This window comes from Nocardioides stalactiti, assembly GCF_014180715.1.
GTDB classification, from domain to species: Bacteria; Actinomycetota; Actinomycetes; order Propionibacteriales; family Nocardioidaceae; genus Nocardioides; species Nocardioides stalactiti.
Genome location: NZ_JACEFC010000018.1, coordinates 1 through 51,553, shown reverse-complemented (window position 1 = coordinate 51,553; position 51,553 = coordinate 1). Strand labels below are relative to the sequence as shown.

Genomic DNA, 51,553 nt, shown 5'->3' with positions numbered 1-51,553 from the left:
CGACGTACCTCCGGTGCTGCCGAAGGGCCTGAGCCCGGAGACCGCCGACCTGGTGCTGGCCGCCGCCCGGACGGCGGGTGAGATCTCCGCCTCCGAGGCGGCCGACGCGGTCGGCCTGTCGCGGGTCACCGCGCGCCGCTACCTCGAGCACTTCGTCGACACGGGAGCCGCGGAGGTGCGGCTGCGCTACGGCGGCACCGGGCGCCCCGAGCGTCGCTACCGTGTGGGCGTGAGGACCTCATGACCGACGCCACCGGTTCGACGGACCCGGCAGACGACCCGCGCAGCATGATGCAGCGGATGCTCGCCGGCGACCTCTACCTGGCCGACGACCCCGAGATCGCCGCGGTCAACCGGCGCGCGCTGGACCTCGCGGCGTCGTACAACGCGACCGACGCGGGCGACGACGTGCTGCGCGGCCAGATCCTCGACCAGCTGCTCGGCCAGGTCGGCGAAGGGGTCGAGATCCGGCCTCCGTTCCGCGTCGACTACGGCTTCCAGATCACGATCGGCGACCGGTTCTTCGCCAACTTCGGACTGGTCGCCCTCGACGTCGCTGCGATCACGATCGGCGACGACGTCCAGATCGGGCCGAACGTCCAGCTGCTCACGCCGACCCATCCGCTGGAGCCCGGTGCCCGCAAGGAGAAGTGGGAGTCGGCGGCCCCGATCACGATCGGCGACAACGTCTGGCTGGGCGGCGGTGTGATCGTGCTCCCCGGGGTCACCATCGGCTCCGGGACCGTGGTCGGTGCCGGGTCGGTGGTCACCAAGGACCTGCCGGCAGGCGTGCTCGCCGTCGGCAACCCGGCCCGCGTCGTCCGGGAGCTTCCCGGATAGGCTGCGGCCCGTGACCCAGGATCGCGCGACCCTCGGCGGCGACGTCCAGTCCCTCCGCGAGCGGATCGCCCTCGGTTCGTTCATCGCGGTCCCGTTCGTCGCGTTCCTCGCCGCGATCCCCGTCGCGTGGGGAGGCTGGCTCGGCTGGAGCGACGTCGCCATCACCGTCGTGATGTACGCGCTCACGCTCCACGGCATCACCGTGGGCTACCACCGGCTCTTCACGCACAAGTCCTTCAAGCCCAACCGGGTCGTCAAGAACGTGCTGGCGGTGCTCGGCTCGATGGCGATCGAGGGCCCGGTCATCCGCTGGGTCGCCGACCACCGCAAGCACCACAAGTTCTCCGACCGGGACGGCGACCCGCACTCGCCGTGGCGCTTCGGCAACTCCCTCGGCGGACTCACCAAGGGCTTCTTCTGGGCGCACATGGGCTGGCTCTTCGACTCCGAGCAGACGTCGATCGAGAAGTACGCCCCGGACCTCGCCAAGGACCGTGACCTGGTCCGCATCTCGCGGATGTTCTGGATGTGGGTACTGCTCTCGATCTTCCTGCCGCCGCTCGCGGGCGGACTGCTCACCTGGTCCTGGCAGGGCGCCGTGACGGCGTTCTTCTGGGGCACGGTGGTCCGGATCGGCCTGCTCCACCACGTCACCTGGTCGATCAACTCGATCTGCCACGTCGTCGGCGAGCGCCCGTTCCGCTCCCGCGACCGGTCCGGCAACGTCTGGTGGCTCGCGATCCCGTCCGGCGGGGAGTCCTGGCACAACCTCCACCACGCCGACCCGACCAGCGCCCGGCACGGCGTGAGGCGCTGGCAGCTCGACACCTCGGCGCGGGTCATCTGGATCCTCGAGAAGCTCGGCTGGGTCCGCGACGTGCGGTGGCCCACCCGTGAGCGGTTGCAGGCGAAGTCGATCACCCGGCCGGCGTCCGGGTCCGCCGCCTGACCTCGATGCCGGGGAGCCGGCCCCGACGCCCTAATCTGGTGCCGTGCTGACCATCGACCAGGCGACGTTCGACGCCATCGTCGCGCACGCCAAGCGGGACCACCCCGTCGAGGCGTGCGGCATCGTCGCGGGTCCCGAGGGTGCTGACCGCCCCGAGCGCTTCATCGAGATGGTGAACGCCGCCGGCAGCCCGACCTTCTACGAGTACGACTCGACCGACCTGCTCGAGCTGTACAAGGAGATGGACCAGCGCGACGAGGAGCCGGTGATCATCTACCACTCCCACACGGCCACCGAGGCCTACCCGAGCGTGACCGACATCAACCTGGCCAGCGAGCCCGGCGCCCACTACGTGCTCGTCAGCACACGTGAGCACGGGAATAACGAGGGCCCCGTGGACTTTCGGTCTTATCGAATCGTCGAAGGCGTCGTGACCGAGGAAGAGGTCACCGTCGTCCCCACCCTGAGGAGTGAGTCCTGATGGCCATCGAGGTCCGGATCCCGACCATCCTGCGCACCTACACCGACGGGGCCAAGGCGGTCGACGCCGAGGGCGCCAGCCTCGCCGCGCTCATCGACTCGCTCGATGCCAACCACCCCGGCATCAAGGAGCGCCTCATCGAGAACGGCGACCTGCGCCGGTTCATCAACATCTACGTCAACGACGAGGACGTGCGGTTCCTGGGCGGCCTCGAGGCCGAGTTGAGCGACGGCGACCAGGTCGTCGTGCTGCCCGCTGTCGCTGGAGGCTGATCCCTTGGTGCGCTACGACAACCTGCTCGCCTCGGTCGGCCACACGCCGCTGGTGGGGTTGCCGCAGCTGTCGCCGTCCCCTGACGTGCGGCTCTGGGCGAAGCTCGAGGACCGCAACCCGACCGGCTCCATCAAGGACCGGCCCGCCCTGCGGATGGTCGAGGAGGCGGAGAAGGACGGCCGGCTCCGTCCCGGCTGCACGATCCTCGAGCCGACCTCGGGCAACACGGGCATCTCGATCGCGATGGCGGCCAAGCTCAAGGGCTACCGCTGCGTGTTCGTGATGCCCGAGAACACCAGCGAGGAGCGCCGCCAGATCCTGCGGATGTGGGGCGCCGAGATCGTCTCCTCCCCGGCGGCCGGCGGCTCCAACGAGGCCGTCCGGGTCGCCAAGCAGATGTCGGTCGAGCACCCCGACTGGGTGATGCTCTACCAGTACGGCAACGAGGCCAACGCGCTCGCGCACGAGCAGGGCACCGGCCCTGAGCTGCTCGCCGACCTGCCGTCGATCACCCACTTCGTCGCGGGCCTCGGCACCACCGGCACGCTCATGGGCGTCTCGCGGTTCTTCCGTCAGGCCAAGCCCGACGTCCGGATCGTCGCCGCCGAGCCGCGCTACGGCGAGCTCGTCTACGGTCTCCGCAACCTCGACGAGGGCTTCGTCCCCGAGCTCTACGACGCCTCGCTCATCGACTCCCGCTTCTCGGTCGGCCCGCGGGACGCCGTACGACGGGTGCGCGAGCTCCTCGAGCTCGAGGGCATCTTCGCCGGGATCTCCACCGGCGCCATCCTGCACGCGGCGCTCGGGCAGGCGGCCAAGGCCGTCAAGGCGGGGGAGTCCGCCGACATCGCGTTCGTCATCTGCGACGGAGGCTGGAAGTACCTGTCGACCGGCGCCTACGAGGGCACCATCGACGAGGCCGAGGACCGGCTCGAGGGCCAGCTCTGGGCCTGACGGCCCTCGGCTGACCCTCCCGGGCAGCCGCTACACCGCGATGAGCGGCCGACCCTGGACGGGGGCGTCCTCGGGGCGGTAGGCACCGGGCTTCGGCCGCGGCTCACCGCCCGGGAACGCCAGGCGCAGGATGGTCCGCTGCACCGTGCCGAACTGCTTGCCGAGCCGGCCGCTGTTGTAGGGCAGGCCGTAGCGCTCGCAGATGTCCTTCACCTTCGGGGCGATCTGGGCGTACCGGCTCGACGGCATGTCCGGGAAGATGTGGTGCTCGACCTGGTACCCGAGGTTGCCGGCCATCACGTGGAAGACGGGCGATCCCTCGATGTTGGCCGCACCCAGCAGCTGTCGGACGTAGAAGCCGCCGCGGGTCTCGTTCTCCGTCTCCTCCTGGCTGAACGTGTAGCACTGGTCGGGGAAGTGACCGCAGAAGATGATCGCGTAGGCCCAGAAATTGCGGATCAGGTTCGCGGTGAAGTTCGCCGTCAGCGTCTGCTTGAAGCCGCCCGGGCCGGAGAGCAGCGGGAAGGCGATGTAGTCCTTGAGGATCTGTCGCCAGGCCTTGCCGCCCATGCCCTTGAGCTCCTTGAGGAGCTGCTCCTTGGACTTCTCGCCCTTCTTCAGCGCCTCGAGGTCGAGGTCGTGGAACGCCACGCCCCACTCGAAGAACGCCGCCAGCAGCACGTTGTAGAAGGGCTGCGCCAGGTAGACCGGGTGCCATGGCTGGTGCGGGTCGATCCGCATGATCTCGTAGCCGAGGTCGATGTCCTTGCCGCGGATGTTGGTGAAGGTGTGGTGCACGTAGTTGTGCGAGTGCTTCCACGCCTCCGGCGTCGAGGCGCTGTCCCAGTCCCAGTTCGCCGAGTTGATCTTGGGGTCGTTCATCCAGTCCCACTGACCGTGCATCACGTTGTGCCCGATCTCCATGTTCTCGAGGATCTTGGCGATCCCGAGGACGCTCGTGCCGAGCAGCCAGGCAGGCTTGTAGCGCGAGCCGAGCAGGATCGCCCGCGAGAGCAGCGCCAGCTGGCGGTGCAGCGCGATGATGCTGCGGATGTAGCGGGCGTCGCGCTCACCGAGGCTGTTGAACACCTCGTCGTGGATCGCGTCGAACTCCCGCCCGATCTCCTCGATCTGCTCCGGCGTCAGCCGGGCCAGCGGGCTCTCGATCATCGGTTCCTTCATGGGCATGCGCGGATCCCTTCGTGAGGTGCTGGTCGGCAGGAGGCTGGGGCTCAGAGCTTGAGCGTGACCGGTCCGTCGGGGCTGTTGACGCAGGTCCGGATCTCCTTGCCGGCCTGGGTCGTCTCGCCCGTGCGCAGGTCGCGGACGGTGCCGTGCTCGAGCAGGCCGGTGCAGGTGTGGCAGATGCCCATCCGGCAGCCGAACGGCAGCTCGGCGCCGGCGGCCTCGGCGGCCACGAGGATCGGGGTGGTGCCGTCGCACGTGACCTGGGTGCCGGTCGCGGAGAGCGTGACCTCGCCGCCCTCGCCGGTTCCGGATCCCATGACGAAGTGCTCGAAGGACTCGACGTGGAGCCGGTCCTCGAGGCCCTCGGCGCGGAAGTGGTCGGTGAGCGCGTCGAGCAGGGCGCCGGGCCCGCAGGCGTAGGTCTGGCGCTCGCGCCAGTCGGGGCAGAGCTCGTCGAGGTGGGCGGGCTCGGCCCGGCCCTCAGTGCTGGTGATGCGACGGACCAGGCGGTAGCCGTTGGGGCGCTCGTGGAGCGCGTCGATCTCGGCGCCGAAGATCGAGTCGTCACCGGTGCGCGAGGAGTGCACGTGGACCACGTCGGGAAGCGCGTCGGTGCGGTCGAGTGCCTGGAGCATCGCCATCACCGGGGTGATCCCGCTGCCCGCCGTGACGAAGAGGATCTTGCCCGGCGGCGGCTCGGGGAGCACGAACTCGCCCTCGACCGCACCGAGGACGACGAGCGACCCGAGGTTGCGGGGGTCGTTGACCCAGGGCGAGACGACGCCGTCGTCCTTGCGCTTCACGGTCAGCGTGAGCTTGTGGTCGGGCCGGTCCTGGTCCGAGCTCAGCGAGTAGGCCCGCCAGTGCCGCTTGCCGTCGATGTCGAAGCCGACCCGCAGGTACTGACCAGGGCGGTGGCCGCCCCACCGGAATCCCGGCGTGATGTAGACCGTCGTGGAGTCGTCGGTCTCCCGGTGCACGCGGTCGATCCGGCCGAGGGTCTCCCGGGTCGACCACAGCGGGTTGATGAGCGCGAAGTAGTCGTCCGGGGACAGCGGCGAGGTGAACTTCTCAAGGACCTTCAGCGCGCCCGCGACGAGCGGTGACATCTTGACCGGTGCACCGCTCTCGGGCATGCGCGCCTCCTCTGGTGGGTGGCCGTCAACCTAGGTCCGCAGTTTCCAAGCCGTCAATGACCGACGTGGCAACAGTTCCTCGGGACGCGCGAACTAGTTCGTCCAGGTCAGCGTCTGGTCGAAGCCCCAGAGGCTGTCCGGCACCGGGCCGAGGCCGAGCAGGTTGGCGCACAGGTTGGCCAGGTCGCCGTTGCGGATCGGCTGGGTGCCCGCGAACTCGATCCGGGCCTCGCCGGGGTCGCCGTAGGTCGGGTTCATCTCGTAGAGGTCGCCGTTGTCGACGCCGGGTCCCCAGACGAGGAACGGGATCCGGTAGTTCTCGACGTCGGTGACGACCGAGTGGCCCTTCTGGCCCGGAGGCCCCCCGTGGTCTGCGGTCAGGACGATGACCAGGTCGTCGAGCCTGGCGTGGTCCTTGATCGTCCTGAGCAGGATCCCGATCTGGGCGTCGATGAGGCGTCCGGCCTTGAGGTAGGACCTGCTCAGCCAGCCCTTGTCGTGGCCGGCCTCGTCGAGCGCGCCGAGGTGGAGGAAGGTGAAGTCGCGGTTGCGTCGCAGCAGGTCGCGCTTCACGGCGACGGTGACGTCGTGGTCGCGGTCCTGGAGGATCGTCGAACGGTCGACCGCGTCCGGCCAGGAGTTCTTGAACAGCGCGAACTTCGACTCCGTCGCGAACAGCGCAGTGCTGCCGCCGGCCGCGTCGACCTGCGTGAAGATCGACTCGACGTCCTCGCCGGCGGCCTCCTGGATCGTGTCCGGCCGGCCCGGGTTGTCGTCGTTCCAGATGACGCCGTGCCCACCCTCGGTCGCGTCGATCCGCCGACCCGTGAGCTGGCTGGTGTGGTTGGGCAGCGTCACCGTCATCTCGACCTGGCTCCGTGCGTTGCGTGTGCTCGCGCCGGTGCGGAACAGGCGGAGCAGGTTCGGTGCGCCGTCGCGGCCGAGCTTCTTCAGCAGACGCGGGTTGAAGCCGTCGAGGGAGATCGCGAGCACCTGGCGCTCGACCACTCCGCGGGCGGCGGGCGCGTCGGGCACGCGGGCGTACTCAGCGGGGGTCTGCGCGGGAGCGGCAGCAGGGACGAGGGACACCGAGAGGGCGACGCCGGCCGTGATGACGGCGAGTCGGCGACCCCGAGAACGGGAGGCGGTCACGCCGCGCAGGCTACCGCCGGCAGGTGATGTCCGTCCCGAATCCGTCGAGAACGGGAGGCGAACCAATACGCTTCGGGTGTGCCACCGCTGACCACTCGCGACCCTCAGGTGCTGGACGCACCGATCGGCATCTTCGACTCCGGGTTCGGTGGCCTGACGGTGGCACGGTCGGTCATCGACCAGCTGCCGCACGAGTCGCTGCTCTACGTCGGCGACACCGCGCGCCAGCCCTACGGTCCCAAGCCGATCGGAGAGGTCCGCGAGTACGCCCTCGAGTGCCTCGACCACCTCGTCGACCAAGGCGTGAAGGCCCTCGTCATCGCGTGCAATTCCGCCAGCGCCGCGATGCTGCGCGACGCTCGGGAGCGTTACGACGTGCCGGTCGTCGAGGTGATCTATCCCGCGACACGCCGGGCCGTGGCCGCCACCAAGAACGGCCGGATCGGCGTCATCTGCACGCGCTCGACGGCCGAGTCGATGGCCTACGACGACGCGTTCGCGGCCGCCCCGCACCTCCAGCTCACGACCCGCGCCTGCCCGCGGTTCGTCGACTTCGTCGAGGCCGGGGTGACCGGTGGCGAGGAGCTCCTGGCGGTCGCCCACGAGTACCTCGACCCGCTCACCGAGCTCGGCGTCGACACGCTGATCCTGGGCTGCACGCACTACCCGTTGCTCACCGGCGTCATCTCCTACGTGATGGGCGACGCCGTCACCCTCGTCAGCAGTGCCGAGGAGTGCGCCAAGGACGTCTACCGGATGCTGGCCGACAGCGGGCTGATGAGGGAGAGCGGGGTGCCGTCGTACTCCTTCGTGACGACCGGCTCGCCCGCCGAGTTCGAGACGATCGGTCGACGCTTCCTCGGTCCGGAGCTCGCAGGTGCTGACCAGTTCGCCGGGGGCCTGGCATGATGCACAAGATGGGGACGACGTCGTTCCGGATGACGGTGGTGGGGTGCTCCGGCTCCTACCCGGGCCCGGACTCGCCTGCTAGCTGCTACCTCGTCCAGGCCGAGCACGACGGACGGACGTGGAGCCTCGTCGTCGACATGGGCAACGGTGCGCTCGGCGCTCTCCAGAGGTACGTCGACCCGCTCGAGGTCGACGGGGTGCTGATCAGCCACCTGCACGCCGACCACTGCGTCGACATGACCAGCTACTACGTCGTCCGCAAGTACCACCCGAGCGGGAGCCAGCCGCGGATCCCGGTGTGGGGACCGTCGGGCACCGACGCGCGGCTCGCCAACGCCTACGACCTGCCGACGCTGCCCGGGATGAGCGAGGAGTTCACCTTCCACGTCTTCGACGAGCCGTTCACGGTCGGGCCGTTCGAGATCGAGCCCTTCCCCGTCGACCACCCGGTCGAGGCCTACGGCATGCGCATCTCCGCCGAGACCGACGAGCACGGCCGCCGGACCCTCGCCTACAGCGGCGACACCGGCCCGACGCCGTCGCTGCTCGACATCGCTGCTGACGCCGACCTGTTCCTCTGCGAAGCGTCGTTCCGCGAGGGCGACGACAACCCGCCCAGCCTGCACCTGACCGGTCGCGAGAGCGGAGAGACCGCCGCGAAGTGCAAGGTCCGCCGGCTCGTCCTCACCCACATCCCGCCCTGGCACGACGCCCAGGCGATGCTCACCGAGTCGCTGGCCGTCTTCGACGGCCCGACAGAGCTGGCCGCCCAGGGCGCCGTCTACGCCATCTGAGGCTCGACCGACACGCGATCTGCACGGGTCCTTCACCCGTCCTTTCGTGCCATCGGGCAGGCTGTGGCCCATGATCACGGTCGATCACCTCACCAAGGCCTACGGACCGTTCCGTGCGGTCGACGACGTCAGCTTCGTCTGTCACCACGGACGGGTCACCGGCTTCCTCGGGCCCAACGGCGCCGGCAAGACGACGACGATGCGGGTGATGGTCGGGCTGACGCCGGCAACCAGCGGTCGGGTGACGATCGGCGGACTCGACTACTCCGCCATCCCCAACGCCGGCCGGCACGTCGGGGTCCTGCTCGACGCGTCCGCCCAGCACGGCGGGCGGACCGGCCGCGAGATCCTCTCGCTCGGCGCGCTCACGATGGGACTGCCCTCGTCGCGGGTCGACGAGATGCTGGCCCTCGTCGGGCTCACCGACGCGGAGGCGAGGCGCCGGCTGCGCAACTACTCGCTCGGCATGAAGCAGCGGCTCGGGATCGCCCACGCGCTGCTCGGCGACCCCGAGGTGCTCATCCTCGACGAGCCCGCCAACGGTCTCGACCCGGCCGGCATCCGGTGGATGCGTGGGCTCCTGAAGGGGTACGCCGACCGCGGTGGGACCGTGCTGCTCTCCAGCCACCTCCTCAACGAGGTCGAGCTGATCGCCGACGAGATGATCCTCATCGGCCACGGCCGGATCGTCGCCCAGGGCGACAAAAAGACGCTCCTCCAGGGGGCGCGTGGATCAGCGACGTCGCTGGTCACCTCGCTCGACAACGCCGCGCTCGGCGCCGAGCTGCACCGTCGCGGCCACCTCGTCGAACCGATGGGCGAGGGGCTCAAGGTGCACGTCCCCACCGACGAGGTCGGCCGCGCCGCGCTCGAGGCCGGCATCGTCCTCACCGATCTCCGCTCCGGGGGCGTCGGCCTCGAGGACCTGTTCCTCGAGCTCACGTCCGCCACCGCCCGCGAAGGAGTCCACCAGTGACCGCCGCATCCCCCGCGCAGCCGGCTCCCCTGCTCGACGTCAGCCGGACCCGGCAGATCCCGTTCTGGCGGCTGGTGCTGGTCGAGCTGCGCAAGTCCTTCGACACCCGTGCCGGGTTCTGGCTGCTCGCCACCATCGGCATCCTGGTCGCCCTCGTCGAGGCGATCATCATGATCACCGCGATCGTGAACGACGGTGTCGTCTTCTTCGAGGACTTCGCCGGGACCGCGGCGGGCATCACCTCGCTGCTGCTTCCCGTCCTCGGCATCATCCTGGTGACCAGCGAGTGGGGGCAGCGCACCGCGATGGTGACCTTCGCCCTCGAGCCGCGCCGGTCCCGGGTCGTGCTCGCCAAGCTCGTCGTCGGTGCGATCGCCTCGGTCGCGACGGTCGTCGTCATGATGGTGATCGGGATCGCCTGCACCACCGTGTGCGAGCTCTTGCAACCGGACCTGACCTTCTGGCAGATGGAGTGGTGGATACCGCTGGCGTTCGTCGTCACGTTGACGCTCAGCATGACGGTCGGCTTCGCACTGGCGGCGCTGCTCCTCAACACCCCGGCCGCGATCGTGGTGTTCTTCCTCTACTGGTACGGCCTCGCCATCGTGCTGTTCGTCATCGCGGACCTGATCCCGGCCTTCACCGACATCGCGCCGTGGATCAACTTCCAGGCTGCCCTCGAACCCGTGTGGGACTGGTCGCTCGACTCTGCCGAGGAGATCGGGCAGCTGGCGGTCTCCGGCGGGGTCTGGATCGGCCTGCCGCTCGGCATCGGACTCTGGCGGATCCTCAACGCCGAGGTGAAGTGACGGCGAACACCGCCGTCAGCGCTTCACCCAAGGTTGCCCGACCCGACACCAGGACGGGGCCCGCCGGTACCGCGGTCCGCCAGCCTGGGCGTCGTGACCAGCCAGCACGGCTCAGCGTCAGGAGCCCGGTACCTCCGGTTCGCTGCCCTCGGTGACAGCACCACGGTCGGCATCGGCGACCCGGTCCCCGCGGCCGACGGCCTGCCGGTGGACCGACAGTGGGGGACCTGGCGGGGGTGGGCGAGGCTGCTCGCCGACGCACTGGCGACGTCGTACGACGTGAGCTTCTGCAACGTCGCGATCTCCGGCGCCACCACGCAGGTCGTGCGCGCGGAACAGCTCGACGACGCGCTCGCGCACCGGCCTCAGCTCGCCTCGCTCATCGTGGGCGTCAACGACACGATGCGGTCGACCTGGGACGCGGACCGGGTCCGCGACGACCTGCTGACCATCGCGGGGAGCCTCGACGGGATCGGCGCGACCCTGATGACCGCGCGCTTCCACGACCACGGCACGCTGATCGGCCTGCCGCGGTGGTTCAGCCGGCCGATGGGCCTGCGGATCGACCACGTCAACCGGGTCTACGACGAGATCTGGCTGCGGTACGGCGGGGTGCGGGTCGACCTGGCCTGCCGGCCCGAGCTGCACCAGCGTGCCTGCTGGTCCGTCGACCGCTTCCACCCCTCCGAGCTCGGCCACCGGGTGCTGGCACGGGCGTTCGCCGAGCAGCTGAACGGCAGCGGCTTCGACTTCGCGCCGCCCGGGCTCGAGCCCTGGGGTGGGCTCCCACCGAGCTGGCGGCGCGACCTCGGCTGGATGGTCGCCGAGGGGGCGCCGTGGATGGGCCGCCGCGCCAAGGACCTCGGGCCGTGGTTCGCCCGTCGTGCCTGGGACGGCGTACGGCGGGCCGACCCGCGGGTCAAGGTGCCGGCCGCCTGAGCACTAGGCTCGTCGCTCATGAGCACCCGTGAGGACGGCCGCGCCGACGACGAGCTGCGCCCCGTCAAGATCACCCGCAACTGGCTCGACCACCCGGCGGGGTCGGTGCTGATCGAGTTCGGCAAGACCCGCGTCCTGTGCGCCGCGTCCGCCTCGGAGGGCGTGCCGCGGTGGCGCAAGGGCAGCGGCCTGGGCTGGGTGACGGCGGAGTACGCCATGCTCCCGGCGTCCACCAACACCCGGTCGGACCGCGAGTCGGTCAAGGGTCGGATCGGCGGGCGCACCCACGAGATCAGCCGTCTCATCGGTCGCTCGCTGCGGGCCGTCATCGACTACAAGGCGCTCGGCGAGAACACCATCCAGCTCGACTGCGACGTGCTCCAGGCAGACGGCGGCACCCGCACGGCCGCGATCACCGGTGCCTACATCGCGCTCGCCGACGCGTGCGCGCACCTCGGGGTCTCGAGTGCCCTCACGGGTTCGGTCGCCGCGATCAGCGTCGGCATCATCGACGGGATACCGCGCCTCGACCTGCCCTACGTCGAGGACGTCCGCGCGGAGACCGACATGAACGTCGTCATGACCGGCGCGGGTGCGTTCGTCGAGGTGCAGGGCACGGCCGAGGGCGCGGCGTTCTCGCGCGCCGAGCTCGATGCGCTGCTCGGGCTGGCCGAGAAGGGCTGCGCCGACCTGACGCGCATGCAGCGGGAGGCGCTCGGCTCGTGAAGGTCCTGGTCGCGTCGCGCAACGCCAAGAAGGTCGCGGAGATGCGGCGCATCCTCGCTGAGCACATGACGACCGTCGAGGTGGTCGGGCTCGACGACGTGACGCCGTACGACGAGCCGGTCGAGGACCAGCCGACGTTCGAGGGCAACGCGCTGCTCAAGGCCAGGGCCGGCGTCGCGGTCACCGGTCTGCCGACCCTCGCCGACGACTCCGGCCTCTGCGTCGACGCCCTCAACGGCATGCCCGGTGTGCTCTCTGCCCGCTGGAGCGGACCGCCGCTGAGCTCGAAAACGGGGCAGGACGACCGCAACAACGAGCTCCTGCTCGCGCAGCTCTCCGACGTCCCCGACGAGCGGCGCACGGCGTACTTCACCTGCGCCGTCGCCCTGGTCCTGCCCGACGGCACCACCCGGGTCGTCGACGGCCGCATGGACGGCCGGATCATCCGCGAGGTGCGGGGGAGCGGCGGCTTCGGCTACGACGTCCTCTTCGAGGCCGACGACCGCCCCGGCGTCACCACCGCCGAGCTCACCCCGGACGTCAAGGACGAGATCTCCCACCGCGGCAAGGCCCTGCGCGAGATCGCCCCGGTCGTCGCAGACCTCCTGCGCTGACCTCGGGTGCCGGAGGCGGGAGTCGAACCCGCACGCCCTGGGGCACAGGTTCCTAAGACCTGCGTGTCTGCCATTCCACCACTCCGGCAATGCGGGCCGAGTCTAGGACGTGCCGCACAGGTCGGACGCCCAGGCGCTCAGTCCTCCCAGCTCCAGCTGTCGAGGATCTGGTAGTAGAGGTCCTTGAAGCCGTCGTCGCCCTGCTTGAAGCTGCCGGTGATGGAGTACTGGTCGTCCCCGGACACGACGAGGTAGGCGATCTGGTGGACGGCGAAGCCGTTGTCGTTGGTCCACAGGAGCTCGACGCCGACGGCGTCCTTGCCGCCGATCTGGCGGTCCTCGATGTCGGTGGCGGTCGCACCGGTCGAGCCCTGCAGGACCGTCTTCCACTGGCTGGCCAGGTTGGTGACCTCGGTCTCGCCGAACGCCGATGACTTCTCGACCAGGACGTTGCCGCGGGCAGTCGTGATCGAGTCGCCAGGAGCCGAGATCGAGTCGATCGTCCCCGTGGTGTCCTCGGTGCCGGAGGTGAGGTCCTGCCACTCGTCGGTCGGCCGCTGGTAGGTGTAGCCGTCGCCCTGCTGGGTGAGCGCCGGGTCGATCGAGGGGTCATCGCCCCCGTCGCCCCCGTCGCCCCCGTCGCTCGCCGTGTCGTTGGCGGAGGGGGAGTCGTCGCCGGTCAGCGCGATGATCCCGACGATCGCGATGACACCGAGGATCACGACCGCGACGATCGCGCCGATGATGAGCCCCGAGCTGGACTTCCGTGGCGGACCGGCGTTGTAGGCCGGCGTGGCCGCGTAGGCGTAGGACGGCGACGACGGGCCCGGCTGGCTGGGGTACCCGCTGGCCGGCTGCGCCTGCTGCCCCGGCTGCCCGGTGGGCTGGTGCTGCGGCACGGCCGAGGCTGGGTGGGCCTGCTGCGCCGGGGCCGGCCACTGCTGGGCGGGGGAGTGCTGCGGTGCCTGGGTCGCCCCGGGGACGGAGCCCGGGCCGGCCAGGCTGGTCGGCTGCGAGGCCACCGACGGAGGGGACACGACGGGCGGCCGCGGCGCGGTCGCGCCGCCGTCGTTCGGCGGGTGGGCGGTGAACGCGTCGGGCCGCAGCCGGGTCGCGAGCTCCACCGGGACCCGCCCGAGGGCGTAGCCGAGGACCGCGCACGCCCACTGCGACCCGGTGACGTCGGCGCTGCCGCGGTCACGCGAGAGCCGGAGCCCCGCGGACTCGACGGCGTCGTCGACCCCGGCGCCGGAGTCGAGCATGGTGAGCATCGCCTGGAGCGCGCCGAGCCGGACGGCGTCGGTCAGCAGGTTGATCGTCCCGGTGGACGCGCTGCCCTCGTCGAGGTAGTCGTCCAGAGCGCCCCGGAACGCGTCGGCCTCGGCGAAGAGCGACTCGCCGTGGTCCTGCGCCAGTGCGGCGAGGCTCTCGTGCAGCTCCATCCGGGTCCCTTCCCTGGCTGATCCCGTGACCTGGCAGTGGTGTGCCGTCAGGCGAGACCGAGGTCCTTGCGCAGCTTGGCGACGTGGCCCGTCGCCTTGACGTTGTACTGCGCCACCTCAATCTTGCCGTCCGCACCCACGACGAACGTCGACCGGATCACGCCTTCGACGATCTTGCCGTACAGCTTCTTCTCGCCAAAGGCGCCGTAGGCGCGGTGCACGGCCAGCTCGGGGTCGGAGAGCAGGGTGATCGTGAGCCCGTCGCGCTCGCGGAACTTCGCGAGCTTGGACGGGGCGTCCTTGGAGACGCCGAGCACGGTGTAGCCCTGTGCCTGGAGCGCGTCGAGGGAGTCGGTGAAGTCGCACGCCTGCTTCGTGCAGCCCGGGGTCATCGCCGCCGGGTAGAAGTAGACGATGACCTTGCGCCCCTCCTGGAGGAGGTCGTAGAGGTTCACCTCGCCGTCGGCGTCGGTCGCGAGGGTGAAGTCGGGGGCGGGGGCGCCCACCTCCAGACGGGCGGGGTCGGTCATCGGATCTCCTGTCGGAACGGACGGTCTTGTGGCCACGCGTTTGTTATTGCAACTGTCTCGCAATAACGTGGGGGCCGTGCTCGACCATCACACCATCCCGCACCCAGCGACCCCGGCACCGCCCGGAGGTCGAGCGGGCGACAGACGGGTCCTGTTCGGGCTGCTGACGGCCGTCGTCGGGCTCAACGTGGTCGGCTGGGGCGTGCTGCTGCTGATCGTGGCGCCGCAGGACCTGAGCCTCGGCGACTCGCGGGTGTTCGGGGTCGGGGTCGGCGTGACGGCGTTCCTCCTGGGCGCCCGCCACGCGTTCGACGCCGACCACATCGCGATCATCGACAACACGACCCGCAAGCTCGTGGGCGAGGGGACACGGTCGCTCGGCACCGGCTTCTGGTTCGCCCTCGGCCACTCGAGCGTGGTCTTCGGCCTGGCGCTGCTGCTGGCGCTCGGCGTCCGCGCCCTCGTCGACCCGGTGCAGGACGACGGCTCGACGCTCCAGCACTCGCTCGGCATCATCGGCTCGCTCGCGGCCGGCACCTTCCTCATCCTCATCGGCCTGATGAACATCAGCGCGCTGGTCGGGATCGTCCACGTCTACCGCCACCTGCGCGCCGGCACGTTCGACGAGGACGCGCTCCACCACCACCTGCACAACCGGGGACTCCTGGCGCGCCTCTTCGCGCGGGCGATCGCGCGAGTGCGCAAGCCGTGGCACCTCTACCCGGTCGGCCTGCTCATGGGCCTGGGCTTCGACACCGCCACCCAGGTCGCGCTGCTGGTGCTCGCCGGCGGCACCGCCGCCTACGCCCTGCCCTGGTACGCCGTCCTCGTGCTGCCGGTCCTGTTCACCGCCGGGATGACGCTGTTCGACACGATGGACGGGCTGTTCATGACCCGTGCCTACCGCTGGGCGGTGCTCGACCCGGCGCGCAAGCTCTTCTACAACTTCAGCGTCACCCTGCTGTCGGTGGCCATCGCGCTGTCGATCGGAGCGATCGTGCTCCTCCAGCTCGTCGCCGAGGAGTTCGACCCGGCGTCGCTGCGCTGGATCGCCGCGTGGGACCTCAACTACGTCGGCTTCGTGCTCGTCGGGGTCTTCTTCGTGGCCTGGGCGGCGAGCGTCGGTGCCTTCCAGCTGCTCGGCAGGCGGCGGGCCGCAGCGGCCGGCACGGCCATTGATAGCCTGCCCCGGTGAGCCAGAAGCCGTCGGACATCGAGCGCGAGATCGAAGAGGCGCGGGAGCGTCTCGCCTCCACGATCGACCAGCTCCTCTACCGCTCGAGCCCCAAGACGATCGTCAGTCGTGAGGTCGCACAGGTGAAGGCGCACTACGTCGACGTCGCCACGGGCGAGCCGCGCACCGACAACATCCTCAAGACGGCCGGTGCGGTCGTCGGCGTCGTCGCGCTGTTCGTCGTGATCCGCAAGATCGTCCGATGACCAAGGGGTCGGCCAAGACCCCGATCAAGATGCTCCACGACCGCATCCTGTGCGAGTCGGACACCGAGGCGGGGGAGCGCCGTTCGTCGGGCGGGATCGTCATCCCCGCGACCGCAGCGATGGGCGCCAAGCGCCTGGCCTGGTCCACGGTCGTCGCGGTCGGCCCGCACGCGCGCGCCGTCGCGATCGGCGACAAGGTGCTCTACGACCCGGAGGACAAGGCCGAGGTCGAGGTGTCGGGCGAGGTCTACGTGGTCATGCGCGAGCGTGACGTCCACGCCGTCGCGGCCGGTCGGCTGGCCGACGAGGCGACCGGTCTCTACCTGTAGGTCGGATATCCGGGTCATTTGACCCGAATTGGGCGTAACGCACGTCACACCGGCGCCGTTGCACCCTCATGAGGCGCGCCCCCCTCCTGACCCTCGCTGCCCTGCTCGCACCCCTGGCGATCGCGACCGCTCCCGCCGACGCGGGACCGGCGCCGGGTCGTTCCGCGGTGGCCGCCGCGCAGTCGTACGACGCGGAGATCAAGATCACCGAGCACGGGATCCCGCACATCACCGCCGACGACTGGGGCTCGCTCGGCTACGGCAGTGGCTACGCCACCGCGTCCTCGTCGATCTGCAACCTCGCCGACACGCTCCTCACCGCCCGGGGCGAGCGGTCGAAGTACCTCGGCCCCGACGCCCGCTACGACGACAAGGTCCAGATCAGGGGCACCAACCTCGAGCTCGACGCGTTCGTGACCGACCTGCACAACCGTCAGGTCGTCGAGGACCTGCTCGCCTCGCCCGCCGGCCCCTCTGCCCGCGTGAAGCAGATGGTCGAGGGCTACGTCGCCGGGATCAACCGCTGGCTCGAGGACAACGAGATCACCGACCCGGCCTGCGCCGACGCCGAGTGGATCACGCCGACGGCCACCTCGACCGACCTCTGGTACGGCGTCTACCTGGCCAACCTGCTGGCCTCGACCGGGGTCTTCCTCTCCGACATCGTCAACGCCGACCCGGCCACGCTCGACGACCCGGGGCTGCCGGTCGACCTGCCCGCGCTGCCCTCGACGCAGACGCAGGCGCGCTCCTACGCGACCGAGGTCGACCGCGACGCGCTGCTCGCGGCGCTCGGCCAGGACAGCGACTTCGGCTCCAACGCGACCGCCGTCGGCGGCGCCGACAGCTCCACCGGGCGCGGCCTGCTGCTCGGGAACCCCCACTTCCCGTGGGTGGGTCGCTACAAGTTCACCCAGCAGCACCTCACCATCCCCGGTGAGTACGACGTCGCGGGCGGCTCGCTGATCGGCTCTCCCGTGGTCAACATCGGCTGGAACAAGGACGTCGCGTGGAGCCACACCGTCTCCACGGCCTACCGCTTCACCCCGTACGAGTACGTGACGCGCGGTGCCGGGACGACCTACCTGAGCGCCAACAACGTCTGGAAGAGCGCGGAGCGCCGGTTCGTCGACGTCGAGGTGCTCGAGGACGACGGCACCACCAGCACCGTCCGCGAGGACCTCTACCGGACGCCGCAGGGCTATGTGACGGACTCGCCGTCGATGCTGATGGGCTGGACGGCGGCCAGCTTCTGGGCGATCCGCGACGCCAACGCCGAGCACCTCCGCACGATCGACACCTTCCTCGCCATGGGCGAGGCCACCACGGTGCGCGACCTGCTGCGCCGCCAGGACCTCGGCGGCGGCATGCCGTGGGTCAACACGACCGCTGCGGACCGTCACGGCGACGTGCTCTACGCCGACCACTCCGTCGTACCGCACGTGACCAACGACAAGGCGCTGCGCTGCATGACGCCGGTCGGACTGGTCCTCAAGCTCGTCGCCGGGCTGCCGGGCCTCAACGGCGCCCTCGCCGACGGCGCCTGCCGGTGGGGCACCGACCCGGACGCGCAGCGCCCCGGGATCCTCGGCGACCGGAACCTGCCCGACGTCGTCACCCGCACCTGGGTGATGAACGCCAACGACTCGTTCTGGACGCCCAACGACAAGCTCCGGCTCGAGGGCTACCCGGACATCATCGGCTGCGAGAAGTGCGTACGGACGATGCGGACCCGGATGGTGCAGCAGTACGTCATCGACCGCCTCCGCCAGGGCAAGGAGACGCCCGCGACGCTGCGCGGCCACCAGTACGAGAACCGGCTCCGTGCGGCCGAGGTGATGCGCCAGGGCGGCAAGCTCGACGAGGTCTGCGCCAAGACCGGCGAGACCGAGGCCTGTGCCGTGCTGAAGGCGTGGGACGGTCACTCCGACGTCGACTCCGTCGGCACCCACCTGTTCGAGGCGTTCGTACGACGGGCGCCGACGGGCACCGGCCTCTGGTCGGTGCCGTTCCGGCCGGCCGACCCGGTCAACACCCCGCGCGGGATGAAGACCGGGCCCAAGGTCGTCGCCGCGATGCAGGGCGCGATCGACGCGGTGCGCGACGCCGGCGTACCGTTCGACGCCACCTGGGGCTCGCTCCAGGTCGCGGGCGACCGGTCGGCGCCGGCGCTGCCGCTGGGGGGCGGCGAGGGCGACCTCGCAGGCAACGCCAACGCGCTCGCGTCGCGCGACCCGCTCGCCAACACCGACCGGTACAAGCCGATCACCTACGGCTCGTCCCACATCCAGGCCGTCTCCTACCTCGCCGACGGTTCGGTGCAGCCGTTCACGATCCTCACCTACAGCCAGTACGAGGACCCCGGCTCGGTGTGGTCGTACGACCAGACCCAGCTGTTCTCGCAGGAGAAGTGGGTCCGGTTCGCCTGGACGGACGCGGAGATCGAGGATCAGCTGGTGCGCACGGTCACCCTCTCCGCCCCCTGATCGCCCCCCATCCACCCCCCGGGTTACCGGATCTGATTGCGATTTCAGAGGATTGGGTCGCGGGCGTTCCGCGTGCGCGACAAACTGGGTGACCGGCAAGGGCGTCGACCACCGGGGGAGGAGTGATCGTGGCCAAGACACCTGGCCGGGACCAGCGTGGTCCGATGGAGCGTCTGGTGCGGATCGCCGCGACCCTCCGCGAGCGCGGCACCGTCGGGGAGACCGGCGACCGGCTCGCCGAGATCGCGGGCTTCGACGGTGAGCGGGCGATGGACCAGCTCAAGCGCGACATCCGATCGCTGACCGACCAGGGCTGGCAGATCGAGAACATCGCAGGCCCCGGAGAGCCGGCGCGCTACCGGATGCGCACCGTCGACAACCGGCTGCGGGTCCGACTGACGCCGCCCCAGCAACGCGCCCTCCAGCGGGCCGTCCTCCTTGCCGATCGCCAGGACCTGATCGACCGCCTCGGGCTCGGCGACCGCGCTGAGCCGGGACCGACCCCCGAAGCCGGCGTCGTGGCCGGTGTCCCCACCACCGGCCACGACGCCTCCCTGGCCACCGTGCTGCGGGCCGTCCGGCTCGGCAGCGTCTTGCGCTTCAGCTACAAGGGGGCCCCACGCGTCGTGCACCCGGAGTCGGTCCGCTCGCAGAACGGCACCTGGTACCTGCGGGGCCAGGAGGACGGCGCCGAGCCCGACGCGCCGGTCAAGGCGTTCGTGGTCGCCCGGATGAGCGCGATCGCCGCCGACGCCCCGCGCACCGCGCGGCCCGTCCGCGCGGCGCGGCACCCCGGTCTCCACCCGATGAGCTGGGAGATCGACCCTCCGGTCGAGGTCACCCTGCGCACCTCGGTCGACCACGCGCCCGACGTCCGACGCTGGCTCGGTCGGCCCGCCGCCGAGGAGGCCGACGGGGACGAGGTCACGATGCGCTACGTGGTGACCCACCGGGCCGCCCTGCGGGCCCGGCTCTACGAGCTCGGCCGGCGCGTCGTACTGCTCGGGCCTGAGGAGGTCCGCCGTGAGCTGATCGCCGAGCTCCGCGAGCTGAAGGGAGGGGACTGACATGTCCACGCCGAGGTACGCCGCCCGGTTCGCGCGCCTGCCCGCCGTGCTCGAGCTGCTGCTCGCGCATCCCGACGGGGTGTCGCTCGCCGTCCTGGCCGAGGAGACCGGGATCCCGGCCGCGGAGCTGAGCGAGGACCTGCTCGCCTTCTACACCGCCGACCCGCTCGAGAACGACCGGATGCTCGGGCTGTGGCGCCCGCCCGTCATCGAGTTCCTCGGCCCTGACGGCGACTCCGACGTCGACCCGGGGGAGGCCGAGGTGGTGCGCGCGGTCAGCGACCGGCCGACCGAGGAGCTCGGCGTCGAGTACGTCGACGCGTCCGAGCTCGCGCTCGTCCACACCGCGGCGGTCGCGCTGCTCGAGGCCGAGGACGACGCCGACCTGAGCGCCGCCGTCGACGTCCTCACCGAGACGCTGGTCGGCGAGGTCGCCAGCCACCCCCAACGGCCGGCGTGGAACGAGCCCCTGCGGCCGCTCCAGGAGGCGCAGCGCCACCGGCGCGCCGTACGGATCGTCTACTCCCGGACCTGGCAGCACGGCGTCTCGACCCGCACCATCCACCCCTACCGGTTGGTGCAGACCCGGCGCGGCTGGGAGGTCGACGCCGGACCGCCCGACTCGGCCGGCCGGCTGCGGACCTTCCTGCTGTCGGGGATCCGCGAGGTCGAGAGCCTCGAGCAGGACTTCGCCCTGCCGGCGGATCTGCCCGCGATGCTCGACGCCCAGCGGGCGACGACCACCGTGCGCGTCGTCCTGCCGCACGGGTCGAGGTGGGCCGCCGACATGTATGCCGAGACGGTCACCGTCGTCCGGGCCGACGAGGACGACGTCGAGCTCGCCCTCGAGCTCCTCCCGCCCCTCGCCGACCGCGTCGGCATGCTCCTCCTCGCCGCCGGCGCCGGCGCGTTCGTCCTCGATCCCCCCGACCTCGACCACGCCGGCGCCGTCCTCGCCGAGGAGCTTCTCCTCCACCACTCCCTCCACCCCCACCCCTGACGAGCCCGCACACTTCGGTCGCCGAGCCCGCACACTTCGGTCGCCGAACCCGCACACTTCGGTCGCCGAACCCGCACACTTCGGTCGCCGAACCGTGCGGGTTGGTGGGTCGAACCGTGCGGGTTGGTGGGTCGAACCGTGCGGGTTGGTGGGTCGAACCGTGCGGGTTCGTGGGTCGAACCGTGCGGGTTCGTGGGTAGGGTCGGGGCATGAGCGCTCCGTCGACCCCATCCCGGCCGTCCGAGACTGTCCTCGCCGATCCGGCGGCCACCGTGCAGGCGTTCTTCGCGGCGCTGACGGACCGGGCGGTCCCACAGGCGCTGGCGCTGACCGAGCCGGGGATCGTGTGGCGCAACTCAGGGCTGCCGACGCTCAAGGGCAAGATGGTGGGGCGGGCGCTCAAGGGGATCGACCGGGACTGGATGGGGTTCCGAGCCGACTTCCACCACATCGTCGCTGATGGTGACGTCGTCCTGACCGAGCGCACCGACTACCTGCGGCTGGGGCCGCTCGAGATCGACTTCTGGGTGTGCGGCACGTTCCGGCTCGAGAACGACCGGATCGTCCTGTGGCACGACTACTTCAGCTGGACCAACGTCGCCGGCGGGCTCGTGCGCGGGCTCGTCCGGATGGCCCGCGGCCGCTGATCGTCAACCGGCTTCGCCGAGCGCCTTCTCGTTGCTGAGCCGTGCGCGGTCGGCAGCGCGCAGTCCCTCCCGTGCGGCCTGGGGCGCGTCGTTGACCGAGGTACGACGGTCGGCCGTCCAGGTGCCGCGGATGTTGTTGCGCCGCAGCGCCTCCTTGAAGAAGTCGTGGACGTCGAGCTCCTTCTGGCGCACCGCCAGCGCGGTCTCGGTCGACGCGGCTGGAGCCGCCTTGTCGGCCACCGCGCCGGCAGCGGCGAGCGCCGCCCGGCGCGCCTCGTCGAGCCGCTCGCCGATCCGCGAGGCGTAGGCCTCGTAGAACGCCAGCCGGGTCGTGATCGTCGCGACCGGCCGGGCGACGTAGCGGCGGCGGGAGGAGTCCCACACCGTTCGCTCGTCCCGGACCCCCGAGGCCAGGTGGCGCTCGCAGTCGGCGACCATCTGCACGAGCAGCGACTCGTAGATCGCCTTGGTGACGGCGATGTCGCTCGGGAAGCCGTGGAGGGTCACCGCCGTCGAGTCGTGGCTGATCGTGCAGCGCAGGTCGTTGGCGTGGGCGATGTTGAGGAGCAGCCGGACGTAGCGGGCCAGGCCGCGCTTGCCGCGCGCGCCGATCCGGTAGTTCTCCGCCACCGGCTCCTCGCGACCCTCCTCCTGGGCGGTGTGGGCGCGGGCCACCGCGAGGGCGACCGAGTGGCGCGTCGCGAGCGCCTGGGCCTTGGAGAGGAACGCCGCGCGCTCGTGCTCGTTGGTGGCCCGCTCGGCCTGGCGCAGCAGCTTGGCGAGCTTGGCCAGGGTGCCGTCGTCGACGGTGTGGGCGACCTGCCCGAGGCCCTCGGCGGCGTAGGCGAGCTGGAGCAGCTGGGCGGTCACCGGTAGGCCGACGTCCTCCAGCAAGCGGAGGAACGTCGCGCGCCAGGCCGCCGTGTGCAGGGCCTCGCCGGAGAGGTGGTGCGTCAGCTCGTGGAGGACGACGGTCGCCCGCAGCGCCCACCGGCCGCCGACCTCGAACGGCGGCAGCGCGATCGTCCCGGTGGCGGGCTCGTAGACCGCCATCCGCGCTCCCGCACGGGGCCGTACGACGACGGTCTGCTGCTCACGGCCGTCGTAGTCCTTGGCGTCGGCCCGAAGACGGGCGAGCACCGTGTCGACGTACGTCGCCGCCGACGCCGGCTCGGTGAACCGCAGGTCGGGCCCCGGCTCGTAGGTCTGTCCGTCGACCGTGATCGTCGGTCGGTCCGGAGTGACGGAGTCGAGCCAGGCCGCGAGCCGGTCCTCGGCGGCGTAGACCGCACGCTGGTCGGGATCCCTGGTCATGCCGCGAGTCTGCCGGACGGCACCGACGATCCGGCGACGGCGCCCTGGTGCTGGGGACGACGTCAGGCGTCGTCCGGCACCGGGACGGCAGGCGGCTCGTAGAGCAGCCGTTCCCGTTCGGCGGCGAGCACCTGCCGGCCGATCTCGGCATCGGCGGGATCGGCCGAGTAGGCAGTCTCGGCGGCCGCGTCGGCGGTCGCACTCACCTCCGCGAACTCCTCGAACAGCCGCCGCTTGCCGGCGAGGAGCTCGTGGATCCGTTCGTCGACGGTGTCCTCGGAGAGCAGCCGGTGCACCTGGACCGACTGCAGCTGGCCCATCCGGTGGGCGCGGGCGATAGCCTGCGCCTCGAGCGCCGGGTTGAGCTGGGGCTCGCAGAGGATGACGACCGAGGCGGCCTGGATGTTGAGCCCGATCCCCCCGGTGGTGATCTGGGCCAGCAGGGCCGCGCCCTCCTCGGCCGCCGAGAAGTCGTCGACGAGCTGCTGGCGCGCCGTCGCCGCGACCGAGCCGTCGAGGGGCCCGAAGACGGGTCCGTCGAGCACGGCCCGGACGGCGGCGAGCACGTCGTGGAAGTACGAGTAGATGAGGACCCGCCGGTCGTTGTCCTCGGCCTCCTCGACGATCTCGACGAGCCGCGCGAGCTTGGGGGAGTCCAGGCCCTGACCCATCGCCGCGCGCCGGACCTGCATCAGGTTGCCCGCCTCGACGGCGGCCCGGTACGGCGCGATGTCCTGCGCGCCGAGCGGCAGCCACTCCTCGACCTCGACCAGGCCGGGGAGCTCGGTGAGGACGTCCTCCTGGTTCCGGCGCAGGTACGCCGGCGCGACCGCCCGCCGGAACAGCCGCGGTGCGAGCTCCTCGGCCCCGTCGAGCAGCTCGGGCTGCACGTAGGAGATGAGGGTGCGGAACTCGCCGACGTGGTTCTCCATCGGCGTCCCCGTCATGAGGATCGCCCGGTCGACGGCACCGACGAGGGCCGCCGTCCGCCGGGACCGCTGGGCCTCGGGGTTCTTCACGTACTGCGCCTCGTCGACGACGACGCACGCGATCGTCGGACCGGACGCCCAGGCGCCCGACTCCGTCCAGGTGGTGTCGTACGTCGTCACGGCCACCCCGCCGTCGCGCGCCCACGCGGCGGCGGCGTCCTGCCAGCCGTCGCCGTGGATGCGGTACGCCTGGAGCGTCGTCCGTGCCGTGATCTCGCGGAGCCAGTTGACGAGGACGCCGGGCGGGCAGACCACGAGGAAGTGGGTGGCGCCGGTCGCCCAGAGGTGGGCCAGGACCGCGAGCGCCTCGATGGTCTTGCCGAGCCCCATCTCGTCGCCGAGGACGATCTTGCGCTGCACGAGCGCGAAGCGCGCCGCGAAGGCCTGGTAGCCGCGGAGGGAGACGGTGAGCGCCTCGGTCCGGAGCACCTGCTCGCGCACCTTCTCGACGAGGCCGGGGGCGAGGTCGCCGTGACTGGTCTCGTCCTCGTCGGTGAGGAACCCGAGCTCGGCGAGCATGGCGAAGTAGTCGGACGGGCGGGAGGCGAGGTCGGCAGCGGGATCTGCGATCGGCCCGCGCGGCACGGTCGCGGCGACGACGTCGGCCCGGTGCACGACCGCCGCAATCGCGTCGGCGAGCGCTGCGGCCGGCACCGCCCGGGTCGGTACGACGAGCAGCAGGTCGACCCGGTCGCCGGCCACCGCGGCCAGCGCCCGGAGCTCGTCGGGGACGGCGAGGCCGGCGGCCGCGCCCCGCAGCCGTCGTACGCCGTCCCACCCGGCGAGGGTGGCGACCACCGCCTCGGAGGTCGGGTCGAACGTGCCGCCGAGCCGGACGGGCTGCTCGTCCTCGGTGATCCTGGCCAGCGTCGTCGCGGCGTCGAGGAGGTGGGTGCGGTACGTCGTACCGATTCCGGCCAGTCGAGCGAGGTCGTGGCGACGGTCGAGGACCGCCTGGACCGACATGATGCCGGCGGCGGCCAGCGGCGCGAGCCGGAGCGACTCGGTGGTCGCCTCCTTGAGGGTGGCGAGCGGCATCGCCGACAGCGCGGCGCGGACGGCCGGCGCGCGGTACTCGTCGACGGCCCGGTGGACCAGGTCCCGCGCCGGCCGCTCGGCCTCGACGGCAGCGCGGAGCTCGGCGATGGCGCGCGGGAGCTCACCGAAGCGGACGGGGTCCAGGACGGCCGGCGCTCCGGGGGCCCCGAGGGCGCCGGCGAGGTCGAGCCGGGGGTCGGTCAGGTCGGTGACGCCCCCCGGTTCCAGTTCTCCGAGCTCGCCCGTCGGGCGAGCCAGCCGCTCGAGGTGGGTCGTCACGCCGGCCTGGAGGCCCCAGGCGAAGAGCTGCTGCAGGTAGGTCGCGTGGGGGCGCGCCTCCTCGCGGCGGCGCCGGCCCGCGAACGCCCACCGGACGGGGGAGAGGACGCGGACCCCGGCGAGTGCGGCGACCGCCGGCCCGGTGAGCTGGTCGAGGGCAGCGCTCTCCTGCGCGTCGGCGCGGGGCAGGTCGGCGCGATCGACGAGCGCTCGGAGGAGTGCCGCTCCCTGGGTGCGGTCGAGAGGCGCGACCTGCCACGCGACCGGACCGGCCCGGGTGACGGGGACGGCGGTGGCGAACGCGTCGGTGAGCAGGCGTCGTACGACGTCGTGAGTGGCGACGTGCCAAACCCGAACCTGCCTGGCCTGCTCCACCCAGGTGGCGACGGCCCGGGCAGCGTCGCGCGCCTCGCGTCGTTCGTTCTTGTCCATCGGGTCCCATCTTGGTGGTCCGGAGGCCTGCGGTTCCACCGCTGATCCCTGGTGTCCTGGTCCCTTCGAACTACAGTCCGGGACCTGACGGCCCGACCTGGTGCCAGCGCATTCTCCGGGAGTGGTGGAGCCGCTAGGTTTCCACCAACAGCTGGGGAGGGCTTGGGTCAGTGGGGACTTGGGGAGAGGCGTACCTCACCCGCCTGCGCGGTTGCGCGGGCCGGGAGGGGCGCGAGTTCGGGGACATCAGTGAGCGTGACCGGGCTGTGCGGCTCGTGGAGGGCGAGGCGCGGACGGTCGAGGAAGGGTTCGGTTGCGGGGACCTCGTGCTGGAGTCGGCGAGCCGGGTGCAGACCCGCGACCCGTGGCAGGCCCCGGCCTGGCTGGTCGGCGGCGACCCGGCGAGGCCCCGGTGGGAGGCGCTGCCGCAGATGGCGGCGTACGTCGAGCTCCTGCGCGCCGGTTATCCCGCGGGCGCGCTGCGTTTCGCGACGACCGACGGCGAGCTGCGGCTCGACCTGGCGGCGGTCAACGAGGAGGGTCAGGTGCTCGTCCTCGGGGTCGCCCGGCCGGAGCCGCTCCAGCTCTCCAAGCTCGAGGCGCTGGTCGGCACGTTCGAGAGCGACGGCGGGCGGCCGGCCCGGGGCGCTCCGGGCCGCGATGCCCAGCAGCTCGCCCATCAGCTCTGGTCGACGCGGTCGCCGTACCTCTGGCTGGTGGCGGCGGGCGCCCGGCGCGCGTTCCGCGTCCGCTACGGCCGTACCCTCACGCTGATGCCGGTCAAGGACCTGCCGTCGGCCGAGGAGCTGTGGCCGTTCGGGTTCCTCGGGCCGACGCCGCGGATCGCGGTCCAAGGCTCGGAGTCCGTCGCGGGCTGATGCCCGGGCGAAACCTGCCGGAAAAATAGGAACGCCCGCAGGCGTCTCGGGTCACCTGCGGGCGTTGGCTCAAGTATGCACCGGATGAACTGCACGTGAACCCCGGCGCGGCCACCTGTTGGAAAGTTTTTGCCAAACCGGTCCGGTGGGCGGGTGGTCAGCCCTCGCAGCCGACGAGCTCCTCGCCGCGCACGCACTCGTCGCGCCCGGCGCCACCCTCCAGCCGGTCGCGTCCGATGCCGCCGTGCAGCGCGTCGTCGCCGGCGCCGCCGTAGAGGTCGTCGTCGTCCTGCCCGCCGTCGAGGAAGTCGCGTCCCCCGCCGCCGTAGACGCTGTCGTCGCCGACCCCGCCGAAGACCACGTCGTTGCCGCCCGCGCCGAAGAAGCGGTCGTCGCCGGGGCCGCCGGTCGCGTGGAGCCGGCCCGCGCCGACCGCGACGTCGTCCTCGTCGTCGTTGCCGCGGTAGTCGACCCAGATCGGCCAGCGGTCCCGGTTGCCGGACGACAGGAAGGTGTAGGCATCGATGCCCCGGACGACGCCCGCGCCCGCAGCGCCCTGGGTGCCGAAGGCGCCCGACCGCCGGTCGACCGCGAGCCGGAGGTTGCGGACGGTGTCGCGAGCGAGGACGACGAGGACGTCGAGGGAGTCGTCGGCCAGACCGGGCTTGCTGCCCAGCACCTTCATCGTGTTGGTCCCGGAGCCGTCACCGTTGATCACCAGCTCGACGTGATCGACGTCGTCGCCGCCGAACACCTGGTCGCCCGCGCCGCCGAACACCAGGATCTGGTCGTTGCCGGCACCGCCGTAGGCGACGTCGGCACCACCGCCGGTCGAGATCACGTCGCGGCCGGACCCGCCGTAGATCTCGTCGTCGCCCGGCCCGGCGCAGATGACGTCCTCGGTGCCCTTGCCGTGGATCTCGTCGTCGCCCGCGCCCGCGAAGATGACGTCCTGGCCGAACGTCCCGCGGATGACGTCGTCGCCGTCCGTGCCGACGTGCGTCGCCCGGTCCATGTCGGCGCACGCTCCCGCCGGGTCCTCTCCGCCCAGCAGCGGCGGCGACGCTGCGTCCGCTCGAAGGGGTAGGGCGAGCGCGCCCACGACGAGTACGAACGCCGTGGCACCGACCGGCTTGAGAGATCGCATGAAGGCAGTCTCGTCATGCGGCAGCGGTAGCGGAAGTGCGCGTGTGAGGATGTCGCGTCGTTGAGAGGAAGGGGCGGCGGTGGACGAGACGCGGCCGGGAGCGACGGAGCAGGACGGCTCCTACGGACGATTCGCACGGCGTGACGAGGACGCGACGCCGCGACTCCGTGACCGCGTGGACGAGGCCCTCACCCACGCGGTGATGATCGGGCTCGCCGTCGCGGTCCTGGGCGGCATCATCGGATTCCTGGTCTGGGGACGTAACAGCGGTGCGGAGTTGCCGGTCGATCACGCCCAGCTCGCTGCCGACGAGCTGCGAGCGGGTGACTGCGTCCTCGTTCCCGAGGACCAGCCGGTCCTCTCCCGCGTCGAGCTGGTGCCCTGTGAGGAGACCCACGACGCGCGGGTGTTCGCGGCGTTCGAGGTCGCCGACGACGTGCTCGGCCAGCAGGCGATCCAGTCGTTCGGAGCTCGGGGCTGCCACGAGCGCCGGTCCGCAGCGCGCGCGCTGGCCCGACGGGGGGAGGCGTGGCAGGCGTCGATGCTGACGTCCGCGCCCAGTGGCGCGCTCGCCGACGAGGACGACCGTCTCGTCGTCTGCCTGATGCTGCTGACCGACCTCGGCACCTGAGGCGGGCGCAGGTGCCCCGCCCGGGAACGAGGAAGCCCCTCCCGGTCGGAACCGGGAGGGGCTGTCGGTACGCCATCAGGGACTCGAACCCCGAACCCGCTGATTAAGAGTCAGCTGCTCTGCCAATTGAGCTAATGGCGCTCGGCTCAACAGGAACCCCGGGCGTGCCTTGGACCTGCGAAGCGACACCTAGATTACAGCGATCGGCCGCTGGGATGAAATCGAGGTCGCCCTGAGCGGCTCCGGTCAGGGCGGCGCCGGTCAGGGTGGCGGTGGGGTGGTGGTGGCGCGGACGGTGATCAGGCCGTCGATCCGGACCACCTTGCCGGTCGTCACGCTGGTGACGGTGAGGGTGCCCGTACGGACGGCGCCGGCGGGCAGCAGCAGGACCCGTTGGTGAGCGACCGCGGGCTTGTCGAGGGCGATCCGGGCGAGCTTGACCCCGTCGAGCGCGAGCTCGACGACCCCGCAGCCGGGGCAGACCGTGGCGAGGACGCCGACCTGCGCGAACGTCGTCGCCGGCCGCCGCAGCCTCTGGCCGGTCGCGGAGGTCTGGGTCGCCGTCTCGAGCCAGAACGTCGTACCGGTGAGGCGGGTCCAGGAGGCGGTGGTGGTCGCGATCGCCCGGTCGTCGAACGGGCGGGACGTGCACCGCGGAGGCGACCACGCGGAGGAGCCGCCGGCGAGGTCGGTCGCCCGGACCGAGACGCACTGGGTCTCTCCGGCCGCAAGGGCGGGCAGCTTGACCCTCGGCCCGGGCAGGTCGTCCCAGCCAGCCGGGAACGACCAGTCCACGACGGACCCGTCGGCGCGCGCCCGCCACAGCTTCGCCTGGTGGGTCTCCACACCTGACCCGACGTCGGCCGCCTTCCACGCGATGGTCGGTGTGGTGAGCGAGATCTTGGCGAGCCCGGGGGTGGTCACGGTCGGCGCAGCGGAATCGATGGTCCAGCGGTAGGTGATCGTCGGCCCCAGCCGACCGTCCGGCGTCTGGGGGAACACGACGAACTGGTGGGGACCGTCGGCGAGCGGCTCGTACCACGGCTCGTAGCAGGTGGTGGGGGCGCTGTTGTCGAGGGAGCACCGGAACCCGGGATAGGCGAAGCCGGCGGGGTCGGTCGCGTCCATCGTGAAGCCGGCGAAGACGTCGCTGGTGAGAGTGCCCTCCGGACCAGGGGTGGCGGAGAAGGACGTCACGGTCGGGACGCCCGCGTCGACGCACCAGGCGCGGACGACGGCGTCGTAGGCGACGTAGTCCGTGCTCCCTGTCGCCGTCCACCTGTTCAGGTTCGGGTACGACGCGAACACCGAGTCCGGGCTGCCGCCGTGGAGGACCCGTTTGCCGGTCGGGCAGGTGACCGACGCCTGCCAGGAGAACTCCTCCGGCTGGTGGTACTCCACCTTGACGTATCCCGGCACCGCGGCCGGGTCCACGCAGTAGACCTCGACGGCCAGCAGGGCGTTCTTCACCGAGTTCGAGCCCTCGGCGTGCCACGACCGTCCGTCCGGTCCGGCCCCGTTGACCGAGAGGGTGCGCGTGTTGACATTGCTCCAGCTCGCGCCTCCGGTCAGGACCACCTCGCCCTCGTTGAGGCACGAGACGGTCGCTCCTGCGGTGTTGTACTGGCCGGTCGCCGGGACCTGCACGAAGTTGTGGCTCATCGGCGGCAGGTCACTGGTGAGCACGCACTCCGCGACGACCCAGGCGTCGCCGTGGAACTGCGAGGTGTTCTCGAAGGTGACGAACCAGGAGGAGCCGGCCCCGTCGTCGAAGCGGTACTCGTCCCCGCGCCGGACCCGGGAGTGGATCGGCAGCTCCAGCCCGCCGGTGATGGCGGTGTAGCCGCTCGGGCAGAACTCCCGGATCGAGTAGTAGCCGTAGGGATCGACATGGACGTAGTCGCGCACGCGCACCCAGTGCCACGGTGCCGGCGCGGCGGCAGCCGACGGGGTCGGGAGCGTCGGCATCACGAGCGTGGTGAGGGCGAGGAGCAGTCCGCCGAGAGCCGTGATCCACTTGTTCCGCATGATGCCCCCAAGGGCCAGTGGCGATGCTCCGACCAACGTACGACCGATGCGCCGTCAGCGCATCGGCATTACGGATGAGGACCCGGTTCGCTCAGCGGGACTCGAGCACGGCCTGGGCCGCGTTGTGGCCGGCGATCCCCGAGACCGCGCCGCCGCGCCGTGCGCCGGAGCCGCACAGCAACACGGACTCGTGGCTGGTCTGGACACCCCAGCGCTCGGCGGGCGTCGACAGACGGGTGCGGTCCGAGGTCCACGGCCACTCGAGGTCGCCGTGGAAGATGTGGCCGCCAGGCATCGCGAGGTCGCGCTCGATGTCCTGCGGGATCTTGGCCTCGATGCAGAGGTTGCCGTCGGCGTCGCGGGCGACGCACGACTCGATCGGCTCGACCAGGTGCTCGTCGAGCGAGGCGATCGCCCGGCGCAGTGCCTCGGCACGGGTCGCCTCGGGGTCCTCTGCGAACAGTGACGCCGGCGTGTGCAGGCCGAAGTAGGTCAGGGTGTGGGTGCCGGGCGGCACGTCGCCGAGGATGCTCGGGTCGGTGAGGGAGTGGCAGTAGACCTCGCCCGGTATCGGGTCGGGCAGCTGGCCGGCCGCGGCGGCGCCGTACGCCGACAACAGCTCGCCGTAGCCCTCACCCAGGTGGAGGGTGCCGGCGAAGGCGACCTCCGGGTCGAGGCCCGACTTGAGCTGCGGGAGCCGGTCGAGGAGGAAGTTGACCTTGAGCTGGGCGCCCTCGGGCTTCGTCGACTCGTCGTGCGGCTCGCCGAGCAGCAGGCCGAGCACCCAAGGCGCGACGTTGGCGAGGACCGTCCCGGCCGTCAGCCCGCGCTCGGAGCGACCGTCGTGCCACGTGATCTCGGCGCCGTCGGCGCCGGGGCGGATCCACCGCACGCCGGCGCCCGTGACGATCTCGGCGCCCGCGTCGAGTGCGGCCTTCGTGAGCGCCTCGGTGACCGCGCCCATGCCGCCGACCGGCACCCGCCACTCACCGGTGCCGTTGCCGATGAGGTGGTAGAGGAAGCAGCGGTTCTGGATGAGCGAGGGGTCGTGGAGCGACGCGAAGGTGCCGATGAGCGCATCGGTCGCGACGACCCCGCGGACCGTGTCGTCGGCGAACCGTCGCTCGATCGTCTCGCCGAGCGGCGAGGCCACGACGTCGTTCCACGTCGTCGGGCTGACCTGGGACCGGATGGCGCTCGCCCGGGGGAGCGGCTGCAGGAGGGTCGGGGCGACGGCCCACCCGAGGTGCGCGACGTCGGTGTAGAAGGTGCGCCACGCCTCGTACTCCGTGTCGGACCCGGTGAGGGCTCGGAACGACTCGCGGGTCGCCTCGCCCTCGACCCGCTCGACGAGCAGGCCGGTGGCCCGGCCGTCGCGGACGACCGGGGTGTAGGAAGCGGTCCGGCGCGAGACCAGGCTGATGTCGAGCCCGAGGTCCTGCACGACCTGGTCGGGCAGCAGCGAGACCAGGTAGGAGTACCGGGAGAGCCGGGTCGGGTGACCGCTGAACGCCTCGGCGCTGATCGCGGCGCCGCCGACGTGGCCGAGGCGCTCGAGGACGCCCACCGACAGGCCCGCGCGGGCGAGGTAGGCGGCAGCCGTGAGCCCGTTGTGTCCGCCGCCGACGATGGCGACGTCATACGCACTCCGAGTGGTCACTCTCCGACCCTAGCCGGGAACGACGACGTGATCCGAGGCGGTTCGAGGAAGGGCGCGGAATAGGACGGACCAGGGTATAGTTGACTTGGCAACCAAATGTACCCAACCCTCTGGGAGGTGGGCGAGATGCCCGCGATCACCGTCGATGACCTCACCGTGCTGCCCCGGCTGAAGGCGCCCGCCCTCGGCGACCAGCCGCGCCCCGTCTGGGAGGTCACCACAGCTCCCCAGGGGTATGAGGGCGAGGGCTTCCCGGTCCGCCGGGCGTTCGCCGGGATCGACATGCGGCGGCTCGACCCGTTCATCATGATGGACCAGATGGGCGAGGTGGAGTACGCGCCGGGCGAGCCCAAGGGCACCCCGTGGCACCCGCACCGCGGCTTCGAGACGGTCACCTACATCATCGACGGCGTCATGGACCACCAGGACTCCCACGGCGGTGGCGGCACCATCACCAACGGGGACACCCAGTGGATGACGGCCGGCAGCGGCCTGCTCCACATCGAGGCGCCGCCGGAGTGGCTGGTCCAGCAGGGCGGCCTCTTCCACGGCATCCAGCTGTGGGTGAACCTGCCCCGCGACGCCAAGCGCAACGACCCCCGCTACCAGGACATCCGGTCCGGGCAGGTGGCCCTGCTGACGACCCCGGACGCCGGGGCGCTGGTCCGGGTCATCGCGGGCGCGGTCGACGGTCACCAGGGCCCGGGATCCACCTTCACCCCGATGTCCCTCGTCCACGCGACGATCGAGCCGGGGGCTCGGCTCGACCTGCCGTGGCAGGTGGACCACAACGCACTCGTCTACGTCCTCAACGGCAAGGGCACCGTCGGCGCCGGGCTCGACGCCGGCCGGCCGATCCGGACCGGCCAGACCGCGGTCCTCGGCGCAGGTGACTACCTGACGATCGACGCGGACGGCAGCCAGGAGAGCCGGTCGCCCAAGCTCGACGTGATCGTCGTCGGCGGGCAGCCGATCAACGAGCCGATCGCCTGGGCCGGACCGTTCGTCATGAACACCAAGGCCGAGGTCATGGAGGCCTACACCGACTTCGAGAAGGGTCGCTTCGGCCACATCCCCGTGTGAGTCCTAGAGTCCCGAGCATGGCTCGGCTCTACCGCGACTCCTTCGGCATCCCGCACCTGCGCGCCGGCTCCGTCCTCGACCTCGCCCACGCGCAAGGGCGGGTCGCCGTCGCCGACCGGGCGTGGCAGCTGGAGTGGCTGCGCCGGCGGGCCGAGGGGACCACGGCCGAGGTCGTCGGCCAGGTCGGCGTCTCGTGGGACCGGTTCTCCCGGCGGATGCGGACGGTCGAGACCGCGCAGCGGGCGTTCGCTGCCTGCACCGAGGAGACCCAGGCGTTCGTGACGTCGTACGTCGACGGGGTCAACGCCGGTCTCGCCGGCCTCGACCCGACGACGGTCCCCGAGCTCGCGGACCTGGGGCTGGCGCCGGGGGAGTGGGCGCCGTGGACGCCGCTGGCGACCTTCCTCGCCCAGCACCTGCTCTTCGCCAACATCGGCGGGCTGCTGTGGAAGCGGCTCGCGGTCGAGGTCCTCGGCGACGACGTACGGTTCCTCTCCCACCAGGACCCGACCGCGTCGGGCAGCAACGCCTGGGCCGCGGCCGGTGGTCGTACGACGAGCGGCCTGCCCCTCATCGGCGGCGACCCGCACCGGATCATCGAGCAGCCCGGCGTCTATCAGCAGGTCCGGCTCGTGTGTGAGGACCCGGCGGACCCGTTCGACGTCGTCGGCTACACGTTCGTCGGCGTACCGGGGGTCCAGCACTTCGCCCACGCGGGCGAGGTGGCGTGGGCGATCACCAACGCGTGCGCCGACTACCAGGACGTGGTGGACGACGACGGGTCCGAGGTCGTCGAGCGGCACCTCGAGACGATCGAGGTCCGCGACGGTGAGCCGGTCGAGATCGAGGTCGTGCAGACCGCGCGGGGACTGGTCTTCGAGGACGGCCTGGCGGTGCGGACGTCGTCGTGGGAGCTCGGCGACCTCGGCTTCGACGCGATCCTCGGCCTGCTGCGGGCTCGGACCGTCGACGACGTCGACCGGGCGCTCGACTCCTGGGTCGAGCCGGTCAACAACGCGGTCGTCGCCGACCGGGCCGGGGTCGTGCGCTACCGGATCGCCGGCAAGGTCCCGGTCCGCGACGAGCACGGTGCCTGGACCGGCTGGGTGCTGGAGCCCAACCGGGCGGACGTCCCGGCCGATGGCCACGTCGTCACCGCCAACGAGCGGCGTGGACCCGAGTCCGACGCGATCGGCACCGTCTTCGCTGCGCCGTACCGCGCGGACCGGCTGCACGCGCTGCTCGACGGACGTACCGACCTCGACCGCGACGCGTTCGCGTCCTTCCACAACGACGCGTTGCTGGCGACCGTGCCGATGGTGACGGCGCTGGTGCCCGGTGCGTTCGACGGCTTCGACGGCGTGATGGACGCCGGTTCGGCGCAGGCCGCTCGCTATGCCGCGTTCCGCTCGGCACTCGTCCGGCGGCTCTGTGACGAGCCGGTGTTCGCCGGTCTGTTCGCTCCGCCCGCGGGCCACGAGCACGAGGAGATCTTCGCGCCCTGGCTCAACGCGACCTACCGGATCGGGCTCGCCCTGCCGCGGCTGGCCAACGAGAACCTCGCCGGGCACCGGCCGTTCGGGGTCGACCTGGTCGCGCTGGCCGAGGCGGCGCTCGCCGAGGTCGACGCCGGGATCGCCGCGGCGAGGGACGACGTGCCGACCTGGGGCGAAACGCACCTCACCGACCCGGTCCACTGGTTCGGCCTGCTCACCGACAAGGACTACGACGACCTGCCGCGGCTGCCGCTGTCCGGCGACGCCGACTGCGTGCGCTGCTGCGTGTCCTACCCGGCGATCTCCGACGAGTGCAGCCGCGGGTCGGTGGCCCGCTACGTGTGGGACCTGGCCGATCGGAACGCCGGCGGCTGGGTCGTCCCGGTCGGCGCGAGCGGCCTCCCGGGCACCCCGCACCACCACGACCAGCTCGCCCTGTGGGCGGCGGGTGGGCTCGCCCCGATCGTGACCGACTGGGACGAGCTCGTCGAGGAGCAGTCGTCCGAGTGAGAGTGACCTATCGGTCACCCTGGTTCGGACGACCCAGCGTCTTTTCGAAGAAGTGGGTGGCGTGCGGGTCGCTGCCCTCGTAGCGGTCGATGCGCCGATAGCCCGCGCGGTCGTACATCGTGATCGCCTCGGCCAGCGCCTCGTTGGTGTCGAGCACCAGCCGTCGCGCTCCGAGCTCTGCGGCGAGCGCCTCGAGGTGGCGCAGCATCCGTGACCCGAGACCGGCTCCGCGCCAGTCCGGGTGGACCCACATCCGCTTCAGCTCGGTCGTGGTGGCGTCCAGGGAAGTGGGCCGTAGCCCGCCGTACGCGACGGGCTCCCCGTCGATCGTCGCGAGCACGTACGTCGACCCCGGCTCGGCCGCGACCGGACCGGACTTCGTGTAGCCGTGGGCGAAGCGCGCGTCGATCTCGGCGAAGTAGCTGGCAAGGGCGTGCTGCGCGCCGGCGTGCTCGTCCGGGGAGACCACGCTGAGCTCGACCGCCGCAGCGCGGCTGCGGCGGTCGTCGGTCATGCCAGGAATCTAGACGACCGCGACGAGGGCGTGAGTGCTCAGCGAGGAATGAGCGCGAAGACCTTGATCTCGCGGTCGGTGCGCTCCTCGTACTTCAGGAAGTTCGGCCAGGTGGCGACCATCGTCGTCCAGGCCTCGGCGCGCTCGGCACCGAGGAGGGGGCGAGCGGTCAGCTCGAACGTCTCGCCGCGCAGGCGGGCGGTGACCTCGGGGTTCGCCTCGATGTTCTTCACCCACAACGGCTCCTTGGGGCCACCGAAGTAGGAGCCGGCGATGAGGATGCGGTCACCGTCGGGGACGCACAGCAGCGGGTTGCTGCGCGGGATGCCGCTCTTGCGGCCGGTGACGGTGAGCATCAGGTTGGGGAGGCCGGCGACGTCGAGGATGGTGACCTTGCCGCGGGTCGCGCCCTGGAGTGCCTTGTCGGTGCGCACGATCTGGGGGAGGAGCTTGGGCATCCAGGAGATCGCCCCGATACGGACGGCGAGGGGCTTGAGCAGGCCCGGGCGCTGGGGGGCGAAGGCCGGGGTGGCGGTGGACATCGGATCTCCTCGACAGACTGGAACTTGTTCTTCAACAAGATACTTCAACAAGATGTTGAAGTCCAAGGAGCCGCGATCAACCCAGCAGGGCGACCCGGACGCGGCCGGAGAGGTGCCGACCCGGGTCCGCGGACTGCTGGTCGAAGAGTGCGTGCAGCCCATCGAGGACCGCTCCGTGCACCTCGTCGCGCACGGAGGTCACGGCTGCTTCGTCGGCGAGGCCGCCGAACCGTCGGGTGTCGATGGGAGCGCCCAGCCTGAAGTAGTAGCGCTCGGGCCTCGGGATCGGCGTCGGGCCGACGCCGCGCGCGATCGGCAGGGCCAGCTCGCTCCAGCGGAAGCCGCGCGACTCCAGGAACCGTCGCAGCGGGCGCAAGGCCAGGCTGTCGGCGTCGAGCACGATGTCGAAGCTGTCCTCGACGCCGATGGAGCTGACGGGGATGATCGGGCAGCCGGCCTCGACGGCCATCCGGGCGAAGCCGGTGCGGCCCTTCCACATGAGCTGGTACTTCTCGCCCTTGCGTTTGGTCACCTCGCGCGCCCCGCCGGGGAAGACCATCACGAGCTCGTCGTGGCCCAGCATGGTGCGGCAGTTCTCGCGGCTGGCACGGACGGCCCCCCAGCGGGTGAGCACGTCTCGGTGTCCGGGGACGGTGTAGTGGACGTCCTCGGCGAGGACCCGGATCACCCGGCCGTGGCGGCGTTGCACGTGCTCGGCGAGCACGAGGGCGTCGAGCATCCCGTACATCGTGTGGTTGCCGACGAGGAGCGCGGACCCGGTCTCCGGCAGGTGGTCCATCCCCTCGAACACCGGGGAGGACCACAGTCGCAGCGGCGCCGTGAGCGCCGCGAACGCGGCCTTGTCGACCGCGGTCAGCTCCAGTCCGAGCCGGGCCCCGTCGCTGAGGGCGGGCGCCGCGTCGTCGTTCATCGGGTGGGGGAGTTGACGATCGGGGCGACGTAGTCCCGAGCGAACGCGGCGAGCTTCTTCTCCGTCGACAGGTCGACGACAGCGCGCTCGGTCATGACCAGAGAGTGGATCACCCGCACGACGATCTCGATGCGGGCGAGCTGGGCGTCGAGGTCCCGGGGGCCGGGCTGCTCGGGCACCAGGTGCTCGGCGGCGAAGGTGACCGCCATGGCCAGCAGGTCGCCGGCCTCGCGGGTGACCTTGGGCAGGGTCGCCTCGGGTTCGGTGCGGATCATCCGGTTGAACAGCGGGTGGTCGCGGAGGCTGACGACGATCTCGGTGAACACCCGGGTGACGCGCTCGTCGGGGTCGTCGAACGAGCTCGCCGTCTGCGCGATCCGCTCGAAGATCCGACGCGACTCGCGCGCCATGACGTGCTGGACCACCTCGCTCTTCGAGCCCAACCGACGGTAGACGGTGACCCGGTCGACGCCGGCGCGCTTGGCGATGTCCTCGAGCGTGGTCTTGCGGACGCTCACCTCGGCGAACAGCTCGAGGGCCGCGTCGAGGATCCGGTCGATGGTCGGGTCGCCCTCGGGGAGGTCATCGGTGCCGACCGGGAGCTTCGTACGAGGCGTGGCCATGGTGCGAGGTTAGCAAGAGATGCAACATTGCATCAACAAATGTTGCAGAAACATTGCAACAGAAAGCGTTGCAGCGTTACATTCGGGCCTTCCGAGGGTGTTGACCGCCCCGCGACTGAGGAGGACCTCCATGTACCTGACCCAGGGACTGCACCGGGCGCTGCAGGCGAAGCCAGAGGCCATCGCCACGATCAGCGGCGACCGGGTCCGCACCATCGCCGAGCACGGTGACCGCGTCGCCCGACTGGCGTCCGGGCTCCGATCGCTGGGCGTCACCGAGGGGGACCGGGTGGCGATCCTCGCGATGAACAGCGACCGGTACGCCGAGTACCTGGTGGCGGTCCCGTGGGCCGGGGCAGTCGTGAACCCCGTCAACATCCGGTGGAGCGCGGCCGAGGTCGCCTACTCCCTGGAGGACTCCGACACCCGGGTGCTCCTCGTCGACGACGCGTTCTCGCCGATGGTGCCCGCGCTGACCGCCCAGTGCGCTGGGCTCACGACGCTCGTGCACTGCGGCGACGGCCCGACCCCTGACGGGATGGTGTCCTACGAGGAGCTGGTGGCGTCGTCGGAGCCGGTTGCCGACGTACGGCGCTCGGGCGAGGACCTGGCGGGGCTCTTCTACACCGGCGGCACCACCGGGTTCCCGAAGGGCGTGATGCTCAGCCACGCCAACCTGATGACGTCCTCGCTCGGTGGCATGGCGACCGGGCAGTTCCTGCCCCCAGGGTCGGTCTTCCTGCACGCCGCCCCGATGTTCCACCTGGCCGACCTCGCTGCCTGGTGCTCGCAGACGGCGTCGGGCGGCACGCACGTCATGGTCCCGTTCTTCGAGCCCAAGGCCGTGCTCGACGCGATCCAGGCGCATGCTGTCACCGACGTCCTGCTGGTGCCGACGATGATCCAGATGCTCGTCGACCACCCCGACATCGGCCAGTACGACCTGTCCTCCCTCCAGCGCGTGATGTACGGCGGCTCGTCGATCGCCGAAGGAGTGCTGCGCCGCACGATGGAGGTGCTCCCGCACGTGCGCATGCTCCAGGCCTACGGCATGACCGAGCTCGCACCGGTGGCCACGATGCTGATGCACGAGGACCACCACGGCCGCAATCTGCGGTCCGCAGGCCGCGCTGCTCCGCACACCGAGGTCGAGATCCGCGACGAGCTCGGCGTCGCGGTCCCGAACGGGACCGTGGGCGAGATCTGCGTGCGCGGCGGCAACGTGATGCTCGGCTACTGGAACAAGCCCGAGGAGACCGCCGCGGCGCTGAAGGACGGCTGGATGCACACCGGCGACGGCGGCTACCTCGACGACGACGGCTTCGTCTACGTCGTCGACCGGATCAAGGACATGATCGTGAGCGGCGGAGAGAACGTCTACTCCGCCGAGGTCGAGACGGCGCTCAGCAAGCACCCCGCCGTGCTGGCCTCCGCCGTGATCGGGCTGCCCGACGAGCGGTGGGGTGAGCGGGTGCACGCGTGCGTCGTGCTCGCCCCGAACGCCGTGACGACTGCCGAGGAGCTGGCCGCGTTCTGCAAGGAGCACATCGCGGGCTACAAGGCTCCGCGCACCGTCGACTTCGTCACCGAGCTCCCGATCTCCGGCGCCGGCAAGGTCCTGAAGCGAGAGCTGCGGGCGCGGTACGCCGACCAGGCCGAGGCGTGATGAGCAGGACAACGAGGTCGAAGCCTCAGCCGTACGTCGAGGAAGCGCACACGATCAAGCCTCGCAACGTCTCCTTCCAGTGGGAGGAGGTGCCGCTGCACTACATCCCTGACGAGCCGCTCGCGACCCAGTTCTGGAACGTCATGCACCTGGTCATCCCGATCGGGGAGCGGCTGATGGCCGGGGCGCTGTCGGAGGCGTTGCCCTTCATCGCTGACGAGCGATTGCGCGAGGAGGCGATCGGCTTCATCGGGCAGGAGACCATGCACGCCGACTCCCACGAGGGCTACCACGAGCACCTGGCGGCGCACGGGATCGACGTGGAGCCGGTCGTCCGCAACGCCAGTCTCATGCTGCAGAAGATCCTCTCGGACCACGGTCTGAAGGGCCGGGCGAAGAAGGAGTGGCTCGCCGAGCGGCTCGCGTTCTACGCCGCCGCCGAGCACTTCACCGCCGTGGTCGGACAGTGGCTCCTCGACGCCGAAGGCCTCGACGAGGCGCAGATGCACCCGATGATGCTCGACCTGCTGCGCTGGCACGGCGCCGAGGAGGTCGAGCACCGCGACGTCCTCTTCGACGTCTTCCAGCACGTCGACGGGAGCTACGCCCGGCGAGCCCGCTGGGCGCTGCTGGCCAGCGCCGGGTTGCTCGGCACCTGGCTGGTCTCGCTCAACCACCTGATGGCGCAGGACCCCTCCCGCCGGTGGTGGAAGCCGTGGCCGCTGCAGATCGCCGGCGCCGTCCGACGCGGGCTGGTGCCGAGCCTCACCATCTTCGCGACCGAGATCCCGGTCTACCTCAAGCCGGGGTTCCACCCGAGCAGCATGGGCACCCTCGACTCGGCGATCCGGTATCTGGCGACCTCCCCGGCAGCACGAGCCGCCGAGCAGGGAGCCTGACGTGCCCGGCCTCATCCTGGCCGGCGACCCGGTGCCGGACGTCGCTCTCCACCCGGGGGTCGACCTCTTCGTCCGCACGGTCGACGCCTACCGCGCGATCGCCGTCAGCCCACTCGGCCGGGCACTGACCCGACCACGGCCGGTGCGTCGTACCGGGTTCGACCAGGACCTGGTCGTCCACGACCTCCGGCTTGAGGCCGAGGGCGTGATCAGCCTGACGCTGCGTGCGCCCGACTGGTCCACCCTGCCGTTCTGGCGCCCCGGCGCCCACCTCGACGTGTTCCTCCCGTCGGGACGGCAGCGTCAGTACTCGCTGTGCGGCGACCCCGATGACCCCACCCGCTATCGGATCGCGGTGCGGCGCATCGAGGACGGCGGCGGGGGCTCGCGTGAGGTCCACGACGACATCACCGTCGGCGACCAGCTCACGGTCCGCGGGCCGCGCAACGCCTTCCGGATCGCCCCGGCCTCGGGCTACTTGTTCGTCGCCGGGGGGATCGGCATCACGCCGATCCTGCCGATGGTGCGCACGGCGCACCGGCAGGGTGTGCCGTGGCGGCTGATCTACACCGCACGCAGCCGGGCGAGCATGCCGTTCCTCGACGAGCTCGCCCGGTACCGCTCCGGCGAGGTCGTCGTCCTCCCCGACGACGAGCACGGGATCCCCGACGTGGCCGCGCTCGTCGACGGGGTCGCCGAGGGCCATGCGACCTACCTGTGCGGGCCCCCGCAGATGGCGGCCGCCGCCCATCGAGCCCTCGCCGCGCGAGGTGGGCGCAGTGAGCTGCACACCGAGCGCTTCTCGGCGCGCCCGGTGGTGGACGGTACGGAGTTCACCGCCCGCCTCGCCCGCACCGGCACATCGGTGACGGTCGCCGCGGACGAGACCCTCCTGGCCGCGGTCCGCCGGGCCCGACCCGACGTCACCTACTCCTGTCAGCAGGGCTTCTGCGGCACCTGCAAGGTCGCGGTGCTCTCTGGCGACGTCGACCACCGCGACACCACCCTGCTGGACAGCCAGCGCCCCGACTCGATGCTCGTCTGCGTGTCCCGCGGCACCGGCGAGCTCGTCCTGGACCTGTGAGGTCACCCATGTTCCCCTTCTCCCACCTGCCGATCCAGCATCCGCGGCTCCCCGGCACGCAGTCGTACGACGTCCGCGGCAAGGTCGTGCTCGTCACCGGAGCCGGCAGCGGCATCGGTGAGGCCCTGGCTCGAACGCTCCACGACCGGGGCGCCTGTCTCGCTCTGCTCGACGTCGACGGCCCGGCCGCCGAGCGGGTAGCGGAGCAGCTGCGCGAACGCGCGCTCGCGATCCGGGTCGACGTCCGCGACCGCGAAGCGATGAGCGCCGCGGTCGACGAGATCGTCGCGCACTACGGCCGGATCGACGTGGTCGTGGCCAATGCCGGCGTGGCTCCCACCCCGGCCACCGTCCGCACCGTCGAGCCGGCCGAGTTCGACCGCGTCGTCGACATCAACCTGACCGGCGTCTTCAACACGGTCCGGCCCGCACTTCCGCACGTGGTCAGCAGCCACGGTCATGTCGTGGTGGTCTCGTCCGCGGCCGCGTTCTGTCCCGGCGGCGGTCTGTCGCCGTACATGGCGAGCAAGGCGGGGGTCGAGGCGCTCGGCCGATCGCTCCGGCTGGAGCTCGCCGCCGTCGGCGCCAGCGCCGGTGTCGCCTACTTCGGCTTCGTGCGCACCCCGATGGCGCGGCCGCTCGACGAGGACGAGCTCGGGCCGCAGCTCACGCGGCTGATGCCGTGGCCGCTGGCCAACCGGATCTCGGCGGAGCATGCGGCCGAGGTCATCGCCGACGGCATCGGGCGCCGCGCGAGCGCGACCTACGCACCCGTCGCCTGGCAGGGCTACTCCTGGGGCCGCGGCGTCCTCAACGCCGTGGCCGACGCCGTCGCCGCCCGGTCGGGGGTCGTCCACGGCCTGCTCCGCGCCATCGAGGGCCGCGCCCAGGAGCCGACCGACGTGCTGAGGCGTGTGTCATGAGCATCGCACTCGAGGTCCCTGCCGACAGCGACCTGTTGGCGGTCCGGGGGGACGGCACGAACATGGTCACCCAGATGTTGCGGTTCCGCACCCACGAGGGCCGGCTGCGGGAGTACGCCCGGCTGCGCGAGACCTACGGCGACCTGTCGCTGATCAACAACTTCGGCGTCACCAGCGTGGTCGCTCAAGGGCCGGACGCTGCCGAACAGGTTCTGGTCAACCGGGAGCGCGCCTTCGCCAACGCCCCGGCGTGGGGCTACTTCATCGGCCCGTTCTTCGAGCGCGGCGTGATGCTCATGGACTTCGACGAGCACCACGCCCACCGCAGGGTCATGCAGTCCGCGTTCGGCCGGCAGGAGCTGGAGGGCTACCTGGCCCGGATGGTCCCCACCGTTCAGCAGCGTCTGCGCCGCTGGAGCAGCGGACCGGACTTCCGGGTGCAGGACAACCTCAAAGAACTGACACTCGACATCGCCCTCGACGTCTTCGTCGGAGTCCACCTGACCGACTCCGAGGCCGCACGCCTCAACAAGGCCTTCATCGCCGCCGTCCGCGCCGGCGCCAGCATCGTCCGCAAGCCCGTGCCCGGTCTGGGCTGGGACCGCGGGCTCAAGGCCCGCAAGGTGCTGGAGGAGTTCTTCCACACAAATATCGGCCACAAGCGCAGCGCGGGCGGCGACGACCTGTTCGCCAACCTGTGCCGGGCGCAGGACGAGGACGGCAACACCTTCACCGACGACGATGTGGTCAACCACATGATCTTCGTGCTGATGGCCGCGCACGACACCTCGACCATCACGATGACCACGATGGCCTACTACCTGGCCAGACACCCCGAGTGGCAGCAGCGCCTCCGCGACGAGGCCGACTCGCTCGAGGCGATCACCTCTCTGTCCGACCTCGACGCACTGCCTCTCCTGGACCAGTGCATGAAGGAGGCCCTGCGCCTGCACGCGCCGGTGCCCGTGCTCCCGCGGCAGGCGGTGAAGGACACGGTCCTGCTCGGCCACCACGTCCCGGCGGGCACCTCCGTGATCGTGCCGCTCTACGCCAACCACTACGACCCGGCGATCTGGCCCGAGCCGCACCGCTTCGATCCCGATCGATTCTCCGACGAGCGCCGCGAGGACAAGGCCCACCGGTTGGCGTGGGAGCCCTTCGGCGGGGGCGTGCACAAGTGCATCGGCCTGTACTTCGGCGGGATGGAGGTCAAGGCGACGTTCCACCAGCTGCTCCGCGAGTTCTCGTGGTCGGTCCCCGACGACTACCGCTGGCCGCTCGACCTGACCGCCCTGCCCGTCGTGAAGGACGGGCTCCCCGTCCACCTCAACCGGATCTGACAAGGAGTCGACGATGGCCCGCAGGAAGACGCCGCTCCGCGCCGTACCCGACGTCACCGTGCCCGACGAGACGGTGCCCGACCACCACGTGGCGGTCGTCGGCGCCGGCTTCGCCGGCATGGGTGCAGCGATCATGCTGCAGAAGGCCGGGATCGAGGACGTCGTCATCCTCGAGAGGAAGGGCGAGGTCGGCGGCACCTGGCGCGACAACACCTACCCCGGCGTGGCCGTCGACATCCCGTCTTTCACCTACAGCTACGTCTTCGAGCCGAACGCGTCCTGGTCACGGGCGTTCGCCCCGGGCCACGAGCTGAAGCAGTACGCCGAGCACTGCGCGGACCGCTACCGCCTGCGCGACAAGATCCGCTTCCACGCCGACGTCACCTCGGCCCGCTTCGACGAGGCGGACCACGTGTGGCGCCTGTCCCTGGCCGGTGGCGACCACGTCACCGCCCGGTTCCTGCTGTCGTGCCACGGGAGCCTGATCACCCCGAAGCCGCCGGAGATCCCCGGGCTCGAGGACTTCGAGGGCCACGTCATCTCCACCATGGACTGGGACCACGACCACGACCTGACCGGCGAGCGCGTGGCCGTGATCGGTACCGGCGCCTCCGGCCTGCAGGTGATCCCGGCGATCGCTCCGACCGTCGGCTCCCTGACGGTCTATCAGCGCACCCCGATCTGGGTGCTGCCGAAGGTGAACCCCCGGATCCCCGGTCCGGCGCGTGCCGCCCTCGGCACGGTGCCCTTCGCCCACCGCGCCCTGCGGTTCGGGACCAGTGCGGCGACCGAGGTGATCGCGCTCAGCGGGATCTACAACCGGCAGGCGCCGTACGCGGTGAAGGGCCTCGAGCAGGTCTGCCGCGCCTTCCTCCGGGCCCAGGTGCCGGACCCGGAGCTGCGCGAGAAGCTCACCCCGTCGTACGGCTTCGCCTGCAAGCGGCCGTCGTTCTCCAACTCCTACTACCGGGCGTTCCTTCGCGACAACGTCGAGCTCGTCACCGACGGCATCGAGCGCATCACCGCGACGGGTATCCGGACCCGTGACGGGGTGGAGCGACCGATCGACACCCTGGTCCTCGCCACCGGGTTCAAGGTCTTCGACGTCCCCTACGACCTCTACGGCACCGAGGGCCTGACGCTCAACGAGCACTGGGTCAAGGACCGCAAGCAGACCTACGAAGGCACCTCGGTCCGCGGTTGGCCCAACCTCTTCCTGTGCCCCGGGCCGTACGGCGTCGCCGGCCCCTCGTTGTTCACCGCCTGGGAGCTGTGCACGCGGCACGCGGTGCAGGTGGTGCGCGAGGCGGATCGACAGCGGGCCACCCGGGTGGAGATCTCGGCTGCGGCGCAGGAGCACTGGCTGGAGCGGATGCGCGCGAAGGTCGGCGACACCATCTTCGTCAACCCGTCGTGCGCCGGGTCCAACAGCTACTACGTCGACGCCCACGGGGATGCGCCCTTCCTGCGGCCGACGTCCACCTTGCACGCGTGGTGGCACCAGCGCCGCGTCGTGCACGACGACTACGAGTACGCCGCGGCCGCACCGGCCGCGCACCCCGGTGCCGACACCCGTCGCCGCCTCATCGCAGGAGGTCACTGACATGCCCGTCGCCATCATCACCGGAGGAGCCCGCGGGATCGGCCGGGCCATCGCCGCCGCTCTGCTCCGCGAGGGCTACAGCATCGCCATCGGCGACCTCGACGGCGACCTCGCCGCCAGCACGGCCACCGGCCTGACGGCCAGCGGCGTCGGCGGGCACCTCGACGTCAGCGACGCCGAGTCCTTCGCCGGCTTCGTCAAGGAGGTCGAGTCCCAGCTGGGCGCCGTCGACCTGCTCGTGAACAACGCCGGGATCATGCCGATCGGTCGCTTCCTGGAGCTCGACCCCGACACCGTCCGCCGCACGGTCGACGTCAACCTGGTGGGGGTGCTCAACGGCGTCCGCGCGGTCCTGCCCGGGATGGTCGAGCGCGGCAGCGGCCACATCGTCAACATCTCCTCGATCGCCGGCAAGTGCCCTCCTCCGGGCGGCGCCGTCTACGCCGCCACCAAGGCCGGCGTGCTCGCGCTCGGGGAGTCGCTGCGGCAGGAGCTGGCGCCGCAGGGCGTTCGTGTCTCGACGGTGCTGCCGTCGTTCACCAACACCGACCTCGTGACCGGCACCAAGGGGCTGCGCGGGATCCGCAACCTCGAGCCCGAGGAGGTCGCGCAGTCGGTCGTGGCGGCGGTCCGCCGCAACCACGCGATCGCCTACGCGCCGACCGCGCTGCGCCACAACGTACGGCTCTACGACAACCTCCCCGGCTTCGCCAACGAACTGCTCGCCAAGGCCTTCCGCGGCGACCGGGCCTTCCTCGACGTGGACCGCGACGCGCGCCGGTCCTACGACGACCGGATCGGACAGGCCGCGCCGTGACCAGCAACGTCCACGACGAGCTCGACCTCCGCCTCGCCGCCGCTCGCATCGGCGGACCACAGGCTGCCCGCGACAAGCACCGCGCGGCCGGCAAGCTGCTCGTCCGCGAGCGGTTGCAGCTCCTCCTCGACGACATCGAGGAGCTCGAGGACGGCCTGCTGGCCCGCCACCTCGAGGACCTCCCGGCAGACGGCGTGGTCACCTGCGTCGGCCACGTCGACGGCCGCCGCGTGTGCGTGATCGCCAACGACTACACCGTCAAGGCCGGCGCCTGGGGCAAGCGCACCTTCGAGAAGATCACCCGGATGCAGCTGCTCGCCGACGAGCTCGGCGTGCCGCTGGTCTACCTCGTCGACGCCGCCGGCGCCCGCATCGACGAGCAGTTCGAGAGCTACGCAGGGCGCCACGCGTGGGGCAACATCTTCTACAACCAGGTCCAGATCTCCGGCCGGGTGCCGCAGATCTGCGCTCTCTTCGGCCCGTCGCCTGCCGGCGCGGCCTACGTGCCGGCGCTGTGCGACGTCACCATCATGGTGAAGGGCACTGCCACTGCCTACATCGGCTCGCCCCGCGTGGCCGAGATGGTCACCGGTGAGTCGGTGACGCTCGAGGAGATGGGCGGGGCCGACCTGCACGCCCGGGTCTCCGGTCTCGCCGACGTGATGGTCGCGACCGAGCCCGAGGCGATCGACGCGGTCCGCCTCTACCTGTCCTACCTCCCGGCCAGCTGGGAGCAGCAGCCGCCCACGGTCGCCGCACGCCCGCCGCGCGACGTGGGTCCGCTGCGGGACGTGGTGCCGGCCAACGAGGCCACGCCGTACGACGTCCACGAGCTCATCGACGGCATCGTCGACGCCGACTCGTTCTTCGAGCACAAGGAGCTGTTCGCGCCCGAGCTGGTGACCGGCTTCGCGCGGATCGAGGGTGCCCCGGTCGGGATCGTCGCGAACCAGTCCTCGGTCAAGGCGGGGGTCCTGTTCAGCGACTCGTCCGACAAGGCCGCGCGGTTCGTGTGGATGTGCAACGCCTACAACGTGCCGCTGCTGTTCCTGGTCGACGTCTCCGGCTACATGCTCGGCACCGTCGCCGAGCGGGACGGGATCATCCGGCACGGAGCGAAGATGCTGTTCGCGGTCGCCGAGAGCCGGGTGCCGCGGATCGCGGTGATCGTCCGCAAGGCCTACGGCGGCGGCTACCTCGGCATGTCCGGCAGCCCGATGAACCCCGACGCCGTCCTGGCCCTGCCGACCGCCAAGCCCGCGCTGCTCGGTCCGGAGGCCGCCATCGCCGGCGTCCACTACAACCGCGCCATGGCCATCGAGGACGAGGCCGAGCGGCAGCGGTTCGTCGCCGGTCTGCGCGCCGAGTACGAGGCGAAGATCGACGTCTTCCAGATCGCGAACGAGAACGCCGTCGAAGCGGTCGTGCCGGTCGAGCACCTGCGCAGCGAGCTCGCCTCCCGCTACCGCGTCTATCGCGACCGCCGCAAGCCCGAGATCCGCCGCCGCAACGGCGTCTACCCGGTCTGAGACCGGTTCCCGAGAGGACCACCATGTTCATCACCGACGCCGTCGGCGCCGCGGCAGACCCCATCGCGGACACCCCGGAGCGGCAGGCGCTGCGCGAGGCCGTCCGCGCGATCGTGCGCGACGTCGCCCCGCCGGAGCGCCGGTTGCCGCTCGACACCGCCGAGCAGTTCGACGACGAGCTGCACGCCCACCTCGCCAAGCTCGGCGCCACCTCGATCGGAGCCCACCCCGAGCAGGGAGGCGAGGGCAACGCCCTGGACCAGCTGGTCGTCCTCGAGGAGCTCGCCGCCGGCCCCACGTCCATGGCCGTGTTCATGGTCGTGCACTACATGGGCATCGAGATCCTCTCTGCACACGGCTCGCGCGAGCAGCGCGACACCTGGCTCGCCCCGCTGTCCGCCGGCGACGCGACGATGTCGTTCTGCCTCACCGAGGCCGGCGGCGGTACGGACATCGCCCGAGCCATGCGCACGACGGCCCGGTGCGACGGCGGCGGCTGGGTGATCGACGGCGAGAAGACCTGGATCTCCGGGGCTACCCGTTCCGACGTCTACGTGGTCCTGGCACGGTCAGCGGACGTCGCGGGCTCCGCCATCGACGGGATCACCATGTTCCTGGTGCCTGCCGACACCCCCGGGATCACCGTGCGCGAGCTGCCCACGGTCGCGGTGCACGGCTTCGACACCTGCCAGGTCACCTTCGACGGCGTCCGGGTCGCCGACGACGCGGTGGTCGGCGAGGTGGGCCGGGGTTTCCGCCAGGTGCTGTCGGTGCTCAACCGGGAGCGGGTCAACGCCGCCGCCGGCGCGATCGGCGCGGGCCGCGCGGCGGTCGAGTACGCCGCCGCCTACGCCGCTGAGCGCCCGGCGTTCGGCTCCACCGTCGGGTCCTTCCAGGCGGTCCAGCACCGGCTCGTCGACGCGATGGTCGCCCTGGAGGGAGCGCGCGGACTGCTCGCTCGCGCCGCGCACGCCGAGGTCGCCGGCGGCCGCGCGGACATCCTCTCGTCCATGGCGAAGCTGGCGGCCTCGGAGGCCGCCGTCAAGGCGACGACCACGGGCATGGAGATCCTCGGCGGCGCCGGCTTCAGCCTGGAGTACCCGATGCAGCAGTGGTGGCGCGACGTCCGGCTCTGGGTCTTCGCGCCCCTCAACAACGACATGGTCCGCAACCACATCGCCGAGCAGGGCTTCGGCCTGCCCCGGTCCTTCTGAGGAGACACCCATGAGCAACCTGTTGAACGACCGCGTCGCCGTCATCACCGGAGCCGGTCGCGGCCTCGGCCGCGCGCACGCCCTCGAGTTCGCGGCGCACGGTGCCGCTGTCGTCGTGAACGACCTCGCGTCCGGCGGAGAGGACCCCGCTGCCGACGTGGTCGCTGAGATCCGGACGGCCGGAGGCCGGGCCGTCGCCGCCAGCTGCGACGTCACCGACGAGGACGGAGTGGCGCACCTCCTGGCCACGGCGGTCGACGAGTTCGGTGACGTGCACGCCGTCGTCAACAACGCCGGCATCCTGCGCGACCACATGCTCGTCAACATGACCGTCGACGAGTGGGACGCGGTCATCGCCGTCCACCTGCGCGGCACCTTCCTGCTGACCCGCGCCGCCGCGCGGCACTGGCGGACCGCCCACAAGAGCGGAGAACCCGTCTCGGGCCGGATCGTCAACACCACCTCGCCAGCCGGCCTCTTCGGCAACATCGGCCAGGCCAACTACAGCGCGGCGAAGGCGGGCATCGCCGCGTTCACGATCACCGTCGCCGAGGAGCTGCGGCGCTACGGGGTGACCGTCAACGCGCTCTCGCCCAACGCCCGGACCCGGATGACGGCGACGCTCTTCGCCGACACGATGACCGCGCGCGAGGGGGAGTTCGACGTCATGGACCCCGCCAACGCCAGTCCGCTGCTGGCCTGGCTCTGCAGCGAGGAGGCCGGAGACGTCACCGGGCGGACCTTCACGGTCCTCGGCAGCAAGGTGTTCGTCAACGAGGGCTGGCACGAGGGTGTCGTCACCGACCTCGGCCGTCGGTGGTCCACCGACGACGTCGCCCACGAGCTGACCGACCTGCTGGAGCGCGCCCGGCCGGCGATGCCGGTCCTCGGCACCGCCGACTCCGGCATCGTCCCGACGTCGCAGTCGGTCGTGTCCGAGTTCGCCGGTGACCAGCGCCGGCCCCTGGAGCGGACGGGTGCGTCGTGATCAACCCCCACCTCCGGACCGGCGTGCGGAACGACCGGGCTCCGGCCGTGGTGACGGCCGACCAGCTGACCGTGGAGACGCGCCAGAGCGCCGGGGCGACCCGGATCGCCGCCATCCACCGCGGGATGGGTGCTGACCGGATCTGGCTCGGCAAGGTGCTCAACGACCCGGCGTACCGGTCGGTCCCGCACCACCACGCGGGTGCGGAGACCGGCGGCTACGTGCTCGAGGGCAAGGCTCGCATCTACTTCGGGGAGGGCTACCGGGAGTACTACGACCTGGACGAGGGCGACTTCGTGCAGGTGCCGCCGTGGCTGCCCCACATCGAGTGCAACCGCAGCAAGGACGCCCGGCTGGTCTGGTTGACCGCGCGGACGCCCGACAACCTGGTCGTCAACCTCCCCGACGTCGATCTCCCGCCCTCGGAGTTCGCGTCATGACCACGCCACCGTTCACCAAGGTCCTGATCGCGAACCGTGGCGAGATCGCGGTCCGCGTCATCCGCACCTGCCGCGACCTCGGCATCGCCACCGTCGCGATCCACTCCGACGTCGACGCCGACGCGCTCCACGTCCGGATGGCCGACGAGGCGGTCTCGCTTGGCGGCACCACTGCGGCCGAGTCCTATCTCGACGTGGCCAAGATCGTCGGCGCGATCGAGCAGTCCGGGGCGGAGGCGGTCCACCCCGGTTACGGCTTCCTCTCCGAGAACGCCGAATTCGTCAGCGCCGTGCAGAGGGCGGGATGCGTCTTCGTCGGGCCGCCCGCCCCGGCCATGGAGCTGATGGGGAGCAAGCTCAGTGCCCGCGCCGCTGCCGCCGCGGCCGGAGTCCCGACGATCCCCGGGTCCGAGCACCCGGTAGTCGACGGCGACGAAGTGCGGGCGTTCGCGACGATCCACGGCTACCCGCTCGCAGTGAAGGCGTCGTACGGCGGCGGTGGCCGCGGCATGCGGGTGGTGCACGGTGCCGACGAGGCCGACGCCGCCGTGGATTCCGCTCGGCGGGAGGCGACGGCGTACTTCGGCGAGCCGGAGGTCTACGTCGAGCGCTACCTCGAGCGGCCGCGACACGTCGAAGTCCAGGTGCTCGCCGACGAGCTCGGCAACGTCGTCGCCATCGGCACCCGGGACTGCTCGGTGCAGCGCCGTCATCAGAAGCTGCTGGAGGAGGCGCCGGCCTCCTCGGTCTCACCGGAGACCGCCGATGCGATGGGTCAGGCGTCCATCGCACTGGCCAAGGCCGTCGACTACCGCGGCGCCGGGACGTTGGAGTTCCTCGCCCAGGACGACGAGTTCTTCTTCCTGGAGATGAACACCCGCCTGCAGGTCGAGCACCCCGTCTCCGAGGCCGTTTCCGTCATCGGCTCAGGCGAGCCGCTCGACCTCGTCGCCGAGCAGCTGCGGATGGCAGCCGGGCTGCCGATCTCCTTCGAGCAGGCCGACCTCACGATCCGCGGTCACGCCATCGAGCTGCGGATCAACGCCGAGGACCCGCGCGGCGGCACGTTCCTGCCGACCCCGGGCCCGATCACCGCGCTCGCGACGCCTCCGCGGGTCCGGTTCGACACCGGCTACGAGCGCGGCGACGTCGTGAGCGAGCACTACGACGGGCTGGTGGGGAAGCTCGTCGTGTGGGGCGCCGACCGCGCTGCCGCGGTCGCCGGCGCCCGGCGCGCGCTCCGGGAGCTGGGGGTGGGCGGGATCCGCACGACG

50 protein-coding genes and 2 tRNA genes are annotated in these 51,553 nt (G+C 71.3%); 36 read left to right on the top strand and 16 right to left on the bottom strand.

From position 1 onward, the window contains the following. The 6 genes from H0487_RS05830 to H0487_RS05805 all read left to right on the top strand — a co-directional run. Positions 1–244 (top strand): helix-turn-helix domain-containing protein (locus H0487_RS05830; protein ID WP_183093278.1); only part of this gene is annotated, 244 nt, incomplete at its 5' end. Beyond that, positions 241–840, top strand: coding sequence for a sugar O-acetyltransferase (locus H0487_RS05825; RefSeq protein ID WP_220793112.1), 600 nt, complete (start codon positions 241–243; stop codon positions 838–840). The genes H0487_RS05830 and H0487_RS05825, both read left to right, overlap by 4 nt. A 10-nt stretch (positions 841–850) precedes the next feature. Continuing rightward, entirely contained in the window at positions 851–1,789 is a 939-nt protein-coding gene (locus H0487_RS05820) for an acyl-CoA desaturase (protein ID WP_312855833.1), read from the top strand. Between the two features lie 43 nt (positions 1,790–1,832). Next, entirely contained in the window at positions 1,833–2,270 is a 438-nt protein-coding gene (locus tag H0487_RS05815) for a M67 family metallopeptidase (RefSeq protein WP_183093277.1), read from the top strand. Then, positions 2,270–2,542, top strand: a complete 273-nt coding sequence (locus H0487_RS05810) for a MoaD family protein (RefSeq protein ID WP_183093276.1) — start codon at positions 2,270–2,272, stop codon at positions 2,540–2,542. The genes H0487_RS05815 and H0487_RS05810 overlap by 1 nt, the downstream gene beginning before the upstream one ends. A 7-nt stretch (positions 2,543–2,549) precedes the next feature. After that, a complete protein-coding gene (locus H0487_RS05805; RefSeq protein WP_183093284.1) occupies positions 2,550–3,497 on the top strand; it encodes a PLP-dependent cysteine synthase family protein in 948 nt (315 codons plus the stop codon). Positions 3,498–3,527: 30 nt separating this feature from the next. Here H0487_RS05805 and H0487_RS05800 read toward each other — a convergent pair whose 3' ends face one another. From H0487_RS05800 to H0487_RS05790, 3 genes are all read right to left on the bottom strand, one after another. Further along, positions 3,528–4,685 carry a fatty acid desaturase family protein gene (locus H0487_RS05800; RefSeq protein ID WP_183093275.1) on the bottom strand — a complete coding sequence of 386 codons (1,158 nt, stop codon included), beginning with the start codon at positions 4,683–4,685 and terminating at the stop codon, positions 3,528–3,530. Between the two features lie 44 nt (positions 4,686–4,729). Continuing rightward, positions 4,730–5,821: a ferredoxin reductase gene (locus H0487_RS05795; RefSeq protein WP_183093274.1), complete on the bottom strand. Its 1,092-nt coding sequence runs from the start codon at positions 5,819–5,821 to the stop codon at positions 4,730–4,732. A 93-nt stretch (positions 5,822–5,914) separates the two neighbouring features. Then, positions 5,915–6,973 (bottom strand): alkaline phosphatase family protein, encoded by a 1,059-nt coding sequence (locus H0487_RS05790; protein WP_183093273.1) that lies wholly within the window; start codon positions 6,971–6,973, stop codon positions 5,915–5,917. A 78-nt stretch (positions 6,974–7,051) separates the two neighbouring features. On the opposite strand from H0487_RS05790, the gene murI reads away from it, so the two are divergent. The 7 genes from murI to rdgB all read left to right on the top strand — a co-directional run bounded on the left by murI (position 7,052) and on the right by rdgB (position 12,740). Beyond that, entirely contained in the window at positions 7,052–7,882 is an 831-nt protein-coding gene (gene murI / locus H0487_RS05785) for a glutamate racemase (protein WP_312855832.1), read from the top strand. After that, positions 7,879–8,676 (top strand): MBL fold metallo-hydrolase, encoded by a 798-nt coding sequence (locus H0487_RS05780; RefSeq protein ID WP_246383008.1) that lies wholly within the window; start codon positions 7,879–7,881, stop codon positions 8,674–8,676. Before murI ends, H0487_RS05780 begins: the two co-directional genes overlap by 4 nt. A gap of 70 nt (positions 8,677–8,746) precedes the next feature. Then, complete coding sequence (locus H0487_RS05775) at positions 8,747–9,652, top strand: ABC transporter ATP-binding protein (RefSeq protein WP_183093272.1); 906 nt, start codon at positions 8,747–8,749, stop codon at positions 9,650–9,652. After that, on the top strand, positions 9,649–10,461 hold the full coding sequence (locus H0487_RS05770) for an ABC transporter permease (protein WP_183093271.1): 813 nt from the start codon (positions 9,649–9,651) through the stop codon (positions 10,459–10,461). Before H0487_RS05775 ends, H0487_RS05770 begins: the two co-directional genes overlap by 4 nt. Before the next feature lie 93 nt (positions 10,462–10,554). Beyond that, on the top strand, positions 10,555–11,400 hold the full coding sequence (locus H0487_RS05765) for an SGNH/GDSL hydrolase family protein (RefSeq protein WP_183093270.1): 846 nt from the start codon (positions 10,555–10,557) through the stop codon (positions 11,398–11,400). Between the two features lie 18 nt (positions 11,401–11,418). Further along, positions 11,419–12,126 (top strand): ribonuclease PH, encoded by a 708-nt coding sequence (rph, locus tag H0487_RS05760; RefSeq protein ID WP_183093269.1) that lies wholly within the window; start codon positions 11,419–11,421, stop codon positions 12,124–12,126. After that, a complete protein-coding gene (gene rdgB / locus H0487_RS05755; protein WP_183093268.1) occupies positions 12,123–12,740 on the top strand; it encodes an RdgB/HAM1 family non-canonical purine NTP pyrophosphatase in 618 nt (205 codons plus the stop codon). Before rph ends, rdgB begins: the two co-directional genes overlap by 4 nt. A gap of 7 nt (positions 12,741–12,747) precedes the next feature. Here the strand turns inward: rdgB and H0487_RS05750 are convergent. The 3 genes from H0487_RS05750 to bcp form a co-directional block, all read right to left on the bottom strand. Continuing rightward, positions 12,748–12,828: transfer RNA gene (locus H0487_RS05750), tRNA-Leu, on the bottom strand. Positions 12,829–12,877: 49 nt separating this feature from the next. Next, positions 12,878–14,182 carry a hypothetical protein gene (locus tag H0487_RS05745; RefSeq protein WP_183093267.1) on the bottom strand — a complete coding sequence of 435 codons (1,305 nt, stop codon included), beginning with the start codon at positions 14,180–14,182 and terminating at the stop codon, positions 12,878–12,880. Between the two features lie 47 nt (positions 14,183–14,229). Beyond that, positions 14,230–14,712 carry a thioredoxin-dependent thiol peroxidase gene (gene bcp, locus H0487_RS05740; protein ID WP_183093266.1) on the bottom strand — a complete coding sequence of 161 codons (483 nt, stop codon included), beginning with the start codon at positions 14,710–14,712 and terminating at the stop codon, positions 14,230–14,232. A 76-nt stretch (positions 14,713–14,788) separates the two neighbouring features. Between bcp and nicT the strand changes: the two genes are divergently transcribed. The 7 genes from nicT to H0487_RS05705 all read left to right on the top strand — a co-directional run bounded on the left by nicT (position 14,789) and on the right by H0487_RS05705 (position 21,681). Then, positions 14,789–15,907 (top strand): Nickel transporter NicT, encoded by a 1,119-nt coding sequence (gene nicT, locus H0487_RS05735; RefSeq protein ID WP_312855831.1) that lies wholly within the window; start codon positions 14,789–14,791, stop codon positions 15,905–15,907. Beyond that, positions 15,904–16,152 (top strand): DUF3618 domain-containing protein, encoded by a 249-nt coding sequence (locus tag H0487_RS05730; protein ID WP_183093265.1) that lies wholly within the window; start codon positions 15,904–15,906, stop codon positions 16,150–16,152. Before nicT ends, H0487_RS05730 begins: the two co-directional genes overlap by 4 nt. Continuing rightward, entirely contained in the window at positions 16,149–16,481 is a 333-nt protein-coding gene (locus H0487_RS05725; RefSeq protein WP_183093264.1) for a GroES family chaperonin, read from the top strand. The genes H0487_RS05730 and H0487_RS05725 overlap by 4 nt, the downstream gene beginning before the upstream one ends. A gap of 68 nt (positions 16,482–16,549) precedes the next feature. Beyond that, positions 16,550–18,967 (top strand): penicillin acylase family protein, encoded by a 2,418-nt coding sequence (locus tag H0487_RS05720; protein WP_183093263.1) that lies wholly within the window; start codon positions 16,550–16,552, stop codon positions 18,965–18,967. A 128-nt stretch (positions 18,968–19,095) separates the two neighbouring features. Continuing rightward, positions 19,096–20,034, top strand: a complete 939-nt coding sequence (locus H0487_RS05715) for a helix-turn-helix transcriptional regulator (RefSeq protein WP_183093262.1) — start codon at positions 19,096–19,098, stop codon at positions 20,032–20,034. A gap of 1 nt (position 20,035) precedes the next feature. After that, the gene (locus H0487_RS05710) at positions 20,036–21,034 is read left to right on the top strand and encodes a WYL domain-containing protein (protein ID WP_183093261.1); all 999 of its coding nucleotides are present in this window, start codon (positions 20,036–20,038) and stop codon (positions 21,032–21,034) included. Positions 21,035–21,243: 209 nt separating this feature from the next. Then, positions 21,244–21,681 carry a limonene-1,2-epoxide hydrolase family protein gene (locus H0487_RS05705; protein WP_183093260.1) on the top strand — a complete coding sequence of 146 codons (438 nt, stop codon included), beginning with the start codon at positions 21,244–21,246 and terminating at the stop codon, positions 21,679–21,681. Positions 21,682–21,684: 3 nt separating this feature from the next. Here H0487_RS05705 and H0487_RS05700 read toward each other — a convergent pair whose 3' ends face one another. Continuing rightward, complete coding sequence (locus H0487_RS05700; RefSeq protein ID WP_220793110.1) at positions 21,685–22,995, bottom strand: DUF2786 domain-containing protein; 1,311 nt, start codon at positions 22,993–22,995, stop codon at positions 21,685–21,687. Positions 22,996–23,057: 62 nt separating this feature from the next. Continuing rightward, positions 23,058–25,733: a DEAD/DEAH box helicase gene (locus H0487_RS05695; protein WP_183093259.1), complete on the bottom strand. Its 2,676-nt coding sequence runs from the start codon at positions 25,731–25,733 to the stop codon at positions 23,058–23,060. A gap of 170 nt (positions 25,734–25,903) precedes the next feature. On the opposite strand from H0487_RS05695, the gene H0487_RS05690 reads away from it, so the two are divergent. Beyond that, positions 25,904–26,611: a hypothetical protein gene (locus tag H0487_RS05690; RefSeq protein WP_183093258.1), complete on the top strand. Its 708-nt coding sequence runs from the start codon at positions 25,904–25,906 to the stop codon at positions 26,609–26,611. A gap of 157 nt (positions 26,612–26,768) precedes the next feature. On the opposite strand, the gene H0487_RS05685 is transcribed toward H0487_RS05690, so the two are convergent. After that, positions 26,769–27,758, bottom strand: coding sequence for a calcium-binding protein (locus H0487_RS05685; RefSeq protein WP_183093257.1), 990 nt, complete (start codon positions 27,756–27,758; stop codon positions 26,769–26,771). Positions 27,759–27,837: 79 nt separating this feature from the next. Here H0487_RS05685 and H0487_RS05680 point away from each other — a divergent pair, with 79 nt between their 5' ends. Further along, the gene (locus tag H0487_RS05680) at positions 27,838–28,389 is read left to right on the top strand and encodes a hypothetical protein (RefSeq protein WP_183093256.1); all 552 of its coding nucleotides are present in this window, start codon (positions 27,838–27,840) and stop codon (positions 28,387–28,389) included. 68 nt (positions 28,390–28,457) lie between these two features. Here the strand turns inward: H0487_RS05680 and H0487_RS05675 are convergent. From H0487_RS05675 to H0487_RS05665, 3 genes are all read right to left on the bottom strand, one after another. Further along, positions 28,458–28,530: transfer RNA gene (locus tag H0487_RS05675), tRNA-Lys, on the bottom strand. Between the two features lie 120 nt (positions 28,531–28,650). Next, positions 28,651–30,417, bottom strand: a complete 1,767-nt coding sequence (locus tag H0487_RS05670; RefSeq protein WP_183093255.1) for a hypothetical protein — start codon at positions 30,415–30,417, stop codon at positions 28,651–28,653. Positions 30,418–30,508: 91 nt separating this feature from the next. Then, a complete protein-coding gene (locus H0487_RS05665) occupies positions 30,509–32,077 on the bottom strand; it encodes a phytoene desaturase family protein (RefSeq protein ID WP_183093254.1) in 1,569 nt (522 codons plus the stop codon). A 126-nt stretch (positions 32,078–32,203) separates the two neighbouring features. On the opposite strand from H0487_RS05665, the gene H0487_RS05660 reads away from it, so the two are divergent. Both H0487_RS05660 and H0487_RS05655 read left to right on the top strand, forming a co-directional pair. Then, complete coding sequence (locus H0487_RS05660) at positions 32,204–33,160, top strand: pirin family protein (RefSeq protein WP_183093253.1); 957 nt, start codon at positions 32,204–32,206, stop codon at positions 33,158–33,160. 17 nt (positions 33,161–33,177) lie between these two features. Further along, positions 33,178–35,166, top strand: coding sequence for a penicillin acylase family protein (locus H0487_RS05655; protein ID WP_183093252.1), 1,989 nt, complete (start codon positions 33,178–33,180; stop codon positions 35,164–35,166). Positions 35,167–35,173: 7 nt separating this feature from the next. Here the strand turns inward: H0487_RS05655 and H0487_RS05650 are convergent, their stop codons facing one another. From H0487_RS05650 to H0487_RS05635, 4 genes are all read right to left on the bottom strand, one after another. Next, a complete protein-coding gene (locus H0487_RS05650; protein ID WP_183093251.1) occupies positions 35,174–35,680 on the bottom strand; it encodes a GNAT family N-acetyltransferase in 507 nt (168 codons plus the stop codon). Positions 35,681–35,718: 38 nt separating this feature from the next. Then, on the bottom strand, positions 35,719–36,222 hold the full coding sequence (locus tag H0487_RS05645; RefSeq protein WP_183093250.1) for a nitroreductase family deazaflavin-dependent oxidoreductase: 504 nt from the start codon (positions 36,220–36,222) through the stop codon (positions 35,719–35,721). Positions 36,223–36,298: 76 nt separating this feature from the next. After that, positions 36,299–37,153, bottom strand: coding sequence for a lysophospholipid acyltransferase family protein (locus H0487_RS05640; protein ID WP_183093249.1), 855 nt, complete (start codon positions 37,151–37,153; stop codon positions 36,299–36,301). Next, positions 37,150–37,776, bottom strand: coding sequence for a TetR/AcrR family transcriptional regulator (locus tag H0487_RS05635; RefSeq protein ID WP_183093248.1), 627 nt, complete (start codon positions 37,774–37,776; stop codon positions 37,150–37,152). The genes H0487_RS05640 and H0487_RS05635 overlap by 4 nt, the downstream gene beginning before the upstream one ends. A 130-nt stretch (positions 37,777–37,906) precedes the next feature. Between H0487_RS05635 and H0487_RS05630 the strand changes: the two genes are divergently transcribed. From H0487_RS05630 to H0487_RS05575, 12 genes are all read left to right on the top strand, one after another. After that, positions 37,907–39,442 carry an acyl-CoA synthetase gene (locus H0487_RS05630; RefSeq protein WP_183093247.1) on the top strand — a complete coding sequence of 512 codons (1,536 nt, stop codon included), beginning with the start codon at positions 37,907–37,909 and terminating at the stop codon, positions 39,440–39,442. After that, complete coding sequence (locus H0487_RS05625) at positions 39,442–40,341, top strand: metal-dependent hydrolase (RefSeq protein WP_183093246.1); 900 nt, start codon at positions 39,442–39,444, stop codon at positions 40,339–40,341. The genes H0487_RS05630 and H0487_RS05625 overlap by 1 nt, the downstream gene beginning before the upstream one ends. A 1-nt stretch (position 40,342) precedes the next feature. After that, positions 40,343–41,425 (top strand): PDR/VanB family oxidoreductase, encoded by a 1,083-nt coding sequence (locus tag H0487_RS24215; RefSeq protein WP_183093245.1) that lies wholly within the window; start codon positions 40,343–40,345, stop codon positions 41,423–41,425. A gap of 8 nt (positions 41,426–41,433) precedes the next feature. Continuing rightward, on the top strand, positions 41,434–42,348 hold the full coding sequence (locus H0487_RS05615) for a short-chain dehydrogenase/reductase (protein WP_183093244.1): 915 nt from the start codon (positions 41,434–41,436) through the stop codon (positions 42,346–42,348). Beyond that, positions 42,345–43,688, top strand: a complete 1,344-nt coding sequence (locus H0487_RS05610; RefSeq protein WP_183093243.1) for a cytochrome P450 — start codon at positions 42,345–42,347, stop codon at positions 43,686–43,688. The genes H0487_RS05615 and H0487_RS05610 overlap by 4 nt, the downstream gene beginning before the upstream one ends. A 13-nt stretch (positions 43,689–43,701) precedes the next feature. Next, positions 43,702–45,291, top strand: a complete 1,590-nt coding sequence (locus H0487_RS05605) for a flavin-containing monooxygenase (RefSeq protein WP_183093242.1) — start codon at positions 43,702–43,704, stop codon at positions 45,289–45,291. A 1-nt stretch (position 45,292) separates the two neighbouring features. Then, positions 45,293–46,108 (top strand): SDR family oxidoreductase, encoded by an 816-nt coding sequence (locus tag H0487_RS05600; protein WP_183093287.1) that lies wholly within the window; start codon positions 45,293–45,295, stop codon positions 46,106–46,108. Further along, a complete protein-coding gene (locus H0487_RS05595) occupies positions 46,105–47,637 on the top strand; it encodes an acyl-CoA carboxylase subunit beta (protein ID WP_183093241.1) in 1,533 nt (510 codons plus the stop codon). The genes H0487_RS05600 and H0487_RS05595 overlap by 4 nt, the downstream gene beginning before the upstream one ends. Positions 47,638–47,660: 23 nt before the next feature. Beyond that, positions 47,661–48,851: an acyl-CoA dehydrogenase family protein gene (locus H0487_RS05590; protein ID WP_183093240.1), complete on the top strand. Its 1,191-nt coding sequence runs from the start codon at positions 47,661–47,663 to the stop codon at positions 48,849–48,851. Between the two features lie 10 nt (positions 48,852–48,861). Continuing rightward, the gene (locus tag H0487_RS05585) at positions 48,862–49,839 is read left to right on the top strand and encodes an SDR family oxidoreductase (protein ID WP_183093239.1); all 978 of its coding nucleotides are present in this window, start codon (positions 48,862–48,864) and stop codon (positions 49,837–49,839) included. Further along, positions 49,836–50,279 carry a cupin domain-containing protein gene (locus H0487_RS05580; protein ID WP_220793109.1) on the top strand — a complete coding sequence of 148 codons (444 nt, stop codon included), beginning with the start codon at positions 49,836–49,838 and terminating at the stop codon, positions 50,277–50,279. Before H0487_RS05585 ends, H0487_RS05580 begins: the two co-directional genes overlap by 4 nt. Next, positions 50,276–51,553 (top strand): acetyl-CoA carboxylase biotin carboxylase subunit (locus H0487_RS05575; protein ID WP_183093238.1); only part of this gene is annotated, 1,278 nt, incomplete at its 3' end. The genes H0487_RS05580 and H0487_RS05575, both read left to right, overlap by 4 nt.

What these genes read in the sequence shown, in the direction of transcription:
- H0487_RS05655 (WP_183093252.1), top strand. Translation starts at nt 33,178, where the DNA reads ATGGCTCGGCTCTACCGCGACTCCTTCGGCATCCCGCACCTGCGCGCC.
- bcp (WP_183093266.1), bottom strand. Translation starts at nt 14,712, where the DNA reads ATGACCGACCCCGCCCGTCTGGAGGTGGGCGCCCCCGCCCCCGACTTC.
- H0487_RS05710 (WP_183093261.1), top strand. Translation starts at nt 20,036, where the DNA reads ATGTCCACGCCGAGGTACGCCGCCCGGTTCGCGCGCCTGCCCGCCGTG.
- H0487_RS05640 (WP_183093249.1), bottom strand. Translation starts at nt 37,153, where the DNA reads ATGAACGACGACGCGGCGCCCGCCCTCAGCGACGGGGCCCGGCTCGGA.
- H0487_RS05630 (WP_183093247.1), top strand. Translation starts at nt 37,907, where the DNA reads ATGTACCTGACCCAGGGACTGCACCGGGCGCTGCAGGCGAAGCCAGAG.
- H0487_RS05660 (WP_183093253.1), top strand. Translation starts at nt 32,204, where the DNA reads ATGCCCGCGATCACCGTCGATGACCTCACCGTGCTGCCCCGGCTGAAG.
- H0487_RS05810 (WP_183093276.1), top strand. Translation starts at nt 2,270, where the DNA reads ATGGCCATCGAGGTCCGGATCCCGACCATCCTGCGCACCTACACCGAC.
- H0487_RS05745 (WP_183093267.1), bottom strand. Translation starts at nt 14,182, where the DNA reads ATGGAGCTGCACGAGAGCCTCGCCGCACTGGCGCAGGACCACGGCGAG.
- H0487_RS05775 (WP_183093272.1), top strand. Translation starts at nt 8,747, where the DNA reads ATGATCACGGTCGATCACCTCACCAAGGCCTACGGACCGTTCCGTGCG.
- H0487_RS05635 (WP_183093248.1), bottom strand. Translation starts at nt 37,776, where the DNA reads ATGGCCACGCCTCGTACGAAGCTCCCGGTCGGCACCGATGACCTCCCC.
- H0487_RS05695 (WP_183093259.1), bottom strand. Translation starts at nt 25,733, where the DNA reads ATGGACAAGAACGAACGACGCGAGGCGCGCGACGCTGCCCGGGCCGTC.
- H0487_RS05625 (WP_183093246.1), top strand. Translation starts at nt 39,442, where the DNA reads ATGAGCAGGACAACGAGGTCGAAGCCTCAGCCGTACGTCGAGGAAGCG.
- H0487_RS05600 (WP_183093287.1), top strand. Translation starts at nt 45,293, where the DNA reads ATGCCCGTCGCCATCATCACCGGAGGAGCCCGCGGGATCGGCCGGGCC.
- H0487_RS05700 (WP_220793110.1), bottom strand. Translation starts at nt 22,995, where the DNA reads ATGACCAGGGATCCCGACCAGCGTGCGGTCTACGCCGCCGAGGACCGG.
- H0487_RS05795 (WP_183093274.1), bottom strand. Translation starts at nt 5,821, where the DNA reads ATGCCCGAGAGCGGTGCACCGGTCAAGATGTCACCGCTCGTCGCGGGC.
- H0487_RS05585 (WP_183093239.1), top strand. Translation starts at nt 48,862, where the DNA reads ATGAGCAACCTGTTGAACGACCGCGTCGCCGTCATCACCGGAGCCGGT.
- H0487_RS05780 (WP_246383008.1), top strand. Translation starts at nt 7,879, where the DNA reads ATGATGCACAAGATGGGGACGACGTCGTTCCGGATGACGGTGGTGGGG.
- H0487_RS05725 (WP_183093264.1), top strand. Translation starts at nt 16,149, where the DNA reads ATGACCAAGGGGTCGGCCAAGACCCCGATCAAGATGCTCCACGACCGC.
- rph (WP_183093269.1), top strand. Translation starts at nt 11,419, where the DNA reads ATGAGCACCCGTGAGGACGGCCGCGCCGACGACGAGCTGCGCCCCGTC.
- H0487_RS05650 (WP_183093251.1), bottom strand. Translation starts at nt 35,680, where the DNA reads ATGACCGACGACCGCCGCAGCCGCGCTGCGGCGGTCGAGCTCAGCGTG.
- H0487_RS05800 (WP_183093275.1), bottom strand. Translation starts at nt 4,685, where the DNA reads ATGCCCATGAAGGAACCGATGATCGAGAGCCCGCTGGCCCGGCTGACG.
- H0487_RS05590 (WP_183093240.1), top strand. Translation starts at nt 47,661, where the DNA reads ATGTTCATCACCGACGCCGTCGGCGCCGCGGCAGACCCCATCGCGGAC.
- H0487_RS05605 (WP_183093242.1), top strand. Translation starts at nt 43,702, where the DNA reads ATGGCCCGCAGGAAGACGCCGCTCCGCGCCGTACCCGACGTCACCGTG.
- H0487_RS05645 (WP_183093250.1), bottom strand. Translation starts at nt 36,222, where the DNA reads ATGTCCACCGCCACCCCGGCCTTCGCCCCCCAGCGCCCGGGCCTGCTC.
- H0487_RS05685 (WP_183093257.1), bottom strand. Translation starts at nt 27,758, where the DNA reads ATGCGATCTCTCAAGCCGGTCGGTGCCACGGCGTTCGTACTCGTCGTG.
- H0487_RS05610 (WP_183093243.1), top strand. Translation starts at nt 42,345, where the DNA reads ATGAGCATCGCACTCGAGGTCCCTGCCGACAGCGACCTGTTGGCGGTC.
- H0487_RS05720 (WP_183093263.1), top strand. Translation starts at nt 16,550, where the DNA reads ATGAGGCGCGCCCCCCTCCTGACCCTCGCTGCCCTGCTCGCACCCCTG.
- H0487_RS05705 (WP_183093260.1), top strand. Translation starts at nt 21,244, where the DNA reads ATGAGCGCTCCGTCGACCCCATCCCGGCCGTCCGAGACTGTCCTCGCC.
- H0487_RS05670 (WP_183093255.1), bottom strand. Translation starts at nt 30,417, where the DNA reads ATGCGGAACAAGTGGATCACGGCTCTCGGCGGACTGCTCCTCGCCCTC.
- H0487_RS05615 (WP_183093244.1), top strand. Translation starts at nt 41,434, where the DNA reads ATGTTCCCCTTCTCCCACCTGCCGATCCAGCATCCGCGGCTCCCCGGC.
- H0487_RS05825 (WP_220793112.1), top strand. Translation starts at nt 241, where the DNA reads ATGACCGACGCCACCGGTTCGACGGACCCGGCAGACGACCCGCGCAGC.